The sequence below is a fragment of the Xanthomonas hydrangeae genome, assembly GCF_032697525.1.
Lineage (GTDB): Bacteria > Pseudomonadota > Gammaproteobacteria > Xanthomonadales > Xanthomonadaceae > Xanthomonas > Xanthomonas hydrangeae.
The window spans coordinates 1384112-1441782 of the sequence record NZ_CP103836.1; the positions used below are offsets into that span (position 1 = coordinate 1384112).

44 protein-coding genes and 1 other RNA gene (2 of these 45 running past the window's edge) are annotated in these 57671 nt (G+C 63.2%); 17 read left to right on the forward strand and 28 right to left on the reverse strand.

Annotation, left to right across the window (positions count from 1 at the left end):
- The 4 genes in view from NYR97_RS05600 to NYR97_RS05615 are tightly spaced (each overlapping or abutting the next) and all read left to right on the forward strand, a layout consistent with a single transcriptional unit that may run on beyond the window.
- On the forward strand, nucleotides 1-109 hold the 3' portion of the coding sequence (locus NYR97_RS05600; RefSeq protein ID WP_316697028.1) for a monovalent cation/H+ antiporter subunit D. It extends 1436 nt beyond the left edge of the window; only the last 109 of its 1545 coding nucleotides appear in the window; the start codon falls outside the window, past its left edge; the stop codon is at nucleotides 107-109.
- Nucleotides 106-612 (forward strand): Na+/H+ antiporter subunit E, encoded by a 507-nt coding sequence (locus tag NYR97_RS05605; RefSeq protein ID WP_205393495.1) that lies wholly within the window; start codon nucleotides 106-108, stop codon nucleotides 610-612. The genes NYR97_RS05600 and NYR97_RS05605 overlap by 4 nt, the downstream gene beginning before the upstream one ends.
- Nucleotides 609-893: a K+/H+ antiporter subunit F gene (locus NYR97_RS05610; protein WP_023902357.1), complete on the forward strand. Its 285-nt coding sequence runs from the start codon at nucleotides 609-611 to the stop codon at nucleotides 891-893. The genes NYR97_RS05605 and NYR97_RS05610 overlap by 4 nt, the downstream gene beginning before the upstream one ends.
- The gene (locus tag NYR97_RS05615) at nucleotides 890-1309 is read left to right on the forward strand and encodes a Na+/H+ antiporter subunit G (RefSeq protein ID WP_205393494.1); all 420 of its coding nucleotides are present in this window, start codon (nucleotides 890-892) and stop codon (nucleotides 1307-1309) included. Before NYR97_RS05610 ends, NYR97_RS05615 begins: the two co-directional genes overlap by 4 nt.
- Nucleotides 1310-1384: 75 nt before the next feature.
- Here NYR97_RS05615 and NYR97_RS05620 read toward each other — a convergent pair whose 3' ends face one another.
- Complete coding sequence (locus NYR97_RS05620) at nucleotides 1385-2011, reverse strand: lectin (protein WP_316698052.1); 627 nt, start codon at nucleotides 2009-2011, stop codon at nucleotides 1385-1387.
- A gap of 181 nt (nucleotides 2012-2192) precedes the next feature.
- Between NYR97_RS05620 and NYR97_RS05625 the strand changes: the two genes are divergently transcribed.
- A complete protein-coding gene (locus NYR97_RS05625) occupies nucleotides 2193-2747 on the forward strand; it encodes a hypothetical protein (RefSeq protein WP_316697029.1) in 555 nt (184 codons plus the stop codon).
- Nucleotides 2748-3050: 303 nt separating this feature from the next.
- Here the strand turns inward: NYR97_RS05625 and hmgA are convergent, their stop codons facing one another.
- The 3 genes from hmgA to hppD form a co-directional block, all read right to left on the reverse strand.
- Nucleotides 3051-4355 (reverse strand): homogentisate 1,2-dioxygenase, encoded by a 1305-nt coding sequence (hmgA, locus tag NYR97_RS05630; RefSeq protein WP_316697030.1) that lies wholly within the window; start codon nucleotides 4353-4355, stop codon nucleotides 3051-3053.
- Between the two features lie 36 nt (nucleotides 4356-4391).
- The gene (locus NYR97_RS05635; RefSeq protein WP_316697031.1) at nucleotides 4392-4784 is read right to left on the reverse strand and encodes an endonuclease domain-containing protein; all 393 of its coding nucleotides are present in this window, start codon (nucleotides 4782-4784) and stop codon (nucleotides 4392-4394) included.
- 284 nt (nucleotides 4785-5068) lie between these two features.
- A complete protein-coding gene (hppD, locus tag NYR97_RS05640) occupies nucleotides 5069-6184 on the reverse strand; it encodes a 4-hydroxyphenylpyruvate dioxygenase (RefSeq protein WP_316697032.1) in 1116 nt (371 codons plus the stop codon).
- A gap of 122 nt (nucleotides 6185-6306) precedes the next feature.
- Here hppD and NYR97_RS05645 point away from each other — a divergent pair, with 122 nt between their 5' ends.
- The gene (locus NYR97_RS05645; protein ID WP_168959080.1) at nucleotides 6307-6795 is read left to right on the forward strand and encodes a MarR family winged helix-turn-helix transcriptional regulator; all 489 of its coding nucleotides are present in this window, start codon (nucleotides 6307-6309) and stop codon (nucleotides 6793-6795) included.
- A 231-nt stretch (nucleotides 6796-7026) separates the two neighbouring features.
- Here NYR97_RS05645 and NYR97_RS05650 read toward each other — a convergent pair whose 3' ends face one another.
- The 3 genes from NYR97_RS05650 to NYR97_RS05660 all read right to left on the reverse strand — a co-directional run bounded on the left by NYR97_RS05650 (nucleotide 7027) and on the right by NYR97_RS05660 (nucleotide 10319).
- On the reverse strand, nucleotides 7027-7632 hold the full coding sequence (locus NYR97_RS05650) for a thioredoxin family protein (RefSeq protein WP_205393489.1): 606 nt from the start codon (nucleotides 7630-7632) through the stop codon (nucleotides 7027-7029).
- 11 nt (nucleotides 7633-7643) lie between these two features.
- The gene (locus NYR97_RS05655; RefSeq protein WP_046932012.1) at nucleotides 7644-9164 is read right to left on the reverse strand and encodes a peptide MFS transporter; all 1521 of its coding nucleotides are present in this window, start codon (nucleotides 9162-9164) and stop codon (nucleotides 7644-7646) included.
- Nucleotides 9165-9425: 261 nt separating this feature from the next.
- Nucleotides 9426-10319 carry a tryptophan 2,3-dioxygenase gene (locus NYR97_RS05660; protein WP_316697033.1) on the reverse strand — a complete coding sequence of 298 codons (894 nt, stop codon included), beginning with the start codon at nucleotides 10317-10319 and terminating at the stop codon, nucleotides 9426-9428.
- Nucleotides 10320-10578: 259 nt separating this feature from the next.
- Between NYR97_RS05660 and NYR97_RS05665 the strand changes: the two genes are divergently transcribed.
- From NYR97_RS05665 to NYR97_RS05695, 7 genes are all read left to right on the forward strand, one after another.
- The gene (locus NYR97_RS05665) at nucleotides 10579-14160 is read left to right on the forward strand and encodes a lamin tail domain-containing protein (protein ID WP_316697034.1); all 3582 of its coding nucleotides are present in this window, start codon (nucleotides 10579-10581) and stop codon (nucleotides 14158-14160) included.
- Between the two features lie 176 nt (nucleotides 14161-14336).
- A complete protein-coding gene (pdhA, locus tag NYR97_RS05670; protein WP_316697035.1) occupies nucleotides 14337-15425 on the forward strand; it encodes a pyruvate dehydrogenase (acetyl-transferring) E1 component subunit alpha in 1089 nt (362 codons plus the stop codon).
- Nucleotides 15418-16488 (forward strand): alpha-ketoacid dehydrogenase subunit beta, encoded by a 1071-nt coding sequence (locus NYR97_RS05675; RefSeq protein WP_316697036.1) that lies wholly within the window; start codon nucleotides 15418-15420, stop codon nucleotides 16486-16488. The genes pdhA and NYR97_RS05675 overlap by 8 nt, the downstream gene beginning before the upstream one ends.
- Nucleotide 16489: 1 nt before the next feature.
- Entirely contained in the window at nucleotides 16490-16873 is a 384-nt protein-coding gene (locus NYR97_RS05680) for an SH3 domain-containing protein (protein ID WP_316697037.1), read from the forward strand.
- The gene (locus tag NYR97_RS05685) at nucleotides 16870-18324 is read left to right on the forward strand and encodes a dihydrolipoamide acetyltransferase family protein (RefSeq protein ID WP_316697038.1); all 1455 of its coding nucleotides are present in this window, start codon (nucleotides 16870-16872) and stop codon (nucleotides 18322-18324) included. The genes NYR97_RS05680 and NYR97_RS05685 overlap by 4 nt, the downstream gene beginning before the upstream one ends.
- 370 nt (nucleotides 18325-18694) lie before the next feature.
- Nucleotides 18695-19309, forward strand: a complete 615-nt coding sequence (locus NYR97_RS05690; protein ID WP_316697039.1) for an SMI1/KNR4 family protein — start codon at nucleotides 18695-18697, stop codon at nucleotides 19307-19309.
- Nucleotides 19310-19403: 94 nt separating this feature from the next.
- On the forward strand, nucleotides 19404-20693 hold the full coding sequence (locus NYR97_RS05695; protein ID WP_316697040.1) for a DEAD/DEAH box helicase: 1290 nt from the start codon (nucleotides 19404-19406) through the stop codon (nucleotides 20691-20693).
- A 316-nt stretch (nucleotides 20694-21009) separates the two neighbouring features.
- On the opposite strand, the gene NYR97_RS05700 is transcribed toward NYR97_RS05695, so the two are convergent.
- Entirely contained in the window at nucleotides 21010-21342 is a 333-nt protein-coding gene (locus NYR97_RS05700; RefSeq protein WP_316697041.1) for a DUF6172 family protein, read from the reverse strand.
- Between the two features lie 221 nt (nucleotides 21343-21563).
- Nucleotides 21564-21968, reverse strand: a complete 405-nt coding sequence (locus NYR97_RS05705) for a winged helix-turn-helix transcriptional regulator (protein ID WP_205393480.1) — start codon at nucleotides 21966-21968, stop codon at nucleotides 21564-21566.
- 129 nt (nucleotides 21969-22097) lie between these two features.
- On the opposite strand from NYR97_RS05705, the gene NYR97_RS05710 reads away from it, so the two are divergent.
- The gene (locus NYR97_RS05710) at nucleotides 22098-22853 is read left to right on the forward strand and encodes an SDR family oxidoreductase (RefSeq protein WP_316697042.1); all 756 of its coding nucleotides are present in this window, start codon (nucleotides 22098-22100) and stop codon (nucleotides 22851-22853) included.
- A gap of 298 nt (nucleotides 22854-23151) precedes the next feature.
- Here the strand turns inward: NYR97_RS05710 and NYR97_RS05720 are convergent, their stop codons facing one another.
- The 3 genes from NYR97_RS05720 to NYR97_RS05730 all read right to left on the reverse strand — a co-directional run bounded on the left by NYR97_RS05720 (nucleotide 23152) and on the right by NYR97_RS05730 (nucleotide 28095).
- The gene (locus NYR97_RS05720) at nucleotides 23152-26244 is read right to left on the reverse strand and encodes an efflux RND transporter permease subunit (RefSeq protein ID WP_316697043.1); all 3093 of its coding nucleotides are present in this window, start codon (nucleotides 26242-26244) and stop codon (nucleotides 23152-23154) included.
- Nucleotides 26241-27401 (reverse strand): efflux RND transporter periplasmic adaptor subunit, encoded by a 1161-nt coding sequence (locus NYR97_RS05725; RefSeq protein ID WP_316697044.1) that lies wholly within the window; start codon nucleotides 27399-27401, stop codon nucleotides 26241-26243. Before NYR97_RS05725 ends, NYR97_RS05720 begins: the two co-directional genes overlap by 4 nt.
- 76 nt (nucleotides 27402-27477) lie before the next feature.
- Entirely contained in the window at nucleotides 27478-28095 is a 618-nt protein-coding gene (locus NYR97_RS05730) for a TetR/AcrR family transcriptional regulator (RefSeq protein WP_205393476.1), read from the reverse strand.
- A gap of 90 nt (nucleotides 28096-28185) precedes the next feature.
- On the opposite strand from NYR97_RS05730, the gene NYR97_RS05735 reads away from it, so the two are divergent.
- Complete coding sequence (locus tag NYR97_RS05735) at nucleotides 28186-29652, forward strand: TolC family protein (protein WP_316697046.1); 1467 nt, start codon at nucleotides 28186-28188, stop codon at nucleotides 29650-29652.
- An 85-nt stretch (nucleotides 29653-29737) separates the two neighbouring features.
- Here NYR97_RS05735 and NYR97_RS05740 read toward each other — a convergent pair whose 3' ends face one another.
- The 4 genes from NYR97_RS05740 to NYR97_RS05755 form a co-directional block, all read right to left on the reverse strand.
- Nucleotides 29738-30175, reverse strand: coding sequence for a VirK family protein (locus NYR97_RS05740; RefSeq protein ID WP_205393474.1), 438 nt, complete (start codon nucleotides 30173-30175; stop codon nucleotides 29738-29740).
- A 31-nt stretch (nucleotides 30176-30206) separates the two neighbouring features.
- Complete coding sequence (locus tag NYR97_RS05745) at nucleotides 30207-30638, reverse strand: VirK family protein (protein ID WP_006448758.1); 432 nt, start codon at nucleotides 30636-30638, stop codon at nucleotides 30207-30209.
- A 386-nt stretch (nucleotides 30639-31024) separates the two neighbouring features.
- Nucleotides 31025-32440 carry an FAD/NAD(P)-binding protein gene (locus NYR97_RS05750; protein WP_316697047.1) on the reverse strand — a complete coding sequence of 472 codons (1416 nt, stop codon included), beginning with the start codon at nucleotides 32438-32440 and terminating at the stop codon, nucleotides 31025-31027.
- Between the two features lie 243 nt (nucleotides 32441-32683).
- Nucleotides 32684-32760, reverse strand: a non-coding RNA gene (locus NYR97_RS05755) — sX9 sRNA.
- 170 nt (nucleotides 32761-32930) lie between these two features.
- Here NYR97_RS05755 and NYR97_RS05760 point away from each other — a divergent pair.
- Nucleotides 32931-33707: an SDR family NAD(P)-dependent oxidoreductase gene (locus tag NYR97_RS05760; protein WP_316697048.1), complete on the forward strand. Its 777-nt coding sequence runs from the start codon at nucleotides 32931-32933 to the stop codon at nucleotides 33705-33707.
- 541 nt (nucleotides 33708-34248) lie between these two features.
- Here NYR97_RS05760 and NYR97_RS05765 read toward each other — a convergent pair.
- From NYR97_RS05765 to NYR97_RS05780, 4 genes are all read right to left on the reverse strand, one after another.
- Entirely contained in the window at nucleotides 34249-35901 is a 1653-nt protein-coding gene (locus NYR97_RS05765) for an RHS repeat domain-containing protein (RefSeq protein ID WP_316697049.1), read from the reverse strand.
- Between the two features lie 69 nt (nucleotides 35902-35970).
- Nucleotides 35971-36534: a hypothetical protein gene (locus NYR97_RS05770; RefSeq protein ID WP_316697050.1), complete on the reverse strand. Its 564-nt coding sequence runs from the start codon at nucleotides 36532-36534 to the stop codon at nucleotides 35971-35973.
- Nucleotides 36535-36540: 6 nt separating this feature from the next.
- A complete protein-coding gene (locus tag NYR97_RS05775; protein ID WP_316697051.1) occupies nucleotides 36541-41856 on the reverse strand; it encodes an RHS repeat-associated core domain-containing protein in 5316 nt (1771 codons plus the stop codon).
- A gap of 29 nt (nucleotides 41857-41885) precedes the next feature.
- On the reverse strand, nucleotides 41886-45485 hold the full coding sequence (locus tag NYR97_RS05780) for an IPT/TIG domain-containing protein (protein ID WP_316697052.1): 3600 nt from the start codon (nucleotides 45483-45485) through the stop codon (nucleotides 41886-41888).
- Nucleotides 45486-45687: 202 nt separating this feature from the next.
- Between NYR97_RS05780 and NYR97_RS05785 the strand changes: the two genes are divergently transcribed.
- A complete protein-coding gene (locus NYR97_RS05785; RefSeq protein ID WP_316697053.1) occupies nucleotides 45688-46734 on the forward strand; it encodes a cytochrome-c peroxidase in 1047 nt (348 codons plus the stop codon).
- Here the strand turns inward: NYR97_RS05785 and NYR97_RS05790 are convergent.
- The 8 genes from NYR97_RS05790 to NYR97_RS05825 form a co-directional block, all read right to left on the reverse strand.
- Nucleotides 46731-47222: a hypothetical protein gene (locus NYR97_RS05790; protein ID WP_316697054.1), complete on the reverse strand. Its 492-nt coding sequence runs from the start codon at nucleotides 47220-47222 to the stop codon at nucleotides 46731-46733. The two genes, NYR97_RS05785 and NYR97_RS05790, sit on opposite strands and share 4 nt — an antisense overlap.
- A 179-nt stretch (nucleotides 47223-47401) precedes the next feature.
- A complete protein-coding gene (locus NYR97_RS05795; RefSeq protein ID WP_205393470.1) occupies nucleotides 47402-48034 on the reverse strand; it encodes an NAD(P)H-binding protein in 633 nt (210 codons plus the stop codon).
- A gap of 16 nt (nucleotides 48035-48050) precedes the next feature.
- Nucleotides 48051-50213, reverse strand: a complete 2163-nt coding sequence (gene glgX, locus NYR97_RS05800) for a glycogen debranching protein GlgX (RefSeq protein WP_316697055.1) — start codon at nucleotides 50211-50213, stop codon at nucleotides 48051-48053.
- 121 nt (nucleotides 50214-50334) lie between these two features.
- Entirely contained in the window at nucleotides 50335-50508 is a 174-nt protein-coding gene (locus NYR97_RS05805) for a DUF2934 domain-containing protein (protein ID WP_205393468.1), read from the reverse strand.
- 13 nt (nucleotides 50509-50521) lie between these two features.
- Nucleotides 50522-53125: a malto-oligosyltrehalose synthase gene (treY, locus tag NYR97_RS05810; protein ID WP_316697056.1), complete on the reverse strand. Its 2604-nt coding sequence runs from the start codon at nucleotides 53123-53125 to the stop codon at nucleotides 50522-50524.
- A complete protein-coding gene (locus NYR97_RS05815; RefSeq protein ID WP_316697058.1) occupies nucleotides 53122-55071 on the reverse strand; it encodes a 4-alpha-glucanotransferase in 1950 nt (649 codons plus the stop codon). The genes treY and NYR97_RS05815 overlap by 4 nt, the downstream gene beginning before the upstream one ends.
- Nucleotides 55068-56825: a malto-oligosyltrehalose trehalohydrolase gene (gene treZ, locus NYR97_RS05820; protein ID WP_316697059.1), complete on the reverse strand. Its 1758-nt coding sequence runs from the start codon at nucleotides 56823-56825 to the stop codon at nucleotides 55068-55070. The genes NYR97_RS05815 and treZ overlap by 4 nt, the downstream gene beginning before the upstream one ends.
- A gap of 2 nt (nucleotides 56826-56827) precedes the next feature.
- Nucleotides 56828-57671: the final stretch of a 1,4-alpha-glucan branching enzyme gene (locus NYR97_RS05825; protein ID WP_316697060.1), read on the reverse strand. 1388 nt of this gene lie beyond the right edge of the window; 844 of the gene's 2232 nt are visible here — the last part of the coding sequence; its start codon lies beyond the right edge, outside the window; it ends in the stop codon at nucleotides 56828-56830.

Genomic DNA, 57671 nt, shown 5'->3' on the forward strand with positions numbered 1-57671 from the left:
CGCCGGTCCGTTGATGCGTTACACCGATGCGGCCGGCGCGCAGCTGCGCGACCCCGGTGCGTATGTGGAACAGGTGCGTGCCACCACACCGCAACGGAGGCAGCCATGAGCGCGCGCGCACCGCTGCGGCGGCGTATGTTTCCGTCAGCACCATTGAGCGTGATGGTGTTCGTGTTCTGGTTGCTGCTCAGCGACAGCTTCGGGCCGCAGCAGTGGGTGCTCGGCTTGTTGCTGGGCTGGGTGGTGCCGATCTTCGCGGCTCGACTGGACCGCGAGTTTGCGCAGATCGGTTCGTTGCGTTCGGTGCCACGCATGCTGCTGGTGGCCGCAGGCGACATCGTGCGCTCCAACATCAAGGTGGCCGGCCAGGTGCTTGGCCCGGAGTCGCGCATCCATCCCGGTTTCATCTGGGTGCCGCTGGATATCGCCAACATCCATGGCATCGCCGCGCTGACCAGCATGATCACGCTCACCCCCGGCACGGTGTCGGCGGCGCTCTCGGACGACCGCAAGTATCTGCTGGTGCACGTGCTGCATCTGGACGATCCGGACGCGTTGATCGCCGAGATCAAGACCCGCTACGAGAAGCCCCTGATGGAGATCTTTCCGTGACCGGCCACATGTTCATCGAATCGACCATCGTCATCTGCATGCACGCGGTGGGTCTGGCTATGCTGATGGCGCTATGGCGATTGCTGCGCGGGCCTTCCGTGCCCGATCGCATTCTTGCGTTGGACACGCTCTCCATCACCGCCATCGCCGAGCTGATGCTGCTGGGCATGTACCTGGATTCGCCGATCTACTTCGAAGCCGCGCTGGTGATTGCGATGCTGGGCTTCGGAAGCACCGTGGTGCTCAGTAAATATGTCTTGCGCCGGGACATCGTCGAATGATCGCCCTGACCGAATATCTGCTGAGCGCGTTGCTGCTGGTCGGCACGTTCTTCATCCTGATCGGCGCGCTCGGGCTGGTGAAGCTGTCGGACTTTTTCAAGCGCCTGCATGCGCCGACCAAGGCCAGCACCTTGGGAGTGGGCTGCGTACTGCTGGCATCGGTGGGCTATCACCTGTTTTTAGGCGTGGACCCGCAACCGCGCGAGTTGCTGATCACCGTCTTTTTGTTCATCACCGCACCGATCAGCGCGCACATGATGGCCAAGGCGGCGCTGTCGCTGATGATGGAAAACCGCCCGGAAGTGCCGAACAAGGGCGAGATGCATGAAGAAGGACTACCGCAGGTGCAGGGCGATGTCGGCGAGAACGAAGAAACCGAGAAACAGCATCTGGGGCCAGAGTCGGAGCAGCACTAGGCGTTGAACTTAGGCCTCGAAAGGCGGCGATCGACTGAGCGGCACCAGGCGTTTGAACGCGATCCGGCACGCGCTTCAGCCACAGCCTTCGACATAATCCACCTGCGGCAGCTGTCCTACCCGCCAGTTGGTCACCCTGCCCTGGGCATCGGTTTCGAACACCAGCGCCGACTTTGCCGCCGCATCGGCAAAGCGCAAGCTGAGCGCGCCGGGGACGTACTTGTGCGGCTGCTCGGTCAGGCCATCGGGATACAGCGCGCGCAGCTGCGCCACCGTCATGCCGACCTTGCCGCCACCGGGCGCGAGCTCTTTGGGCTCGCTGGTCTGGTAGCGCACGAAGTAGTCGCCCTCGAACATGAAACCGAAACGGCGCGCGTCGTCGGCCCACTGCGGCCGCAGCAGATAACAGCCGCCATCGGTGGCCGCCTCGCCGCGCAAGTCGCCACCCCAGGCAGCACGTGCCTGCGCCGCATCCATGCCCAGACGCAGATCGCCATAGCCATCCAGACGTGCGAGTGCGACCGGGTCCTGGCGCAGTTGCGGCGGGAACGCGCCAGCGGGTGCGGTGGCGGGCGGCACCTCGCCAGGTGGCTGATCGTTGGTGACTGCGCCGACGGGCACCTGCTCCGCACTGGCTGGCTCAGCCTTCGCAGAAGCGTCGTCGGCGCGATTGCAGCCACTGACCAACAGCAGTGCGCCCATCAAACCAAGCAGTCTGGATGTCATGCGTGCATTCCTTACGGGTCCGCGACAGCCTACACAGCACGCATCGCGGCGATGTGCAGAACGCGATGGCCATTGCCGGTGTGACCATCGCGTCGTACCGATGTCATCGGCGCTTCATTCGCAGCGGTCACGCTGACGGCTTCGCAGGACTGCCGCCATGACCCCACGCAAGACCGAACTCGCTGTCACCGCGCTGCAGTCGCACCGCAGCCCCCTCACGTTGTTGCAGCGGCGCACCCTCATCCTGGCCGATGGCCAGCGTGACCTGGCGACGCTGGCCCAGTTGCTGGGCGGCGATGCCGCCACGCTGGTGCAGACCTTGTGTGCGATGGGATATCTGCAGCTGGGTGAAGCCGATGCAGGTGCGGGTGGCGCGGATAGTGCGTCCGGCACGTCCGCTGCGACAGAGCCGACGTCCGCTGCGCCGGTGCAACCGACGGATGCGCAGCAGATCGAAGAAGACCTGCAGCGTCAGCGGCGTCGCGCGGCCACCAATGCACGGCTGTATCTACTCGACATCCTGCAACTGCAACGCAATCCCGCCGCTGCCGCGTTGCATCGTCAGCTGCAGGCCGCGCGCGCGGAAGAAGCCATCGGTGCCGCCATCGCCGAGGCGCTGCGCGAACTGCCGCAGATCACCTCGGCAACCTATGCCGAACGCGTGCGTGCACGCATCGGCGAATTGCTGCCGGATACGTTGCAGGCGGCGTGATCCAACAGCGGTATCCAGCAGCGGCGCGCCCTGATATCCACCCTGGGCTAGCTGTGGGCCTGAAGCGATCTATATCACCACTGCTGCTCACCGCCAGCCGGCACGGTCATTGCTCGATGCGGCATCGTCCCTTCGTGCGCACCGTTTTGCCCAGCGAGGCGAACGATGCCACGCCACTGGCCGTATTGGAACGCCGTCCAGCGCGTGCTGCGACGGCGCGACCGGGACGACAAGCGTCGTGCGCGCTGCCCGCACCCGCCTGCCGAGCGCTCGCGGCGTCTTATCAGCCCCTCTGACATCGCATCATTCCGAGGTCGGCAGCTGAAACGCCGCACGCAAGCCCGACCAGCACTGCTGATAATCGCCCTGCCGATGCGCTGCCTGCATCGCTTGCCCGGTAGGACGCAACACCGCACGCGTCTCGAACATGAAAGCCATGGTCTCGGTGATCACATCCGGGCGGGTGAGATCGGCGTGCGAGGCCTTGTCGAAAGTCGCCGCATCCGGGCCATGACCGCTCATGCAGTTGTGCAGCGACGCGCCACCCGGCGCGAAGCCGTCGGCCTTGGCGTCGTAGACGCCGTGCACCAGGCCCATGAACTCGCTGGCCACATTGCGATGGAACCACGGCGGGCGGAAGGTGTGTTGCGCCACCAGCCAGCGCGGCGGGAAGATCGCAAAATCCATGTTCGCGGTGCCATGCGTGTCGCTGGGCGAGGTCAGCACGGTAAAGATGCTAGGGTCCGGGTGATCGAAACTGATCGAGCCGATGGTGTTGAAGCGGCGCAGATCGTAGCGATACGGCGCGTAGTTGCCGTGCCAAGCGACGACATCCAGCGGGGAGTGGCCGATGTCGGCACGCCATAGATGGCCTTGGAACTTTGCCACCAGTTCGAAAGCGCCCTCGCGTTGTTCGAAGACCGCATGCGGGGTTTCGAAATCGCGCGCATTGGCCAGCCCGTTCGAGCCGATCGGCCCCAGGTCGGGCAGGCGCAGCAATGCGCCGAAGTTTTCGCAGACATAGCCGCGCGCTTCGCCATCGGGCAGCTCGACACGAAACCGCACACCGCGCGGTATCACCCCGATCTGCTGCGGCTCCAGCTCCAGCACGCCCAGCTCGGTGTGGATACGCAGGCGGCCGAGTTGCGGCACCAGCAGCAATTCGCCATCGGCGTCGTAGAAGAAGCGATCGCGCATGGAGGCGTTGGCCGCATACAGATGCACGGCGACACCGGATATCGCCTCCGGCCCGCCGTTGCCGGCCATGGTGTAGAGACCATCGACAAAATCGGTTGGCGTGGAGGGCAACGGCAATGGACTCCAACGTAGTTGATCCGGCGGCACTGGACCGCGACCGAAGTCATTGTGGAAGGTGGATTGCTCGATCAACGAGAACGCACCATGCACCGCCGCCGGACGGATGCGATACAGCCAGCTGCGCCGGTTCTCGCCGCGCGGCGCGGTGAACGCCGTGCCGGATAGCTGTTCTGCATACAACCCGTGCGCCACACGCTGCGGCGAGTTCTGCCCCACCGGCAAGGTATCGACTACTGCCTCGCTGGCGAATTCATTGCCGAAACCGGTCATGTAACGCTGGTCGTTGTGCATGGGTGCGTCCGGACTGTGCCCCCACAGGGGCTGGAATTAAGCCCCTCTCCCCTCGGGAGAGGGGTTGGGGTGAGGGTACGGTGTAGCGACCATCTTGCAGATCGTCTCAACCACCGCATCCAGCGAAAGCAATACATCGTTGTTCCAGAAGCGCAGCACTGTCCATCCCTTCGATTGCAGCCACCGCGTCCTTGCCTGATCGCTGGATGCTTGGTGCTGCGATCCATCCAGCTCAACAACCAACGCCGCATCGATACAACAAAAATCTGCGATGTACGGCGGAATCGGATGCTGACGTCTGAACTTGAAACCTTGTAGTTGATTGCTGCGTAAACAGCGCCAAAGTGCGCGCTCTGCGTCTGTCATCTCACTGCGTAATGCACGTGCGTGGGTGCGCGTAACAGTGGGTAATGGTGGTTTGATTTTCATCGTTCCACCGTACCCTCACCCCAACCCCTCTCCCGTGGGGAGAGGGGCTTCAGCAACGTACGTTTTCATCACTCTGTGTTGTCAGACACATGCGTTGCTTGGCGCGCGCGCGATTGGCTGCTACATGCGACTTGTCTGTGTAATTCGCCTGATCCATACCAAAGCTCCGCCTGATTTAACAAGCTGCGGCGTTAGGCATCACAACGAATGCCACTGCAAACCCGCACCGACGCAGTTAATAGCACCAACCATAAATCCCGAATTGCGAATCACCAATCCCAGACTTACAGCACCCCACGCTTCATCTGATCGCGCTCGATGCTCTCGAACAACGCCTGGAAATTACCCTCGCCAAAGCCCTCATTGCCCTTGCGCTGGATGATCTCGAAGAAGATCGGGCCGATGCAGTTGGTGGTGAAGATCTGCAGCAACTTGCGCTGCTTGGTGTCCACATCCGCATCGATCAGGATCTTGTTGCGACGCAGGCGTGCGACATCTTCGCCGTGGTCGGGGATGCGCAGGTCCACCACGTCGAAATAGGTGTCCGGCGTGTCGAGAAAGCTCACGCCTGCCTCGCGCATCTTTTCCACGCTGGTGTAGATGTCGTCGGTGAAGCAGGCGATGTGCTGGATGCCTTCGCCCTGATAGGCGTCCAGATACTCGTTGATCTGGCTCTTGGGGTCGGAGGACTCGTTGAGCGGAATGCGCACGATGCCGTCCGGGGCGGTCATCGCCTTGGACACCAGGCCGGTCTTGGCGCCCTTGATGTCGAAGTAGCGGATCTCGCGGAAGTTGAACAGGCGCTCGTAGTAATCCGACCAGCGCTGCATGTTGCCGAAGTACAGGTTGTGGGTCAGGTGGTCGATGAAGGTCAGCCCGAAGCCGGCCGGGTGTTGGTCGGCGCCTTCGATCGGCTCGTAGTCGGCGTCGTAGATGCTGCCCGCGTCGCCATAGCGGTCCACCAGATACAGCATGCAGTCGCCGATGCCCTTGACCACCGGCGCCGGCACTGCGCGCGTTTCGGCCTTGTCCTGCACCGCTTCGCCGCCGTTGCCCAGCACGGTCTGCAGCACCGTCTGCGCCGGGGTGCGGAAGCGGATCGCAAAGCCGCAGGCGCTCGGGCCGTGCGCAGCGGCGAAATCGGCGGCAAATGAATCGGGGTCTTCGTTGAGCAGGAAGTTGACCCCGCCCTGGCGATAGACGGTAATGGCGCGGCTGCGGTGGCGCAGCACCGGGCTGAAGCCCATCTTGCGGAAGTAGTCGTGCAGCTGTTCCGCCTGGCCGGCGGGGGCGGCGAATTCGACGAATTCGAACCCGTCGATCCCCATCGGGTTGTCGAAGGTGGTGACCTGCATGCCCAGGTTCGGGCGGGTTACGGTACTGCTCGGTTGTGCGCTCATCGTCGTTTCTCCACGCTAGGCCGTCCGCAGGGCTATGCGGGGTGGCAGAAGACCCGCGAGAATGCGCAGGCCACCCAAGGTTTGTAGTTGCAAATGAAACCAAAATCAAGACACAGTGCAACATGAGCGATCTCGACGCCCCCACTCCGCCGCACCATCCTGTGCTGCTCAACCTCGAGCAGTTCCTGCCGTATCGCCTCAGCGTGCTGTCCAACCGCATCAGCAGCAACATCGCCAAGGTCTACGGCGATCGTTACGGGATGGCCATTCCCGAGTGGCGGGTGATCACCATCCTGGCGCTGTATCCGGGTTCCTCGGCCAGCGAGGTCTCTGACCGCACCGCGATGGATAAAGTTGCAGTGAGCCGCGCCGTGGCGCGCCTGCTGGAGCGCGGCTTCATCCGCCGCGAAACCCATGGCGACGACCGCCGCCGCTCGATGCTGGCACTGTCGCCGGCCGGGCGCCAGGTGTACGAGACCGTCGCCCCGCTGGTCAACGAGATGGAGCAGCGGCTGATGTCGGTGTTCAGCGCCGAGGAGCAGCAGATCCTGGAAAAGCTGATCGACCGGCTGGCCAAGGATGGGCTGCCGAAGATGGCCGGTAAGGAGTGAGGCTCTCGCACGATTGAGAGGCGATACGGGTGATCGGCGTTTCGGCGCAGACCACTCACAATCCATGCAGCGCGTTCGTGCGGTTCGGTCAACAAAACGGCGCTTTCCTTCGCGGGGAAGCGCCGTTTTCATTGCGCTGGGACACTGCGCCGAGTCGCCAAGACTCGATCAGAGGCCTGAGTGAAAAACGCTACCCGCAGCGCAGGGTTTTGCATGACGCTGCAGCGAGCATCACGCCTGCGGCGGCGCCCACTGCTTGAGGAAGTCGAATAGCTTCTTGCGATCGTACCCCTCGCCCTTGCGCAGCTCCGGGCCGGACTGCAGGGTCAGCGGCTTGCCGTCGTTGTCCAGCACCAGCAGCGACGGGTAGTCGTTGAGTTGGGCGAACTGCGACAGGAACGCGGCGTTCTCGTTGGCCGCATCGCGATTGACCTTGACCACCACAAAGTGCGCGTCGCGGAAGCTGCGTAGCTCGGCATCGCCACCCATCAGCTCGTCCAGCGCCTTGCACGGCTCGCAGGCCGCGTTGCCGACGTTGAGCACGATGCGCTTGCCACCGCGCTTGGCCTCGACCTTGGCGGTCTCCAGATCCGCGGCCGGATCGCGTGAGGGGTCGTATTGCGCGTTGAGCGCAGCGGCGGCGGCGATATCTGCAGCGGTGGGCGTATTGCCCGAAGACACCGGCTGGCTGGGATCGGCGCTGGGCGGCTTCTGCATCGAGGTGTCCAGCGGCCGTGGCGCCTCCTGCTGCTCGCTGGGCTTCCCACAGGCACTCAGCAAGCTTGTGAGCAACATGCCCGCCAGCAGCGGGCCACAGACAGTGGATTTCATCGGCATTGCGGTTCTCCTCACTTCACACCATGCATCAGTTTGTTGATCAACGGCGCGATCAGGAACAACACCGCGCCGGCGCCCAGCAGCGCCCAAAACCCGAAGGTATACCCGCTCAGGGCCGAGGACACGCTCATCCCTTCGCTTCCGCTGACATGCCCGGCAAAAATGCCCGACAGGTTGTTGCCGATGCCGGTAGACAAAAACCAGCCACCCATGCCGAAACCGACCAGGCGCACCGGCGCCAGCTTGGTCACCATCGACAGGCCGATCGGCGACAGGCACAACTCGCCCACCGACTGGATCACATACACCATGAACAAGGTCCAGAACGGCACCTTGCCAGCATCGTTGACCAGGCTCGACAGCGCAAACATCAGCAGCAGGAACGCCAGGCCGTTGAACAGCAGGCCCAGGCCGAACTTGCGCGGAATCGAGGGATTGAAGCGGCCGGACTTGACCCAGATCCAGGCAATGATCGGCGCCAGCGTGATGATGGCAATCGAGTTCACCGACTGGAACCAGGCGGTCGGGAAGGTCCAGTCGCCAAAGCCGCGGTCGACGATGTTGTCGGCCAGGAAGGTGAACGAGCTGCCGGCCTGTTCGAAGAACATCCAGAACAACACGTTGAAGGCGAAGATGATCAGCATCGCGATCACCTTGTCGCGCTGCACCTTGCCTTCGCGAATGCCTTCCACCAACAGCATCACCGACAGGCCGACGAACAACACGGTCAGCACGATCTGCAACACGTCCGCGCCGACCGCGAGCAGGAAGTACACCACCGGAACTGCAAGCACGCAGCCGACCAACACCATCAACACGCGGCCGATGCCCTGCGCGTTCGGCGCCGGTGCGCCGATGCCCTTGAGCTGTGCGCGGCCGATCCAGAACCACACCAGGCTGATCAGCATGCCCACGCCGGAGGCCATGAACACCATCTTGTAGGACGGCATGGCCTGGGTGCCGAACACCTTTTCGGCCAGCAACTGGGTCAGCACCGGCGAGATCATCGCACCGAGGTTGATGCCCATGTAGAAGATGGTGAAACCGCTGTCGCGGCGAGGGTCGGCCACCGAATACAGCTTGCCGACCATGGTGGAGATGTTCGGTTTGAACAGCCCGTTGCCCACCACCACGGTGGCCAGGCCGATCTCGAACATGGTGTGGTCGGGAATGGCGATCAGGAACAGGCCGGTGGCCATCACCGCCGCACCGACCAGGATCGAGCGTTGGTAGCCGAGCACGCGGTCGGCCACGTAGCCGCCGAAGATCGCCGCCGCGTACACCAGCGCGAGATAGGCCCCGTAGGTGCGTCCTGCTGGCGCCTGGCCGGTGGCATCGCCACCGAAGAACTGCGCCACGATGTACAGCACCAGCGCCCAACGAATGCCGTAGAACGCAAAGCGTTCCCAGAATTCGGTCATGAACAGCATCCACAGCGGCCGGGGGTGGCCGAGCAGTGTCGGGAACTCGGGAGGCGCAGGCGGCTGCGGCGGAGTGGTAGCGGAAGTCGGCGCAGTAGCGTCAACGCTCATGAGGTGTCCCTTGCGTATTCAGTGATGGCTGGGTGCACCAGGGCGAGCCCTGGGCGACGCGCGAGGATCACTTAGACGTCATGTTCACGTCAAATTCGCCGGACTCGGGAGCGCGATGCCAGCGGGTTGGAGTGGGGGGGCTTGGTGGTGGAGATGGCACAGGATGACGCTCGTACCCGCACCGCATCCCCTCGCCTTGCGTGCGACCGGACTCTGCTCCAGCGGACCAACTTCCGCTCTGCCAGCTTCCGCTTGTTCTCCTCAACCCTTCGCAGCCTCACCACCACTCGGCGCGCGGTTTTCCACGCCCACCGACGTGCGCACGTCGAACAGCTCCGGGAAAAACGTCAGCGCCAGCGCCTGCTGCAAAAACCCCACACCGCTCGACCCACCGGTGCCGCGCTTGAAGCCGATCACCCGCATCACCGTGCGCATGTGGCGGAAGCGCCAGAGCTGGAACTGGGTTTCCACATCCACCAGGTCCTCGCACAGCGAATACTCGCGCCAGTAGCGGTCGGTGTTTTCGTAGATGCGCTCAAATACTGGACGCAATGCATCGTCGGCCACATGCGCGGCGGTCCAGTCGCGCGCCTGGTACTGCTGCGGAATCGCGTGCCCGAAACGCGCCAGATAGCGCAGGAATTCCTCGTAGAGGCTGGGCGCTTCCAGTACCTCGCGCAGCCGCGCCTGGCCCTGCGGGTCGTAAGCGAACACCTGCAGCATCTGCGGGTTCTTGTTGCCGAGCAGGAACTCGATATAGCGGTACTGCAGCGACTGGAAGCCGGACGAGGGGCCCAGCACATCGCGAAACCCCATGTACTCGCTCGGGGTGAGCGTTTCCAGCACCGACCATTGCTCGGTGAGCTGGCGTAGCACCTGTTTGCTGCGCGCCAGCACCTTGCGGCACTGCCAGACCCGATCGTTTTGCAGATGCACCATCGCTGCGCGCAGCTCGTGCGCCAACAGCTTCAGCCACAGCTCGGAGGTCTGGTGCTGAATGATGAACAGCATCTCGTCGTGGTGCGCCGGCTCGGACAAGGGCTGCTGCGCGGAGAGCAACTGGTCCAGCCGCAGATAACCGCCATAGGTCAGCCGCCCCTCCAGATCGGTGTGGATGCCGGGTTCCAGGTCACGCAGGTTCTTGTCGACGGGCATGGCGTAGCGCTGACGATGAGGTCGGCCAGGGTAGCGCGCTGGCGACGGGTTGGCAGCCGCAGCGGGAATCGGGATTGGGGAATCGAGAGTCGGGATTGGATGGGTCCGCCGGCCGCGCAGTCGCAGCCACTGCGCCGGTGTAACCATATGGTCAACCTAAGCCTGCAAATTCATGCAGAATCGAACGGCGCTGCCGGCCAGGGACGTGGCCGGACCAGGGGAGCGTTTCACGTCTCAAGGACCAGGGGACTCTCATCTCATGCATGTGTTGCAGCGTCGTGCAGCCTTACTTCTCTGTGCGCTGGCGGTTGCCGGCCACGCCAATGCCCAGGTCGTCATCAGCCAGGTCTACGGCGGTGGCGGCAACAGCGGCGCCACCTTCCGCAGCGATTTCATCGAGCTGCACAACACCGGCAGCAGCACGGTCAGCCTGGACGGCTGGTCGGTGCAATACGCCTCGGCCGCCGGCAGCAGCTGGCAGGTCACGCCATTGGCGGGCAACGTGCCGGCCGGTGGCTATTACCTGGTCAAGCAGGCCGATGGCAGCGGCGGCAGCGTTGCGTTGCCCACGCCCGATGCCACCGGCACCACCGCCATGAGCGGCACCGCCGGCAAGGTGGCACTGAGCAGCACGGCTGCCGCGTTGAGCGGCGCCTGCCCCACCGGCAATGCCGACCTGGTCGGCTACGGCAGCAATGCCAGCTGCGCCGAAGGCAATGCGCCCACACCGGCCCCCAGCAATACGCTGGCGGTGCTGCGCGGCAGCGAAGGCTGCACCGATACCGACAACAACGCGGCCGATTTCGCCACCGGCGCGCCGTCTCCGCGCAACGCCGCCAGCCCCGCACGCCTGTGCAGCGGCGGCGGCCAGCCGATCGCCACGCTGGCCGATGTCAGCCAGGCCGAAGGCAATAGCGGCAGCCGCAGTTTCGTGTTCACGCTGAGCCTGAGCCAGCCGGCCGGCACGGGCGGGGTGCGCTTCACCGCTGCCACCACCAATGGGACCGCAGTGGCTGGCAGCGACTATATCGCCCTGCCGGCCACGAGCATTCAAATCGCCGCTGGCGAACGCAGCGCCACCATCGCCGTAGAGGTGCTGGGCGACGCCACGCCAGAACCCGACGAGACCTTTGCGCTGCAGATCAGCGGCCTCACCGGCGCATTGCCGGCCACGCTGAGCGCCACCGGCACCATCCTCAACGACGACTTCAGCCTGCTGCCGATCCACGCCATCCAGGGCAAGGGTGCGCGTTCGCCGCTGGAAGGCCAGGTGGTCGCCACCTCGGGCATCGTGACTGCTCGCCGCAGCGCCGGCTTCTTCCTGCAGGCAGCGGATGCCGAAACCGATGGCGACCCGGCCACGTCCGAAGGCGTCTACGTCTACACCGGCAGCGCCCCACCGGACACGGCAGCCATCGGCAACCGCGTACGCGTGCAAGGCACGGTGATCGAATACGTGCCCACCGCCGACCCGACCCAGCCGCCCTTGACCGAGATCGGTGGCAGCTTGACCGTGTTGCTGGATTCCACCGGCAACCCGTTGCCGATGCCGGTGGCGTTGAGCGCGACCTTCCCCAACCCGAACGGCGCTTACGACCAGCTCGAAGCGCTCGAGGGCATGCGCGTCACCGCCGCCAGCCTCACCGTCAATGCCCCCACCGGCGGCAGCGTCAACGAGACCAACGCCACTGCCACCAGCAATGGCGTCTTCCATGCCGTGGTCACCGGTGTGCCGCGTGCCTTTCGCGAGCCCGGCGTGCAACTGCCCGACCCGCTGCCGGCCGGCTCGCCTGCCGGGGTGCCGCGCTGGAACACCAACCCGGAAGTGATCGCGGTCGGCAGTGCCGGCGTGGGTGCCGAGCGGCTGGATCTGGCGTCCGGCTGCGTCGTGCTGGATGTCACCGGCCCGCTGGACTACAGCTTCCGTCGCTACACGCTGTACCCGGAACGCACCCCGCAGGTGAACTGCAACGGTGCCGACCAACCGCGCCCGGCACCGCTGCCGCGGGCCGACGACGTGGCCGTGGCGACCTACAACATGGAGCGCTTCTTCGACGACCAGAACGACCCGGCGATCGGCGAACCGGTGCTCACCCCGGCCGCGTTCCAGGCCCGCCTCAACAAGGCCTCGCTGGCGATCCGCAATTACCTGCACACGCCCGACATCGTGGGCACGGTGGAAGTGGAAAACCTCAGCGTGCTGCAGACCCTGGCTGCACGCATCAACACCGATGCGGTGGCAGCCGGCCAGCCGGATCCGCAATACGTGGCCTATCTGCAGGAAGGCAATGACGTCGGCGGTATCGATGTCGGCTTCCTGGTCAAGACCGGCGCGGTGTCGGCCGGCGTGCCGCGCGTGGAAGTGGTTTCCATTGCCCAGGAAGGCAAGACCACCACCTGGACCGAGCCGAGTGGCGGTGTGAGCCTGCTCAACGATCGCCCGCCGCTGGTGCTCACCGCCAAGGTGCACCAGACCGATGGCCGCGTGCTGCCGCTGACCGCCATCGTGGTGCATCAACGCTCGCTCAACGGCGCCGAGACCGACGATGCCGCCGGCACCCGCATCCGCGCCAAGCGCCAGGCCCAAGCCGAGTATCTGGCGCGTCTGCTGCAGACGCGTCAGCAGCTCGACCCGGCCGAACAGGTGCTGGTGATGGGCGACTTCAACGCCTTCGAGTTCAACGACGGCTATGTGGATGCGATGGGCACCGTCACCGGCCGACCGGCGCCGGATGCGCAGACCGTGGTGAACGGCGATGGGGTGGATCTGGTCAACCCGGACTACACCGATCTGACCTGGTTCAACACGCCCGACCAGAGCTACTCGTACGCCTTCGACGGCAACGTGCAGTCGCTGGATCACATTATCGCCAACGAAGCGCTGATGCGTGCACCCAACATCGCCTCGCTGTCGGTGGGCCACGCGCGCATCAATGCGGACTTCCCCGGCACCGCGCGCAACGATGCCAACACGCCTACGCGTCTTTCAGATCACGATCCCACCATCGTGCTGTTGCGCATGACGCCAGCGTTGCGCGCCGACCTGAGCGTGATGGTGAACGCCGCACGCGCGCAAGTCACCGAAGGCGAGCGCATCGACTTCAGCGTGGATGTGGAGAACCGTGGGCCCGACAGCGCAGCGTTTGCAGCGGTGGCACTGGCCTTCGATGCCGCGGTAAGCCCACGCGTCACCGCCGCACCGGGTTGGAGCTGCCAACCGCCGGAAACCGGCACCCAGACGGTGGTCACCTGCACCATCGCCTCGCTGGCATCCGGCAATGCACAGCGCTTCGCGGTGCAGGTTGAAGCTGGCGCGGAACTGGCGGGACGCACGCTGACCCTGGCCGCTTCGGTCGCCTCGCAGACGCCCGACCCGCAGCCGGACAACAACACCGACACCGCAACAGTGGCAGTGCAGCCACGCCTGCGCAGCGATCTGGCAGTGCGTCTGGAAGGCCCCGCCACGCTGCCAACCACCGCCTTCAACGCCACTTACCGGGTAGTGCTGGACAACCGCGGCAACGCACCGGCCACCGGCGTCAACGTGCGCATCGAGGGCAATACGGTGTCGGCGTTGTCGCTGCTGGTGCCGCCCAGCGGCTGGCGGTGTGCCAAGCAACTGCAGTCGTTGCGCAGCGCGATCTTCGTCTGCAGCACCGCCGCGGCACTGCAGCCGGGCGCGCAGGCCGCGTTCCAGCTGACCGTGGCGGCCAAGCCGATCCCGGCTGAAGGCGCGGTACGGGTGCAGGCAAGTGCAAGTTCGATCTCGCCCGATGCCAACCCGGCCGACAATGCTGCGCTGATTGTCACGCCGATCGGTGGAGGCGCCGGGCGCCGCTGATCGCAGTGCAACACGTCGCAGTTTGAACTGCGACAAAGGGCGCGGCCTGGTCCGCGCCCTTTTTTTTGTGCAAGCCAGCATCATGGTGTGCTGCGGTGCAGGACAGCTTTTTGCTGCGTGGTCCTTAACATCGCAACTCATATCATTTGAAACTTCTTGGTGAAGGTGTCGCCGCAATGAGCGTAGCCGCGCAGTTCGAGATCGACTATCTGCAATACATGGACGCGGATGGCCACTGGGTCCGCGACGACCTGCCGGCCGATGCCGCCAATCCGCAACAGTTGCTCGCGCTGTTCAAGCGCATGTTGTTCGTGCGTACCTTCGACAGCAAATCGGTCGCCTTGCAGCGCACCGGCAAGCTGGGCACCTACGCCGCCTCGCTGGGGCACGAAGCCACGCATGTGGGCATCGGTGCGTCGATGCGCCGCGGCGATGTGTTCGCGCCCAGCTACCGCGAGTACGGCACCATGTTCGAACGCGGCGTACGCCCGCGCGACGTGCTGCTTTACTGGGGCGGCGACGAGCGCGGCAGCGATTATCCGCGCGATGCCGATGCGGCGATCGACTTCCCGATCTGCGTGCCGATTTCCACCCAGTGCCTGCATGCGGCCGGCTCCGCGTTGTCGTTCAAGCTGCAGGGAAAGCAACAGGTCGCTGTTGCCTGCTGCGGGGATGGCGGCAGTTCCAAAACCGACTTCTACGCAGCGCTCAATTCAGCCGGCGCCTACAAACTGCCGCTGATCCTGTGCGTGATCAACAACGGCTGGGCGATCTCTGTGCCGCGCTCGGCGCAGACCGGTGCCCAGACGCTGGCGCAAAAGGGCCTGGCCGGCGGCCTGCATTGCCTGCAGGTGGATGGCAACGATCTGGTTGCCGTGCTCGAAGCGATGCGTCAGGCACGCGTGCGTGCACTGGCCGGCGACGGCGGCACGGTGATCGAATTCCTGACCTATCGCCTGTCCGATCACACCACCGCCGACGATGCCCGGCGTTATCGCGGCGAAGAAGAGGTCAAGCAGGGCTGGGCACGCGAACCGCTGCTGCGCCTGCGCCGCTATCTCACCGCGCAAGGCCTGTGGGATGAAGCGCAGGAGGCCGCCTGGAAAACCGAGTGCGGCGCGCGCGTGGACGAAGAGGTCAACGCCTATCTCAACACCCCGTTGCAGCCGGTCGAAGCGATGTTCGATTATCTCTACGGCGACCCGCCGGCCGAGTTGCTCGCCCAACGTGCCGAAGTGATGGCGCTGGAGGCCCGTCATGGATGAGCACACCCATTCGCACATCGCCGCCACCCAGCAGGCCAGTGCGCCTTACAACGCCGCAGCCACGCGCGGAGAGACTGCCATGAGTTCGCCCATCACCCTGATCGAAGCCATCACCCAGGCACTGGCCTGGGAGCTGGAACACGACCCTGCGGTGCTGGTGCTGGGCGAGGATGTCGGCGTCAACGGCGGCGTATTCCGCGCCACCGCCGGCCTGCAGCAGCGCTTCGGCAGCGAGCGGGTGCTGGACACGCCGCTGGATGAAACCACCATCGCCGGGCTGAGCGTTGGCCTGGCCGCGCAAGGCATGAAGCCGGTGGCCGAAGCACAGTTCGATGGCTTCGTGTATCCCATGGTCGATCACCTGATCTGCCACGCCGCACGCCTGCGCAACCGCACCCGCGGGCGCCTGCATTGCCCGATGGTGCTGCGCGTGCCGTGGGGTGGCGGCATCCGCGCGCCGGAACACCACAGCGAAGCCAACGAAGCCATCTTCACCAACGTGCCCGGTTTGCGCGTGGTGTTGCCGTCCTCGCCGCAGCGCGCCTACGGCCTGTTGCTGGCCGCGATCCGCGACCCGGATCCGGTGATCTACATGGAGCCCAAGCGCATCTATCGCCAGTACAAGGAAGTGGTCGCCAACGACGGCGAAGCGCTGCCGCTGGACGTGTGCTTCGTGCTGCGCGACGGCACCGACGTCACCCTGGTCACCTGGGGCGCGCAGGTCAAGGAAGCGCTGGAAGCGGCCGACAAACTCGCCGGCGAAGGCATCAGCGCCGAAGTCATCGACGTCGCCACGCTGCGCCCGCTGGACTTCGACACCATTGCCGAATCGGTCGCGAAAACCGGCCGCTGCGTGATCGTGCAAGAGGCACCGCGCACTGCCGGCTTCGGTGCGGAGATCGCTGCGCAGCTGGCCGAAAAATCGATGTACGACCTGCTCGCGCCGGTCGAACGCGTCACCGGTTACGACACGCATATTCCGCTGTTCCGGCTGGAGATGAAGTATCTGCCGAGCGTGGAGCGCATTGTCAGCGCCGCCCGTCGCGCGGTGGCCGCCGGCTGACATGCGCGCCCGTCTGCTCTGCGACCACCACGCCAGAGTCGCCAACCCGATCCGCTTCCACGCCGGCCAGCAGGTGGCGATCGGCGTGCGCGATGAAGAATGGCCGGCCTTTGCCTGGGTCAACACCGGGCAAGGCCATGCCGGCTGGGCGCCGGTGGCCTGGCTGCGCCCCGTGGGCGACGGCCAGGCCGAAGCCCTGCGCGATTACGACGCACGCGAACTCGTTGCCATGCAGGGCGAGGACGTGTTGCTGCATCACGAACATGGCGGTTGGTGGTGGTCCGAGCGTGCCGATGGCACGCAGGGCTGGCTGCCGGCCGCCGACCTCGAACTCCTCGACGACACCACGCCGCCGCTGCCTGCGGCGCAAGAGAATCTGCCATGAGCCAAGCCAAGAATTTCCACCTGCCCGATCTGGGCGAAGGCCTGCCCGACGCCACCATCGTGGAATGGTTCGTCAAGGAAGGCGACAGCGTGCGCCTGGACGACCCGCTGGTCTCGATGGAGACCGCCAAGGCGGTGGTCGAGGTGCCCTCGCCGTTCTCCGGCACCGTGACCAAGCTCGCCGGTGCGGCCGGCGACATCATCGTCACCGGCGCGGTGCTGGCGCAGTTCGCGCTGGATGCCTCGCAGCCGCAGCGCGCCGATGGCCAGGACACCGGTCACTCGCACGGCCCTGCGCCGACGCACACGCCCAGCACCGGCGACAGCGCCGCCGGCAACACGGCGCGCGTGGTCGCTTCCGATAACGGCGGCGAGATCGCCGATGCCGACTCCACCAGCAACGGCGAGAGCGACCGCGATGACGCCGGCACCGTGGTCGGCGCGATGCAAAGTTCCAACGCCGTGCAGAGCGAGCAGGCCATTGCAGTCGGCGGCGTGCGTGCCATGCCGGCCGTGCGTGCACTCGCCCGCAAGCTGCGCGTGGATCTGGCGCAGGTACGCGCCACCGGTCCGGATGGCACGGTGACCATGGCCGATGTGAAGCAGGCCGCCGCTGCCGGCAGTGCGCCGGTGTCTGCGACGCGTGCGAGTGCGTCGGTGACATCGATCAACAGCAACACCGCGAATGCGGTCTCGCACCATGCCGCTGGAAACACGCAGACCGCAAACACTGCAGCAAGCGATGCGCAACAACGTTCAGCGCTGTCTGCCAGCGGCAAACCCATGCGCACGCAATCACCCAGCGTGGTCGCCAAAGGCCAGCCGGAGCAGCTCAAGGGCGTGCGCCGCAACATGGCGCGCGTGATGGCCGATGCGCACAGCAAGGTGGTGCCGACCACGCTCAACGACGATGCCGACATCCACGCCTGGCAACCGGGCAACGACGTCACCGTGCGGCTGGTGCGCGGCATCGTGCGTGCGTGCCAGGCCGTGCCCGCACTCAATGCATGGTTCGACGGCGAGGCACTCAGCCGCACCCTGCACACCCAGGTGGATATCGGCATTGCTGTGGACACCGAAGAAGGCCTGTTCGTGCCGGCGCTGCGCAATGCCGACATGCTGGACGCGCATGGCATCCGCGAGAGCGTCAACCGGCTGCGCCAGCAAGTGGAAAGCCGCAGCATCGCCGCCTCCGAGCTCAGCGGCTACACCATCTCGCTGTCCAACTTCGGCATGTTCGCCGGCCGCTATGCCACCCCGGTGGTGGTGCCGCCGTGCGTAGCCATCGTCGCGGCCGGCCGTGCACGTTACCAGCTCACTCCGGTCATGGGCGGGGTGGAAACCCACAAGGTGATGCCGCTGTCGCTGACCTTCGACCACCGCGCCGCCACCGGCGGCGAAGCCGCACGTTTCCTGCGTGCACTGCTGGACGATCTGGCGTTGGCCAACTGATGGCCCGCACAGTGACGCCTTAAAGCGTCACTGTGCTGTCGCACGACGAGGGGCTATCGCCACAGCGCGTTACAGCGCTATCTCAGCGTACATCCCATGCACATATGCCGCGTGCAAGCGATGGCGTCTGTTGCAGTACGCCGCATCCCGCAGCAGGCATTCGCGGAGTGTGCATCGATTTTTCGCAGTCACGCTATGTCGGAGGTTGCTGGCAAGGCACTACAGCACCGGATGGCAAGCTTCTCTACGCTCAGGCCGTTCGTTGCAGCCCGAGCCTTTCGTTTTCTGGCTGCAATCAAGGCATGTGGGGCGAAAGACTGCGGTAGCATCAGCGCCCCGCCGGCACCGCCCGTGTACACCTGGAGGCTTGATGGACGCATCCCACCCAGACGCCGACTGGCGCCCAGCCGACTGCCCGCCGCTGGCATGGCCGGTCCTTGTCGATGACGATGCACGCCTGCAGTGGTACCGACAGGTCTGCACCGCGTATACCGCACTTCTCGGCGATGACGCTGCGCAAGCCGCCAGCCTGCAGGCCGTGCTCGCGTGTCAGGCGCGCCTTGGCTGCGCGCTGCCACCGCTGCTTGCGCGCTATCACTGCGAGGTCGGCAGCCTGGCTCTGGCCGAGACGTTGTGCGCGCTGGGCGACACTGCACCCAGCATCGAGCCGCTGCAGCAGGCCTATCCGAGCATCGACGAGATCGAGGCGAGCGCTGAAGAGCATGCGTTGATCCCGTCGCTGATCGTGTTCGGCGATTACCTGGGCAATGGCAATCTGTGGTGCTTCCATCGCGACAGCGGTGCGGTGTATTACTTCGACCACGACGATGGCGCGATGCTCACGCGCCTGTTCGATTCGGTCGCCGGCTATCTGGATGCGCTGATGCTGCTGTGCCTGGGCGAAATCCACGACGATGATGCGGCAGCCCAGGCGCTGCTGGAAGCAAGACTGGGAACACAGACGGTGCGCAAATGGCGCTACTGACGACGCCGCGAAAAACCGGCGCAGCCGCCTCTTCGGCACGTCGCACGCATCGGGCCGATCGCACACAATGATGCACGTGCCCGGAGATTCCACGATGTCGTTCGACCACCTCGACCTGTCGCCACAGCTGCTGCCTGCGTTCACTGCAGCACTGACCCGCGCCGGTCACCACACGCCCACGCCGATCCAGCAGCAGGCGATTGCGCCGATGCTGCAGGGACGCGATCTGATCGCGATGGCGCAGACCGGCTCGGGCAAGACGCTGGCCTACGCACTGCCGTTGCTGCAGCAACGCTGTCTCGCCCCGGATAGCGCCCCGCGCGTGCTAGGCGCGCTGGTGCTGGTGCCCACGCGCGAGCTCGCCGCGCAGGTCGACGACACGCTGCGTCAGCTGGCGGCGCATCTGCCGCGCCGGCTCAGGATCGTTGCGGCTACCGGCGGCAGTTCGCTCAATCCACAGCTGCTCGCACTGCGCGGAGGTGCCGACATCGTGGTGGCCACGCCCGGCCGGCTGCTGGATCTGGTCGATCACAACGCGCTGCGCCTGAGCGAGGTCGCCACGCTGGTACTGGACGAAGCCGACCGCCTGCTCGAGCTGGGCTTTGGCGCCGAGCTCGATCGCATCCTGGCGCTATTGCCGGCGCAGCGCCAAAGCGTGCTGTTTTCGGCAACCTTTCCGCCCGGCATCGCCTCGCTGGCCAAGCGTCGCCTGCGCGACCCGCTGCGCATCACCATTGCCGCCACGCCGCAGGCTGCGCCTGCGATCGAGCAACGCGCGATTGCGGTCGATACCGGCCAACGCACGCAGCTGCTGCGCCATCTGCTGCAGGAACATGGCTGGTCGCATGTGCTGGTGTTCGTTGCCAGCCGGCACACAGCTGAAAAAGTCGCCGAAAAATTGACCAAGACCGGCATCAACGCGCAGCCGCTGCACGGCGAGTTGAGCCAGGGCCGTCGCGAGCGCACTTTGCAGGCATTCAAACAGCGCGAGGTGCAGGTACTGGTGGCCACCGATCTGGCCGGGCGTGGCATCGATATCGACGCGCTGCCAGCCGTGGTCAATTACGACCTGCCGCGTTCGACTGTGGACTATACCCATCGCATCGGCCGCACGGCGCGCGCAGGCGCCAGCGGGGTGGCGATCAGCTTCGTCACTGCGGAGAGCCAGCCGCAATGGCGCCTGATCGAAAAACGCCAGGGGCTGCGTGTGCCGACCAGCGTGGTTGCCGGCTTTGAACCGACCCTGGCGACAGATGCGCCTGCGACGGAAACGCCGAACACCGACACGCGCGCACCGGACGATAACGGCGGCATCAAGGGCAAACGGCCAAGCAAAAAGGACAAGCTGCGCGCAGCGGCAGCACACGCAGGCAAACCGGACTGAGAGCGGGGAGTTACGTGTAACGCGCCGTCGTCACGCGGACAAGGCGCGGGAACCGCGCTTAGACACGCAGCACATGCGCAGGCCGGACAGCGTCCAGCACGCGTCAATGCCGGTCTTGCGCACTCCTTGGCGCATTGCGGCTTCGCAATGAGCCGACAGCTGCTGCCGAACACGTGCCTCGTGCAGACCAGGCACGCCATCTGTCTTTAGATCTGCTGAGGCAACACGCGGTGACGCCCAGCATGTTGCTAATGACGCCCAAGCAAAACATTGCCAACGCAGCAGCAATCCACTGCTACGTCTATGCGGCGAAGACTCAATCCTGCTCGAAATCCAGCTCGCCGCCCATCGCGCTATCGCCATCGGCGCGCGGAGTGCGCTTGCCCGGCTTGCGCAGGATTTCCACGAAGAACTGTTCGCCACCTTCGCTGGTGAGCGCATTGATCGAGCGGATCAACTCGGCCGGCGGCAGCGACGCAGCGCTGGCCTCGTCCACCCCGAAGCGCATGTCGAAGTCCCAATAATCCGCACCTTCCGGCAAGTCCTTGCGGCGCTCGCGGCGGATGTACTTGCGGATATCGTGCTTGCTGGACTCCAGCAGACGATCGCGGTTCTTGCCTTCGAGGTTGAGCTGGTAGGTCTTGCGCATGGCGACATCGTTCCGGAACTGGCCGCCTATTGTGAGGCCACGCGACCAATCTGGGTAAATCGCCGGCCATTGGCGTGGGACCGAACAGGCACCTGCGTGAGCCTGCGCTCGATTACGTGGCCGCATTCGTGCCGGGGAGCACACCGATGCCAGGCAGCGCCACGTGCAAGCCTCTGCCACCTCGACCCGGCATGGCGCACACGTGCATCATCCACAGCACCTCACCCCACCGTTGCCGCTGCTGGCGCCACCGCTTGCGTGCCCGCGCCGAACGCCTGCTCGGCCGCAATCACTTCATCGGCGTGGTCCTGGCACCAGTGCAGCAGCGCCATCAACGGCGCTTCCAGCGTGTCGCCCAACGGCGTGCGCCGGTATTGCACGGCCACCGGAGACGAGGAAATCACTTCCCTGCTGATCAATCCGATCCGCTCCAGCCGCCGCAGCGCTTCGGTCAGCGATTTGTGCGTCACCCCGTCCAGTTGCCGCTTGATCTGATTGAAGCGTGTCGGCCCGTTGCACAGCACCGTCATGATCATGATCGACCACTTGTTGGCGATCGGCTCCAGCACGGTGCGGATATCGGAGATGCGATAGAGGTCGCAGGGCGCAGCGGTTTCCTCGGCCATATCTAGTTACCTCAAAGTGCGTAATTGAAACTAAGTATAGAATATATATCATCTCGCCGGTACTGAAGACCGAGTGGGCGTGGCATCGCCGCGTCCACTCCCGCATCGACAACCAACGAGAGAATGTCCATGTCAACGAATGAGCTCCACGGCAAAGTGGCCCTGATTACCGGCGCCTCCAGCGGCATCGGTAGCGCAACGGCAAAGAAACTCGCAGCGGCAGGAATGAAGGTGGGCATTGCCGCACGTCGCATCGACCGGCTGCAGGCATTGAAATCGGACATCGAACAGGCCGGCGGCCAGGCCGTCGTGCTGCAAATGGATGTCGCCAGCAAGGACTCGGTCGCTGCCGGCGTCGCAGACCTGATCGCCGCTTATGGCGCAATCGATGTGCTGGTCAACAACGCCGGCATCATGCCGCTGTCCAGCATCGATGACTTCCATACCGACGAATGGGAACAGATGATCGATGTCAACGTGAAAGGCGTGCTCAACGTGGCCGCCGCAGTGCTGCCGCAGATGATCAAGCAGCATTCCGGCCACGTCTTCAATACTTCATCGATCGCCGGACGCAAGGTCTTCGGCCAGGGATTTGCGGTGTACTCGGCAAGCAAGTTTGCCGTGACCGCGTTCACCGAAGGCCTGCGCATGGAAGTCGGCAAGAAGCACAACATCCGCGTCACCAGCATTCAACCGGGCATCGTCGCAACCGAGCTTCCGGCACAGACCACCAGCGCGGAATATCAGGCAATGATGGCCGGTTATGCCGGCACGGTTCGCATGCTGGATCCGATGGATATTGCCGACACCATCCTGTTCGCAGCGCAGGCACCGGCGAACGTCAACATTGCCGAAGTGTATGTGGTGCCGACCGACCAGGTGTAACGGGCGCTCGACCACTCCCTGCAGCCGGACCCCAGGTGCATGGGGCACACGACGCGTTGGAGCCGCAAACAAAACCACTGTGCGCACCGCCACGCGGGCGCAGTCGGTGCTCGGAATCGGCATGCAGCATGAGCATTGACCAGTCGCCGCACGTGGATGCGGTGGTGGCCACGTCCTGCGGTTCCGGCGCGTTGTCGATGTAGCCGGTGACCGCACGGCTGGCCACCCCACGTTCGCGGTCGTACTCGGCAAACACGACACGCCTCGGCGGCGGCATCACTGCCGCCGCCGAGGCGCCTTACGCGTGCTGTGCCACCGCCGGCGTGCTGCTGCCGGAATCGGGGCGGATCTTGAACCAGATCGAATACATCGCCGGCAGGAACACCAGCGTCAGGATGGTGCCGGCCAGGGTGCCGCCGATCAGCGTGTACGCCAGCGTGCCCCAGAACACCGAGTGCGTGAGCGGGATGAACGCCAGGATCGCCGCCAGCGCGGTCAGGATCACCGGCCGGGCGCGCTGCACGGTGGCTTCCACCAGGGCATGGAACGGGTCCAGGCCTTCGGCCTCGTTGTGGTGGATCTGCCCGATCAGGATCAGTGTGTTACGCATCAGGATGCCCGACAACGCGATCAGGCCCACCAGCGCATTGATGCCGAAGGGTTGCTGGAACAGGATCAAGGTCGGCACCACGCCGATCAGGCCCAGCGGGCTGGTCAGGAACACCATCACCATCGCCGAGATCGAGCGCACCTGCAGGATGATGATGATCAAGGTGACCGCCAGCATGATCGGGAACAACGGCAGCATTGCGGCAGTCGCCTTGCCGGATTCCTCAATGGAACCGGCCTGCTTGATCTGATAGCCGCTGGGCAGTTTGTCGATGATCGGCTGCAACTGCTTGGTGATCGCGGCCGAGACATCCGGCGGCTGCAGCTGGTCGTCGACATCGCCGCCCACCGTGATCGTCGGCACACGATCGCGGCGACGCAGGATCGGCTCTTCCATCCGCACATCCACGCTGCCCACCTGCGACAAAGGCACGCGTTGGCCATTGGCACCGGCCAGGGTGAAATCGGCGATGCGTGCCGGATCGAAGCGCGTGTCGCCGGCCGAACGCGCCACCACCTGCACGCTGCGAATATCTTCGCGCACCAGCGTGATCGGCACACCACTGAGCAGGAACTGCAGTTGCTGGGCCATCGCGGTCGAGGTCAGCCCCACCGCCTGCAGGCGGTCCTGGTCCAGGGTGAAATGCAGCGTGGGGGTGCGCGTGCCCCAGTCGGTGTTGACGGTGCGCAGCATCGGGCTGTCCTGCAGGACCTGCTTGACCTGCGCGGCGATACTGCGCAACACCTGCGGGTCGGCACCACTGACACGGTACGCCACCGGAAATTGCGAGTACGGGCCGAAGGTCAGTTGCGTCACACGCACGCGCGCCTCCGGTGCCAGGCCTTCGGAGACGGCCTTGCGCATGCGCAGCTTCAATGCATCGCGTTCGTGCGGGTTGTCGGTGCGCACCACGATCTTGGCAAATGACGGATCCGGCAACTCCGGGCCCATCGCCAGGAAGAAGCGCGGCGCGCCCTGCCCGATATACGCGGTGACAATCTTCGCTTCGTCCTGCTTGGCAAGCCAGGCTTCCAGCTTGGCGGTGGCGGCACTGGTCTGGGTGATCGAGGTGCCGTATGGCATCTGCACTTCCACCAAGACTTCGGGACGATCGGAGATCGGGAAGAACTGCTTCTTGACGATGCCCATGCCAAGGATGGCCAGGACAAACAACCCGATCACCGAGCCGGCGACCAGCCACTTGCGTGCGATGACACGCTCCAGCGCAGTGCGAAAGCGGTTGTAGCGCGGCGTGTCGTACATCGCGGCGTGGCCGCCTTCGATCTTCTTCAGGTCGGGCAGCAGTTTGACGCCCAGGTAGGGCGTAAACACCACCGCCACCACCCACGAGACGATCAGCGCGATGCCCACGATCCAGAACATGTTGCTGGTGTATTCGCCGGCGGTGGAGGCGGCAAAGCCGTTCGGCATGAAGCCGACCGCCGTCACCAACGTACCGGACAGCATCGGCGCGGCGGTATGGCTCCACGCATAGGCCGATGCGGCGACGCGGCTGTAGCCTTCCTCCATCTTCACCACCATCATCTCGATCGCGATGATGGCGTCGTCCACCAGCAATCCCAGCGCCAGGATCAACGAGCCCAACGTGATGCGGTCGAAGTTCTTGCCGGTGGCCAGCATCACCACGAACACCGCCGCCAGCGTCAACGGCACCGCCGCCACCACCACGATACCCACGCGCCAGCCCATGCTGACGAAGCACACCAGCATCACCACCAGCAATGCGACGAAGAACTTGGTCATGAACTCGCCCACCGACGCGTCGATGTTGACCGCCTGGTCGGTGACCTTGCTCAGCGTCATGCCCAGCGGCAGCTCGGCATTGATCGCGCCCACTTCGCTGTCCAGCGACTTGCCCAACTCCAGCCCGTTCCAGCCGTCGCGCATGATGATGCCCAGCAGCAACGCCGGCTCGCCGCCGCTGCGGATCATGAAGGTGGAGGGATCTTCATAACCACGTTTGATGCTGGCGATATCGGACAGCTTCAAGGTGCGGCCCTGCACCACCAGCGGGGTGTCGCGAATCTTCTGCAGGCTGTCGAGCGCACCATCCAGGCGGATGAACACCTGCGGCCCGCGCGTTTCCACCGAACCAGCCGCATTCAAGGCGTTCTGTGCATTGAGCGCGGCAAACACCTCCTGCGGACTAACGCCCAGCATGGCCAGGCGCTCGTGCGAGAACTCCACGAAGATGCGCTCGGGCTGCTCGCCGATGATGTTGACCTTCTTGACGCCCGGCACGTGCAACATGCGCTGGCGCAGGCTTTCCGCATCGCGCGCGAGCAGGCGTTGCGGCTCGCCCTTGGCCTTGAGGGCGAACAGCGCGAAGGTGACGTCGGCATATTCGTCGTTGACCATCGGCCCGATCACGCCGGCCGGCAGGTTGCCGACTTCGTCGCCCACTTTCTTGCGCGCCTGATAGAACTGCTCCTGCACCTGGCTGGGCGGCGTGCTGTCCAGCAACGTCAACGTCGTAAACGCAAGACCGGGACGCGTATAGGTTTCGCTGCGGTCGTACCAGCGCAGTTCCTGCAGGCGCTTTTCGAGTTTTTCGGCGACCTGGTCCTGCATTTCCTGCGGCGTTGCGCCCGGCCAGGCGGTCACGATGGTCATCACCTTGACGGTAAAAGCCGGGTCCTCCGCGCGGCCAAGCTTGAGGAACGCGACCAGGCCGGCCAGCGAAATCAGAAAGATCAGAAACAGCGTGATGGAGCGCTCGCGCACCGCCAGCGCGGAGAGATTGAAGCGGCCCTCGCTCACGGCTGCGCTCCTGCCGCGGTCGCGGTCTTGGTAGCACTGGTCGCGCCATTGGCAGGCGCACTCGTGTTGGCAATCCGCACCTGCTCACCTTCGCGCAACAGGTGCGCGCCCAGCGCCACGATGCACTCGCCACGCGCCAGCTTGCCGGCAACGTTGGCATGGTCGTCGTCCAGGCCCAGCACCGTCACCGGCCGCCAGCTCACCTTGGCCGGATTGCCGGCAATTACCCACACCCCCGTCCCCTTGCCCGCATCGAACAGCGCGGCCAGCGGTACCTGCAGGCCGGTCTGCGTGCTGGCCGTGGCATCCGAGGCAGCGCTGGCGGGAACCCGGATGCTGACGGTGGTCCCCAGCGGCGCGTCTGCCAGCGCGCCGTCGAGCACATAACGCGCTTCGAAGGTGCGGGTCAGCCGGTCGGCGCTCTCGGACAGCTGGCGCAAGGTAGCCGGCACGCTGACGGCGGCATTGCCGAACAACGTCGCCTGGGCAACGGAACCGACCTGCGGGCGCAGGGTTTCCGGCAACTGGATGATGGCCTCGCGGCGCCCGGCATGGGCCAGCCGTACTACCGGCTGCCCGGCCGCGACCACCTGGCCCGGCTCCACCAGCGTTTCCATCACCACGCCGTCGGCATCGGCCAGCAGGTCGGTATAGCGATTGGCATTGCGCGCGACATCGGCCTGGGCCTGGGCGGCGCTCAGCTGCGCCTTGGCCGCATCGGCGGCCGCCTTGATCTGGTCATAGGCCGAGGCGGAGATGGCGCCGGTGCCGCGCAAATCGCGGTAGCGCGCCTCATCGTCGGCAGTCTGCTGCGCGCGTGCCCGCGCCGCGGCAACTGCATCCTGCTGGGCGCGCGCGGCCAGCTGCAGGTCCACCGGGTCGATCCGCAAAAGCGGCTGCCCACGTTTGACGCTCTGCCCGGCATCGACCAGGCGCTCGGACACCTTCCCCGAGACCCGGAAGCCCAGATCGCTCTGCACCCGGGCCGCCACGGTGCCGGAGAAACTGCGCGCCGCGCTGCTGGCGTCGCCTACCGTGGCCACCCGGACCAGCGGGGCTGCGGTGCGTGGGTCGGGCTGCGCCTTGCCGCCGCAGGCAATCAGTGTCAGCGGCAGGACACACAGGACGGTGTAGGTAACGAGGCGGCGCCGAAGCATGGGAATCCCGAAGCGATCTGATGAAGGCTCGCATCCTGAGACTTGTGACTAAAACAGTCAATAGTCACAACCACCTCTAGGGCGACAAACTCCGCAGCACCAGACTCGACAGCAGCCCCGGAACATCGTCGATGACGTCCAGGCTGTGCTGCATCAGCAGTGGATTGGTGTACGGCCGGATCAACACGTACAAGGCCTGGGTCGACTCGTCCAGCGGCGTCTTGCGCTCGAAATCGCCGCTCTGCCGCCCTTGCAGCAGGATCTCCTGCAGCAGTTTCTGGATGCGCTCTTCATAGGTCAGCACCGACTGCCAGCGCTCCGTGGCCGCCGACGCGGCGATCTCGTAAAGCTTGCGGTCCTGGAAGAACAACCGAAGGCTGGCTTCGATGATCACCTTGAACATCCTGCGCAATTTCTCCGGCGGCGACTCGGTCTCTGCCAGTGCCGCGCGGACTTCGTCCTCGATCACGCGCAGGCAATTGCTGCAGATCATCTCGCCGATCGCCTGCTTGGACGGGAAGAACTTGTAGATGTAGGCCTTGGAGAACCCGATCGCCTTGGCCAGATCGGACACGGCCGTCTTCTCGTAGCCGTAGCGGCTGAAGTGCTCGGTTGCCGCTGCCACGATCTGGTCGCGCACATCGTGATCGGCCGGACCACGGCCTGAAACGGGATAGCTGGATGCTTTGCTCATGCCGACAGCTTAGCGCTCAAACACAATCCGCACAAAAGTGACCATTTCGTATTATAGTCACACCCCGCCATTGCCTTCGTCGGTACCGTCATGTCGTCACTTCGCACCCTTGCCGCGCTCATCGCCGCCAGTCTTGCCGCAGGCTGCGCCGTTGGCCCCGAGTACGCCCGCCCTTCGGCGCCCCTGCCCGATCGCTATCTCGGCCAGGCAGCGGCCGAGCAGCGCCAGGCCGCCACACAGGCCGATCTATCGACCTGGTGGACCGGTTTCGACGACCCGGACCTGAGCCGCTACGTCACCCAGGCGCTGGCGCAGAACCTGGACCTGGCCCAGGCCAGCGCACGTGTCAGTCAAGCCCGCGCCGGGCTGACCGCTGCCACGGCCGCACTGCTGCCTTCAGGCAACATCAGCGGCAACGCGACCCGCGCCTACCAGTCGCTGGAAACGCCGCTCGGCCAGGTGCTCAACAGCACGCCCAACTTCGACCGCTATGCCAGCACCTACGAAGCCAACCTGGGCGCGAGCTGGGAGCTGGATCTGTTCGGCGGCCTGCGCCGCGGGCGCCAGGCCGCACTCGCCGACTACCAGGCCAGCGAAGCCGGTGCAGCGGCCACCCGTCTGGCGGTGGCCGCGCAGACCGCCGACATCTACATCAGCATCCGCGGCCTGCAGGCACGACTGGAGGTGGCGCAGCGCCAGGTCGCCACCCAGCAGGGCCTGCTGTCCATGGTGACGCTGCTGCATGGCAAAGGACTCGCCCCCGAGCTGCAGCTGCACCAGGCACAAGGCGCGCTTGCACAGGCGCAGGCATCGGTGCCCGGTATCGAAAGCGGCGTGGTCGCGGCGATGAATGCACTGGACGTGATGTTGGGCGTTGCGCCAGGGACGCATCGTGCAGAGCTGGCCACAAGCAAACCCATTCCACTTGCACCGCGCATTGCCGAAACGGGCACGCCTGGCGACCTGCTGCGGCGCCGCCCGGATCTGATCGTTGCCGAGCGCCGGCTAGCAGCGTCGAACGCGCGCATCGGCGTGGCGATGGCCGAGTACTACCCGAAATTTTCGCTCAGCGGATTACTCGGCAGCGCCACCGCCATCTCCGGCGCCAACCTGTTCACCGGCGATGCCAGCCAATCTGCCGGCGTGCTGGGTTTGCGCTGGCGGCTGTTCGATTTCGGCCGCATCAATGCGCAGATCGCACAGGCCAAAGGACAGGAAGCCGAGCAGCTGGCCGCGTATCGCCTGGCCGTGTTGCGCGCCACGGAAGACGTGGAGAATGCGTTGACCGCACTGGTCAAACGCGAGCAGCAGGCAGCGGTGTTATCGCAAGGTGTGGATGCACTCGGCAAGGCGCGTGGTGCATCTGCGCTGGCCTATGAAAAAGGCGTGGTCAGCCTGATCGAAGTCTTGAATGCCGACGACAGCTTGCTGCGTGCCTCCGATGCGCAGGTGCAGGCGCGCACCGATGCGGCACGCAGTGCAGTGGCCACCTTCAAGGCGCTGGGCGGTGGCTGGCAATCCGGCGCCACCGATGCGGTTGCGGTTGCGGTGCAGTAGTCGCCATCAGGTTGTATGTTGATGCTGTAGCGTCATCGACACGATGCCACTCGCTCAGGTGGCATCGCGCAACGCATCGGCGCGTTCAGTGCGCGTGGAAGCGAATGCCCTGATTGATCGTGCATTGATACGCCAGCAGTGCCCCGCGTTGCTGCAGGCTCGGCAGGTCGTACATGTAGGTGGTCAGCCGCACACTGTTGTCGGCAAGCACCTGGTAGCGCTGGAACTGCTGGAACGGCCTGCCATCGCTGCTGGCAGCGATGAACTGGGTGTCTGAAAACGCCAAGGTGCCGTCCGCGGTAAGACGGTAGGCGCCGATCCGCACACCGCCGCGGCTGCGACTGGATGCAGTACCCGCTTCGGCCGTGCAGCGCGACAGATCGACCGACACCGCCACATTGCGGCCGGTCTCCAACGCATCGATCAGGCTCGCTTGCGTGTTCAACGATTGCGTGGCGAATGCGGGAACCGCGCTGGCTGACAGCACTGCGATAGCAAGTGAAAAATACAGACGTGAGGACATGTGCTTTCTCGGTAATGAGGGGCAAACGCACTCAATCGGCGTGGAAGCGGATGCCCTGGTTGATCGTGCATTGATAGGCCAGCACCGGCCCACGTTGTTGCAGACCCGGCAGGTCGTACATGTAGGTGGTGAAACGCACGCTGCCATCCGGGCGCAGCTGATAACGCATGAACTGCTGGATCGGCTTGCCGTCGTTGGCCACGGTGAAATGCGAGCCGGAGAATGCGGCGGTGCCGTCCTCGGTGATGCGATAGGCATCGATATGGCGGCCGCCACGGGTCTGGGTGACCGGGGTGCCTTCTTCGGGCGTGCAGCGAGCGAGGTCGGTCGTCAGGCTGACGTCATAGCCGGCCTCCAGAGCCGCGAGCACTTCAGCACGGGTATTGAGCGATTCGCTGGCCCACGCGGGTAGCGCGCAAGCGCACAGCGTGGCGAGCAAGGCAGTGGCAGCAAGACGGGGCATGGCAGACTCCAGGCGGACGAGAGGATGAAGCGACCCGGACTGTAATCAGCCCAGGCCGATCAACATGACCTACTCCTGTCTGCACCGGTGCAGTGCGCTACGCATCACGCTGCATGATTGCGCTGTTTGGCGAAGTCCGCGCGAGATGGCGAGATGAGGCCTATACCTGCGCGCGCAGATCAAGATCCCGCTGGAAGGAGCGACAAGCCCCTCTCCCATCGGGAGAGGGGTTGGGGTGGGGGTACGGAGCGCAGCTACTCGCATCGTCCAACTGTGCGAGGCTGCGCTCGTAGCCTCATCCGCCCCTGCGGCGCACCTTCTCCCGACGAGAGAAGGGTTAAAGCCTTTCTCCTGCGGGAGAGGGGTGGGGGTGAGGGTACGGCCACCTACAAACGCGCATTCGCCTCGCGCGGCACATGTTCCGGCTCCGGCTCCGGCTGTAACGCCGGCATCGCGCCCAACAACAGACGCTCGGCCAATGCGCGTGTAGCGACGCGCAACTCCGGCACGGCGGTGATTTCCCAATAGCGCCCACGCAACAGCGGACCAACGCAGTACAGCCCTGGCACGATTTGCCCGGCGCCATCGCGCACCCGTAATTGATCGTCGGTGTCCACACCCAACCCAAGCGGATCGGCACGCAGCAGACCGGCTTCGCGCATGCCGGCGATCAGCGGATCGCTGGTGCGGTCGATGTCGGTGTCCAGGCCGGTGGCGCGGATCACCGCGTCGTAGTGCCCGGTCTGCGCATCGGCAGCACCACGCGGGCGGATCACCGCCTCCACGCCATCGGGCACCCAACGCGCACGTAGCAGGCGCGCTGCAGTCACCTGCAATTGGCCCGAGGCCTGCAGCTGCGCCAGTTGCTCCGCCGCACCCGGCGCAACGCGATGCCGCGCCACTTCCCAATACGGCCGCAAGTGACGCAGAAAGCGCGCACGCTCAGGTAACTCCAGCCGCTGCCACAGTGGCTGCAGATGCGGGCGCAAGGCATCCACCACGCGCCGCCAATCGTCGACCACCGCACTCAGCTGACGCACGCCGCGCAGCAGGCCACGCAGGTCGGCGTCCTTGAGCGCGCGTTGCAGATGCGGCGGCAATTCCAGCGCCGCGCCAGGCTGGCGCAGATGCGCCTGTGGTGCCAAGCCACGCCGCGAAATCGCCACCAGCCGGCCACGATGCCCGCGCGCATGCAGGGTCAATGCCACATCCACCATGGTCAGCCCGGTGCCAACGATCAGCACGTCATCGTCGGGCGACAACTGCGCCAGGGCATCGCCCTGCCACGGCCACCCGATGTAGCGCGGATGCACGCTCAAGCGCGGGCCGATGCCGGCAAGCGCCTGCGGCTGCAGTGCACCGACCGCCAACACCACGCGGTCGCTATGGAAGGCATCGCCATTGACCAGAAACACGCGAAACCCCTTGCGCACGCGCTCCACTGCCACGGCTTCCTGCGACAGCCGCACAATCGAGGCCTGCGCGCCACTGACTGCGGTATCCAGCTCGCTGCGCAGATAATCGCCATAGGCAAGGCGCGGCAGGAATTCCAATCGCCCGCTGTCGCCAAGATGCAGGGTATCTGCGAATGCACCGGGCGCCTGTGCATCGATCCCCAGGTCTTTGGCACGCACGTTGAGCAAGTGCTCCGGCCGCGCCGCGCCATACGCAATGCCGCTGCCGAAGGTCTCAGCCACGCCGACCAGGGTGATGCGGACCTGGGCATCGGCCGTCTGCGCCAGCGCACGGACCAGCGCGGTACCGCAAAAGCCGGCACCGATGACGGTGATATGGGTTTCCATGTGCAACTCCCACTGAATGACCCGCACGTTGTGCCCGCAGCGCGGCGCGAACGTGTAAACAAATGGTTAGCGGCGAGCAAGCGAAAACGCATGAGCTGATCATGCTTGGTGATGAGGCTTGTGGCGCAGGCGGCGCGCGCGTCGCATTGCATGTAGATGACAGCGCACGCGACCGCAGGTAGATACTGGTGCATGGCTCCCCACGTGGCTCGCAGCGCAGCGCTGCGCACCGCAATTGAGAGTAGCTAGCAAAATGTAGCGAGCAGTTGCCGGGGGCATGCGGACAGCGCGCTCAGAACCGAAGTGTATGAGTGGCACATGCCGATTCCGAGCAACGGCTGCGCGCGTCTGGCGGTGAGCGCAGTAATTTTGTTAGCCGCCCTTGGATTTTGGGTGCACCTGCGATGGTACGTCCAACACTGCAATGGCGCCGAACAGTGCGTCATGACCAAGCTGCTCGATAATGCCGGTTTCCGATCGAGTGCACGCCATGTCCATTCCCGCAGCACCCATGCAAGTCTCGCCGCGCGATCAACGCGTGCTGATCGCCGGCGGTAGCCGTGGCATCGGTCTGGCCATTGCCGACGCGTTCGTGCGCAACGGCGCGCACGTCTCGCTGTGCGCACGCAATGCCGACGGCCTCGCACACGCCGCACATGCGTTGGCGCCGCATGGCGCACCGGTACACACCTTCGCCTGCGACCTGTCGGATGCTGTGCAAATCGAGGCCTATGTGGATGCTGCAGCGCAGGCATTGAATGGCCTGGACGTGGTGATCAACAACGCCTCCGGCTATGGACATGGCAACGACGACGCAAGCTGGCAAGCCGGCCTGGACGTGGATCTGATGGCCGCAGTGCGCTGCAATCGCGCCGCGCTACCGCACTTACGCAACAGCGATGCGGCGGTGATCCTCAATATCAGCTCGATAAACGCGCAACGCCCCACGCCGCGCGCGATCGCCTATTCCACCGCCAAGGCGGCGCTCAATTACTACACCACCACGCTGGCCGCCGAACTGGCGCGCGAGCGCATCCGCGTCAACGCGATCGCGCCCGGCTCGATCGAATTTCCCGACGGGCTATGGGCGCGGCGTCGCGATGAAGAACCGGAACTGTATGCACGCATCCGCGACAGCATCCCATTCGGCGGATTCGGGCAGGTGCAGCACATTGCCGATGCGGCGTTGTTTCTGGCATCGCCGCAAGCGCGCTGGATTACCGGGCAAGTGCTGGCGGTGGATGGTGGGCAGTCGTTGGGGGTGTGAGCTATTGTCCCCCACGTTGGACACACATGAGCTATCGGCCAGTTATGCTTTCGGTACAAAGCCGTCAATCTAGGCAAACAATTGCTTAGGCAACTGAAGATTCTCAGCAGCTCCCATAGGCCTGAACACATATCAATTAAGTCCGCGTGCTGACCTTTGGACATTTCATCGTTGAAAGATAATTATTAACACAGTGACCAATAGGTAGAATAAAATTATTGAAGCTCTTCCGGCCGGCAGGACATTGAATGAGAGGTCCTTGTCACTTACGAAGAAAGGACTGCCCAGCCAGGATGCTAGAGGCAAGTAATATAACTGATGCAATTCCAGCCACACCAAGCCGTAAGGAAGATGATCTGAAGCCCACAAAAGCCCCTAAGGCATTCCAATCCATAAAATAATTCCACTCCAAAATCCAATCGACATACGCATTATCTACCTCCTCTCGCCTTCTGCCGCCCGTACTCATCCCGAAGTGCATCCGCGAATTTTTGGCAGTTCTGCCCTAGCAAGCAGTAGCTCTTATTTTTCCATTCGGCACTTAATTTTTTACTGCATCACGCATAGTGGAGTCATCATAGGTACTGCCGAAGAATGTGTACTGGTTACGATTGCGCCCACCATCGCTTCGCACTTCACCTTTCTCGCCACAGAGTTGAAATCCATTACCGTCGCCGGTGCCAGCGAAAAATCCTACGTTTTCTTCCTTATTGTCATCGAACCATAACTGTTCATGCGCGCGCTCCGCATTGGAACCACCACTGGGTGCTTCGCCAGCACCAAATCTATCCTGACCATCGCCCAGCGGCCTAAACCCGAAACGCGCTAAGCCGAAAGGATCCGAGAAAATTACAGGATTCCCGCCTACATAGGCATGATAGTTTATCCCGCCAGCCAATCCAATTGGATCTTCGCTGATAAACCGCCCCCACTGCGGCCGATAATATCTCGCCCGGTAATAGTACAGGCCGCTCGCGTCCTTTTCCCGTCCAGTGTATTGGTACGGATTGGTGTAAGCCGCACTGCTCTGAGCGGTCGTGCCGTACGGATCATACTCATACCGCTGCACCGCGTTACCCGCCGCATTCGTCAGCAAGCGCGTGCTGCCCAGCTGGTCGGTTAGGAAGTACGTCCTGCCGCCCGTGTCGTTGCGTGCATAGCGCTGGTCGAGGCCAAGCCCGGTGAGGATTGGGTTGACGGTGCTGCCTTGCGTCTCCTGCACCGTGTCCAGGCCGTCGTAAAGGTACTGCATGCTCGTGCCACCCTCGGTCTTGGCCGTACGCCGTCCCAATGCGTCATAGCTGAAGCTGGCAATCGTGGCGCCGCCTTGCTGGATCTGGCTCAGCCGGTCGCGGTCGTCCCAGACGTAGGTGCGGCTGCCGTCCGAGAGCAGGTTGCCGCTCTCGTCGTAGCTCAGCGCAACGTTGTTGGCTGCGGTTTGCCGATTGTTGTCGTCGAAGCTGTTGCTGCTGCTGGCGGCCGGAAGTGACTGTGGCGCGTGCGTGCCGGTTTGGGCGACCAATTGGCCCACGGTGTTATAGCCGTAACCCAGGCTGCCTAACGCTGGCTGCCCGGCCTTGCCCCAGGCCATGCCGGTAACCTGGTCGGCGTTGTTGTAGGTGTAGACCGTTTGCACCTGGTTGGGCAGGGTTTGCGTGGTGAGGCGGTTGGCAGTGTCGTAGGCGAAGCTCACCTTTTCGGCACCGTGGGTGATGCCGGTCAGACGGTCGGCATTGTCGTAACCATAGACGACTTCCGCCTGGGTGGCCGCCTGCATGCGCGTGCGCCGGCCTGCCGCGTCGTAGCCATACGTGATCGTCCCTTGCGGGCTGTTGGCCGCAGCAACCTGGTCGAAGTTGTCATAACTCCAGCCCAACGTGCCGGACAGGCTGTCGGCTAGCGCCACCATCCGGTTACCGGCGTCGTAGCTGGCGGTCAGGGTGCCGCCCATGCTGGGGAAGGTCGTCGTGGTCGACCGACCCAAGGTGTCGTAGACATAGGTAGTGACACGTTTGCGCCGGTCCGTATAGGTTTTTACCCGGTCCATCTTGTCGTAGGTCCAGCGCTCCACCTGGCCCAGTGCGTCGGTACGTGTCACGCAACGATCGCGTTCGTCGCAGGTATACGTCACGCCGTTGCCATGCGGTAACAAAATTGCGGCGACGTTACCGTTGGCGTCGAAGCCCGTCTGCACAGCGCTCCCAAAGGGGTCGGTCGATTTTAAAGCTTATTGTGGTAACAACGATTTTTCCCACATTTCAAGTCAGTCACTCACGCAAACTGCGATTCCAACAACAACCCCATTTTTTAAATAAAATTTGTAAAATGTGTTTGAATCCCGCTCTGTTGGAAAAAATAAAATTTGATCGACTTGAGCACCAAACAACTGGACTTTACTAAAAGAAAAATTACGCTTATTTTTAGCAACAGCTTCCACCAAATTTCGCGGGTCGCCAATTTTTATATTAAATAATGATATTTTAGATATCGACTCCAACCTACCCACACGCTTTGTGCTTGGTCCATATTTTGATATTAAAACTTCTTGCACCACCCTGAACTCACTTGAAATCTCCTTATCTCCAATAAAACTAACCCATAATTGCGACGACTTATCGTAAAAAGATCTTATAAAATCATACTGTAACTCACTAACCTCCCCCTTCCCATAACGCTTTATAATTTGCAAATCATCATATACATGAGGGGAGAAATCGGCAAGCAAGAAAGATTTTTTTACATAGTCTTCTGATCTATCTCCAATTCCAGTCCAAGCCACCAGAAGCAGAACCAAAGCAAGAATAAAAGTTTTTTTAGTTGTCGACATAAAAATTCACCAAATAGGAACTATCGTCGGCCTTACGTAATCATACCTATCGTACGTAATGACCCTAGTTGGATCTTTCGCTTTAACTTCTCGAACTAGATCTACAAGTTGCTGAATGTCCTCATTCTGCATCCTCGTGCAACCCAATGTTGGCTTCCAACCCTGCCTCGGACTTTGGGGGTCCGCAAGACCTGTACCACCGCCATGCAACCACCTACCCCTACCATCATCTGTTTTAAGTATATCATTCGGTCCATACTCAACCGGCTTGCCGTGATGGGGGCCGTCTGACGGATAAACATTATCCGAATGATATGGACCAGCCGCACCAGGCTTGGAATTCCTAGCCACGGCACTACGTGAAGGCCATGAATTGACGTAATTCCCCTGATTATCGTAATAAGCAGTAAATCCAAGATTTTGATAAGTGACCACTCGATCTAAACCAAGTGGATCTATAAAAATAGTTGGTGCGTTGCCGACATACACATATGAGTTACTGCCACCACTTAATCCAATTGGATCTTCGCTGATAAACCGCCCCCACTGCGGCCGATAATATCTCGCCCGGTAATAGTACAGGCCGCTCGCGTCCTTTTCCCGTCCAGTGTATTGGTACGGATTGGTGTAAGCCGTACTGCTCTGAGCGGTCGTGCCGTACGGATCATACTCATACCGCTGCACCGCGTTACCCGCCGCATTCGTCAGCAAGCGCGTGCTGCCCAGCTGGTCGGTTAGGAAGTACGTCCTGCCGCCCGTGTCGTTGCGTGCATAGCGCTGGTCGAGGCCAAGCCCGGTGAGGATTGGGTTGACGGTGCTGCCTTGCGTCTCCTGCACCGTGTCCAGGCCGTCGTAAAGGTACTGCATGCTCGTGCCACCCTCGGTCTTGGCCGTACGCCGTCCCAATGCGTCATAGCTGAAGCTGGCAATCGTAGCGCCGCCTTGCTGGATCTGGCTCAGCCGGTCGCGGTCGTCCCAGACGTAGGTGCGGCTGCCGTCCGAGAGCAGGTTGCCGCTCTCGTCGTAGCTCAGCGCAACGTTGTTGGCTGCGGTTTGCCGATTGTTGTCGTCGAAGCTGTTGCTGCTGCTGGCGGCCGGAAGTGACTGTGGCGCGTGCGTGCCGGTTTGGGCGACCAATTGGCCCACGGTGTTATAGCCGTAACCCAGGCTGCCTAACGCTGGCTGCCCGGCCTTGCCCCAGGCCATGCCGGTAACCTGGTCGGCGTTGTTGTAGGTGTAGACCGTTTGCACCTGGTTGGGCAGGGTTTGCGTGGTGAGGCGGTTGGCAGTGTCGTAGGCGAAGCTCACCTTTTCGGCACCGTGGGTGATGCCGGTCAGACGGTCGGCATTGTCGTAACCATAGACGACTTCCGCCTGGGTGGCCGCCTGCATGCGCGTGCGCCGGCCTGCCGCGTCGTAGCCATACGTGATCGTCCCTTGCGGGCTGTTGGCCGCAGCAACCTGGTCGAAGTTGTCATAACTCCAGCCCAACGTGCCGGACAGGCTGTCGGCTAGCGCCACCATCCGGTTACCGGCGTCGTAGCTGGCGGTCAGGGTGCCGCCCATGCTGGGGAAAGTCGTCGTAGTCGGCCGACCCAAGGTGTCGTAGGCATAGGTAGTGACACGTTTGCGCCGGTCCGTATAGGTTTTTACCCGGTCCATCTTGTCGTAGGTCCAGCGCTCCACCTGGCCCAGTGCGTCGGTACGTGTCACGCGACGATCGCGTTCGTCATAGGTATACGTCACGCCGTTGCCATGCGGCAACAAAATTGCGGCGACGTTACCGTTGGCGTCGAAGCCCGTCTGCACGGTATTCCCTAACGGATCGATGGACTTCACTGCCCGACCCAGTCCGTCGTACTCCATCCGCGAGAGGTTGCCCTGCACGTCCTGGGCGGCAATCATCCGTCCCAACACGTCATAGCGGAAGTGCACATTGCGACCTAGAGGATCACTAATTTGAGTCAGGTCTTCGCCGGTCCAGATGAAGTTCGTGGTGTGATTCAGAGCGTCGGTCAAGGTGAGGCGTTGTCCTGCGGCATTGCAGGTTGCTTTGGTGACTTTGCCCAGTGGGTTGGTGACCGACGTCAGGCAACGGCTGGTGTAGCCGAAGCTGGTCTTGTGGTTGAGCGGGTCGGTGATCGATGCGAGATCGCCATCGGCGTTGTAAACCAAGGTAGTCGTGCGAGCCTCGGTGGTCCCTGCCATCACCTTGATCTGCGTCTTGCGACCGCTGCCATCGTAGGAAAATTCGGTGCGCCGCCCAAGGGGATCGATCTGGGCAGTGATCTGCCCGCCGGCACCGCGTTCGTAGGTGATGGTCTGAGCGAGGTTCGTACCATAGGCAGCAGTGTCGGTCTTCGGATAAAGGGTAGCCGGATCAAACGTCACGCGTCGCTTGCTGCCGTCAGGCTTGGTGATCAATCTACCAAGCGTGTTTCCTTCGACATGGGCGTAGTCGATGGTCAACACGCCACCATCTGCCTGCGTCTGCTTGACCACACGGCCGGTTAATAATCCAAAATCCTCTTCAAACTCATTCCATAACACGCGCTGATTCTTGCCATCAAAGATTCCCTGCAAGCGGACCTGCGCTGGAATCATCAGTGTCTTTTCACGCACTTTATAGGTGAAGCTGCGCGTAGTCCCATCAGGGCGAGTGACCCTGCTTAGGTATCCGTCAGAGTTGTATGCGTAGGACCAAGTGCTGCCCAATGGGTCCTTGACGCTGCTAATCCGATTGCTGCTGTCGTAGGTGATCGCCAGATAACGACCATTCGCCGATACGATACGTGAGACCAGGCCGGCATCGTAGACATAATCGACTCGGTTACCAAACCGATCAGTCGTCCATTCGAGCTGGTTTGGAGAGTACTGGTTGAAGTACATTTTGCTGCCATCGCGCAAGGCAAGCAGATAGCCGTGTCCCGATGGAGTGCCCTGCGTGATGGTGGAACCCGCATAGCCTGAGAAAGAGCCGGACTGCGCCCACTGGCCGGTGAGCCCACTCCCCGATGTTCGGCTGAAAATGATCGGCGCACCGCTCGGTAGCACCAAGTGAAGCTGATTGTAATCACCAGCCGGCGAGTACAAGGTGTAACGGAAACCCGCAGCGGTGCCGATGCCGAAATCACGCTTCAAAAGTTCGCGGGGCCTGTAGAAGCGGGTGATCGCGATAGGCGAAAGTCCGCTCACAACCGCGTCAGTCTCCTCATAGGAAAATTCTCCCGTGTAAAGGTCGATCGGATCACCTGCGGTCGCACCCGCGCCACCAGCATCGCAATTACACCCGTCGCTGACTGGCGGCTTGTCAGGCTCGGGAGGCGGGGTATTGGTATCAACGCTGTAACTTGCCCCCATGGCCTGATACAGACCTACACCAGCCTCTGGTGCGATACGTGTGCCATCGGAGGTCACCCGTCCCTTGCCGTAAACCCGCCACCCTTCAGCTGGCTCGTAGATCCAGAAGTTGGCTTGCGTGCCTGTCGGCAATTTGTCGTAGTTGGGATACAGCACCTTGACGCCCTGTGCGGCTTGCGGCGTCAAGCCCTGAATCAGCGCACCACCTGGCTCAAGCGTGAAGTACATCGGGTAGTTGGCGGGCACCGGGAACGGAGCACGATTGACTGGCGTAGGCACGATCGCCAGCTCATTGACCAGATTACCCTTGCGATCGCGAATCACGGTACCGGCCGGGATATGAATCTGCAGACCGGGGATGTCCGGATGGGTGACCACCACGTCCCGCTTCAATGGCGAGGCAATGTTTGTCTTATCGCGTGCACTGATCTGCGGTACGTACATGGTGTACGGCAACCGGGTGAGCTGACCGGCCTTAATATCCACACCCACGACGAATTGGCCGTACTCACGCCCGGCGATGTTGGCGGACGTGCCATCGACATAGAGCTCTTGCCGACCTGTTGCGATACCCGTGAGCACAAACCGTCCTGTCGGGTCCGTGCGTGTCTTGCTCAACCCGACGCTGATCTCCACGCCTGCAAGAGGCCGACCATCGACCAGCAGCACTTGTCCGCTGACGCTGGTCAGCCCACTGGCCATGGCAGCAACTTCAAGCGCACTGATCGGCAAAGCTTCAGGTTGCGCGCCCTGGACACGCCAGCGCGAATCGGTGCTGTCCTGGCCTGGCTGCCAAGCGCCTTCAGTCAACGAGGACGACTTCTTGCATGGTGAGGGATGGTCAGTTCCGCACCCCATCAAGGCCGGGTTTTTCTGGATGTCTGCAGTATCGTTGCCCGTAGCATTGGTAGTGGCGGCTGCTGCACCGGCAGCACCTTCAATCGCACGGGTCTTGAATTCAACGACAGATAGCGGCACAGCTTTACCATCGAGACCATGCAGTCCCTGCGCCAGCACCGTGTAGCTCGTGTCCGGAAAGAGTGTGGTCTTGGGCTGGATGAAAACGAGCCGGCCGCCTTCCGCTGTAGATACGCGCGTATCCACCAGTCCCCCTGGCCCCATCAGCGATACCGTCGTGTCTTTGACATCCGCGCCTCGCACCGGTCGCGTAAAACGCAGTGCGATACGAGTGCCGGGATCGGCCTGGGCTTCCCTGGTTGCTGGAAGCGATGCAGCCAGCGCCGTATCCGCCGAAGCTGTCCAGTGAGGTTGAGCTGTAACGAACGTTTGAGCTACCGGGTCGAACAACAGATCGGTACGTGCACCGGCACTTGCTGCCGTCCCTCCAGACAGGCGCACCTGGCCATCGGCCTGCAGGGTAGCGATCTGGCCAGTCCTGGCAGGCATCACCAACGTCACCACATGCTGGGTCTGTGGATTCCAGAGTTGAGCTTGACCTGGGTTCCCTAGACCGCCTGCCAGCAGCAACTGACCATCTGTCAACACTGTCGCACTGTGGTGCGCACGTGGACTCACACCTGCCAGTGCAATAGGCTGCAACCTATCTTGCTCGGGATCGAGCAAATATCCGCCTGCACGCAGTGCGCCTTGTGCGCTTGCACCGCCCCAGATCAGCACCTGTCCATCGGCTAGCCGGGTCAGACTGGCGCCTATGCGTTGCTCAGGAAGCGTCCAGGAGCGAACTCGCAGTTGCTTGCCCTGTGTCGTCAAGACTATGGAGGTACCAGACGCTTCCAGACGTAGCGTCTGGTCGCCGCTAAGCGAAAGCCGTTGAGCTACTGATGCATAGCCTGGAGCAACTGCATTCGCGTTTGTCGCGGGAGCACTTGCCAAGCTCGGTGATTGAGCCCAGCTGGCCGAGCCAGTGCTCGATAAAGCAGCAAGCATGCCCAGGCTGGTGCTCCAGAGCCAATGCTTCGGTGTCTTGTTGCCAGCTTCCATTTCGGCATCCTTGGAATCGCGTAGTACAGTCATTTCGATGAGGTGAGCGTCAGCTGCGTGCTGAGCGTCTCGCCGTAGTACGGGTCCACATAAATCGTGTAGGTGCCCGTTGCCGGCAGGTTAGACAGGCTTAGTGTTGCGGCGGATGTCGCGCCGACGGAATTTAGATGGGCGCCGTCGGGCTTGTACACCTCGTAATACGCCATGCGCTCTGCCGGTGCCGTCGTCTGCCCTGCCACTTGCAACGCCACCGTCTGCCCTGCTGTACCCGCAAAGCTCAAGCGTCCGTTCTGACCGCGCCGACCTAAGGTCAACGTCTGCACCTTGTCCGCCACCAATGTCCCGGTCACGTCCGTCGACAATGTGCTCTTAAAGCTCATCGTCTGGTCGCCGTTGTAAGGCGGTGTAATCACCACGCTGTAGGTACCTGCGGCCAAGTTAGCCAGGTTAACTTGGCAACCACCACTACTGACGTAGCAGTTCTGGCTCGCAATACTAGCGCCATCAGCCCTGTACACCGCAAAGTACACTGCATTTGTACTGTTGGGCGTCACTAGATTGCTCAGTGCAAACCCCATGTTCTGGCCGGCCGTGGCGGTAAAGGTCAGATAGACATTCTGACCAGGCACCGTCGTCGCAAAACTGCCACTAGCACCGTTGGTCACCTGCCCGCTGGTCGTGCCCGTTGCCAACGTCAACTGCGTGCTCAGCGTTTCACCCTGGTAGGGATCCACAAATACCGTATAGGTTCCTGTTGCCGGCAGGTTTGGCAGATTCAGTGTTGTTGCTGAGGTTCCATTGGACCCGGCATAGATCGAGTTCAGTACCGCTCCGTCAGGTTTGTACACGGTGTAATACGTTAGACGGTCCGCCGGCGCCGTCGTCTGAGCTGCCACCTGCAATGCCACCGTCTGACCCGCCGTTCCCGCAAAGCTCAAACGTCCGTTCTGACCCCGGCGACCCAGTGTCAGCGTCTGCACCTTGTCCGCCGCCAATGTCCCAGTCACATCTGTCGACAATGTGCTCTTGAAGCTCATCGTCCGGTCGCCGTCGTAAGGCGGCGTAATTACCGCACTGTAAGTGCCTGCCTCCAGATTGACCAAGTTCGTCTGGCAACCATTGTTAGCGGCATAGCACAGCTGGCTTGCCACAGCGCCGCCATCAGATTTATAGACTGTCAGATACGCATAGTTTGTCGTGTTCGGCGTCACGAGATCACTCAGGGCCAAACCCAGGTTCTGGCCAGCCGTCGCAGTAAAGGTCAGATAGACATTCTGCTGAGGAATACTGGTCGCAAAACTGCCACTGGCGCCATTGGTCACCTGTCCACTGGTCGTGCCCGTTGCTAACGTCAACTGCGTGCTCAGCGTTTCACCCTGGTAGGGATCCACAAATACCGTATAGGTTCCCGTTGCCGGCAGGTTTGACAGATTCAGTGTTGTTGCTGAGGTTCCATTGGACCCGGCATAGATCGAGTTCAGTACCGCTCCGTCAGGTTTGTACACGGTGTAATACGTTAGGCGGTCCGCCGGCGCCGTCGCTTGGGCCGCCACCTGCAACGCCATCGTCTGACCCGCCGTTCCCGCAAAGCTCAAGCGCCCGTTCTGACCCCGCCGCCCCAAAGTCAGCGTCTGCACCTTGTCCGCCGCCAATGTCCCAGTCACATCTGTCGACAATGTGCTCTTGAAGCTCATCGTCCGGTCGCCGTCGTAAGGGGGCGTAATTACCGCACTGTAAGTGCCAGCCTCCAGATTGACCAAGTTCGTCTGGCAACCATTGTTAGCGGCATAGCACAGCTGGCTTGCCACAGCACCACCATCAGATTTATAGACTGTCAGATACGCATAGTTTGTCGTGTTCGGCGTCACTAGATCACTCAGGGCCAAACCCATGTTCTGGCCGGCCGTCGCAGTGAAAGTCAGATAGACGCTCTGCTCAGGAATGCTGGTCGCAAAACTGCCACTGGCACCATTGGTCACCTGTCCGCTAGTCGTGCCCGTTGCTAACGTCAACTGCGTGCTGAGCGTTTCGCCTTGATAGGGGTCGATAAATACCGTGTACGTGCCTGTCACTGGCAGGTTTGGCAGATTCAAAATCGTTGCCGAACTTGTGCCAATAGAAGTCGAGGCCAGTGCTGCTCCATCCGGCTTATATACCGTGTAATACGTTGTGCGGCCTGCTGGCACTGTTGCCTGAGCTGCCACCTGCAATGCCATCGTCTGACCCGCCGTTCCTGCAAAGCTCAAACGTCCGTTCTGACCCCGCCGCCCCAAAGTGAGCGTCTGCACCTTGTCCGCCGCCAATGTCCCAGTCACATCTGTCGACAATGTGCTCTTGAAGCTCATCGTCCGGTCGCCGTCGTAAGGGGGCGTAATTACCGCACTGTAAGTGCCAGCCTCCAGATTGACTAAGTTCGTCTGGCAACCATTGTTAGCGGCATAGCACAGCTGGCTCGCCACAGCGCCGCCATCAGATTTATAGACTGTCAGATATGCATAGTTTGTCGTGTTCGGCGTCACGAGATCACTCAGGGCCAAACCCAGATTCTGACCGGCTGTAGCGTTGAAAAGAATCCGTTTACTCTGTACCGCGGCGGAGAGTGTCTGCGACAAGACAGAGCCATTAAGGGCCAGTACTGGCGCCTTTTCCACGGCCAGCTTCCAGCTGGAAGGAGCACTGGACGGGCGTAATAGCAATAAATAGGTTCCGCTTACGGAAACCCTTGGCAGGTGGATAGTTGGACTTGCCGCTGAAACCGAGCCGGAAGCAATGCTGACATTCGTTGGACCATACGCTGTGTACTCGAGGGTCACTGCTCCCAGACCGCTGAACTGCAGGCTTGGAAAATCTCCCACAGCGGCGTCATACAGCACAGCAACTGCCTTCCCAGTAGCGTTGACTGCCAAGGTCTGCGCGGCAGCATTAAGCGCTAGCCGCTTCACAGACTCGATATTTGCGGTTTCAACACCTGTGGGGGCCACCACCACGTCCTGACTGCTGGTGGCCGAACCGTAGGGCGTAATAATCGTGACCTTACCGCTGCCTACCTTCGCCGGAACTGGGAAAACGATCTGGCTATTAGACGAACTCGATGTAGCGACTGCCCGTCCGTTGAGCAACGTCGAGGTCTGTCCTACGACAGGCAACAATTGCCTACCCGCAATCGTGACCTGCTCGCCGACTGCCACCAGGGTAGGAGCAACGGATGTGATCGTCGGAACCGCAGCAGCGGCATCAACGACGAAATTGACAGGACTTGCGGCTACGGCGGTGCCGACCGCAACTGAAATGGGCCCCGTGGTGGCGCCAGCGGGAACAGTGGCGGTTATTTCGTTGACGGTCGCGGCTACAGTCGTTGCCACCACACCGTTGAACTTAACCGCATTTTGGGTGGCGGTCGTACTAAAGCCCTGGCCCTTGATCTTGACGGTCGTGCCTGGAGCGCCACGTCCCGGACTGAAGGTAAAGATTGCCAACTGACCCGCAGCGAATCGATCTACGGTGAGTAGATTGCCTATGCTGTCGTAGATGTATCGAGCACTCGTCCCGACATCGTCACTGACCGCAACTAATTTGCCACTGCTGTCATAAACATAGGTGGTAGCCGAGGACACCACGGACAAGAACATCAGTGACACTAGCAGGAGCACTTTACCTGCGCGCCAGAAGCCAAGTGGCGCCCTCATAAACCTACGCACGTCCGTTGCTCGCTCGCGATGCGAGGTCAATCGCCCATCCATGAGGCTTCCTTTGATCCATCGAGCGGTTAGCTCGGGGCTAGATTTTTGTGGCTGATATTCATACCCTGTTCAACCTTTGAAATCAAGAAAAATGTTGCTAAAGGTCATCATCTCCACCTTCTTGATCATCGTCCTGTCGCTGCTGGGAGCTAGGTGGCTGGTCGGATTGGATCTGGACCAGGGGAAAGGCCATCAAGCCATGGCAGCCCTGGGGGAAACCTTGTTCCGAGACAGCACTCTCAGTGCAAATCGGACCCTGGCCTGCAGCTCATGCCATGACCCCAGCAAAGCGTTTGCCCAAGACGTCGCGGTCCCCACTGTCTATGGTCAGCGGACTGGCACCCGGAACGTGCCGAGCTTGTTGGACCTTCCTCATTTCACTCACTTCTTCTGGGATGGTCGCGAGGAGCGGCTTGACCAAGCAGCGGTGGCGGCCTTCATCAATCAGGCCGAAATGGCTCAACCGGATATGAGTGTGGTGATCAAGGCGGTGTCAAATAGGCTGGACTACCGAACACAGTTTAAAGCGGCGTTTGGCGATGAGCGTGTCGATCAGGAACGCATCTCCAGCGCCATCTTGGCCTACCTGGCTTCTGTGACCACTGGCCGCAGCCGGTATGACGCTTTTGTCGCGGGGAACGCTACTGCCATGACAATGGAAGAGCGGCGCGGCCTTGATGTGTTCCGTGGTAAAGCCGAATGCTCCTCATGTCACGCATTGGAGGGAGCACCGGCCGCTTTCACGGACAATCAGTTTCACCATTCCAACGTCGGGATGGATCGGATGGCTGGACAAGTCGGCACCACCATTGAATCCTTTAAAACCAAGCGCGAGCAGGGTGTCCCAGTAGCTGCGCTAGTGTTGTCAGACCCAGACATTGCCGCATTAGGACGATTTGCAATCAGCGGCCAAGGCAATGACTTGGCGGCCTACCGCACACCAACGCTACGCAACGTCACCCGCACGCCACCGTATATGCACGATGGTAGCGTTCGAAGCCTTGAAGAGGCGATCCAACGCGAGATCTATTACCGCAGCCTTGCGCGCGGCACGCCGATCTCACTGACCGCGGGAGAACAGAAAGATTTGCACGCATTCCTGCATGCACTGGAAGACCTGCCACACAACGCACATTAAGTTTTAGCGTCGACTTCCGCAGCAGCAGGTTGGCTCTGCACTACGTCAAACTCGCGCTGAACTACTTTTCCAGTTTTACCAAGCCGCGCTTCCAACAAATGGCGACCCTCCGACCAAGGCTGAGCAGGCTTGAACTCGAAGTGCACCGAATCACTATTAGCGGCTAGCGGTTGAACCTTCTCACCTAGCACCTGACCATTCTTTAGATCGATCAACCGAAGCGAAATAGATGGCACGTCGGACCCAGAATGGGTGACTGACACTGTGACTGAAATCGGTGAGTCAGGACCCACCGGCTCGGACCGGTTCTGGGTTGTGGCCCCACTTCCCTTGGTCACCACCAGAATTTCCCGAATCTTTGCTGAACTCGCAGCTGCTAAAGGCGCTGTTGACGCTTGCGGCTCTTTTCCACCGCTGCCTGCAGGCGCGGTGCAACTGCACAATGCGCCAACCAACACAACCAAAGTCCCTTTCATCAACAAATGCATAGCCGTTTCCTTTTGGCGAACCTGTCGCGGACAAAGCAAGGTTATCAGGAACCAGGGCTCCGCTGCATCTCAGCAAAGCACCCGATTTTCCGACGGACTCGTTGAGATTTGCTACGACTACGAATCTGGCGAGACCATTGTCCTCTTAGCGTTATCCCGACCTAGGCAGACGCCTAGCGCTAACCCACCAGCTCCGCCGCCTCGACGCTGTGCTCCCCACGCGCCGGTGCCAGCGCTGCGCTCACCATTGCCGCAGCGATCCGTTCGGCCGGGTTGATGCGATAGCGGCGTGGCAGCAACGGGCCGAGCGCGCCCAGCACGAGACTGCCGATATGTTCGCCGGTACGCCGCTCTTCGCGCTCGCCGCCGATCAGCCCCGGGCGTACGAAGGTCAGCGAGGGGAAGCCGACGGCGCGCAGGTCGCGTTCCAGTTCGCCCTTGACGCGGTTGTAGAAAATCCGCGAGTGCGCATTGGCACCGGCGGCCGAATTCAGCACGAACACCGAGGTGCCCTGCGCACAGGCGGCGCGTGCCAGTGCCATCGGGTAACCGTGATCGATGCGATAGAACGCCTCGCGCGAGCCGGCCTGTTTCATGGTGCTGCCCAAGGCGCAGATGGCCGCCTCCATGCGCGGAGCGGTCCAGCTGTCCAGGCGATCGAAGTCGATCACCTGGTTGCGCAGTTTGGGATGGATCTGCGTCAACGGCCGGCGCGTGATCGCAACCACCCCCGTGCAGCGCGTGTCAGTGAGTAACTGCTGCAAGACGTGTTTGCCGACCAGACCGGTCGCCCCTGCCAACAACACGTCCATCAGTGCGCTCCTGCCATCAGCGTGCGCCCTCGGAGACGATGCGCGCACTGCTGGCGATGCGGTCGCGCTCCACCGCCAACAAGGTCAAAGAATGCGCTGGCGCCTTCCATTCACTGCCACCGGCCACCACGCGCCCACCGTGGCGTGCGGTGTCGACCAGCACGCGCCAATGTTCGTCGTGCATCGCCGGCAGCGTGAACGCCACGCTGGTGGAGGCGGCGTTGATCAGCATCAGCAAGCTCACGTTGGCGGCGATCTCGCGCAGGCCGGTGGTCGGCGAACGGCCATCCAGGCGCAGCATCAGCGCGCGGGCTTCCGGGTCGTGCCAACCGGCTTCGTCCATCTCGTTGCCATTGGGTGCCAGCCAGGTGAGATCGCGCAGGCCCAGCGCTTCATCGAACTTGCCATCGAAGAAGCGTGCGCGATGCAGCAGCGGATAACGCTGGCGGATACGGATCAGCCGGCGCACGAACGCGGCCTGATCGGCGGCGGCGGCCTTGCTGGCGGCAGTCCAGTCGATCCAGGTCAGTTCGTTGTCCTGGCAATACGCGTTGTTGTTGCCGTTCTGGCTGTGGCCGAATTCATCGCCGGCCAGCAGCATGGGCGTGCCTTGCGAGAGCAACAAGGTGGCGAGCAGATTGCGCATCTGCTGACGCCGCAGCTGCTTGATCGCCGGGTCGTTGGTGTCGCCTTCGACGCCGTAATTGGCAGAGATATTGTGGTCGCTCCCGTCCCTGCCCTCTTCGCCGTTGGCAACGTTGTGCTTGCCTTCGTAGCTAACCAGATCGCGCAGGGTGAAGCCATCGTGCGCGGTGACGAAATTGACCGATGCGGTGGGGCGGCGACCGCTGTGGTTGAACAGATCGGCCGAGCCGGTGAGGCGTGTGGCCAATTCGGCCAGTTGCCCACCGTCGCCACGCCAGAACGCACGCACGTTGTCGCGGAACTTGTCGTTCCACTCCACCCAACCAGGCGGGAAATTGCCCACCTGGTAACCGCCTGGACCGATATCCCAGGGCTCGGCGATCAGCTTGGTCTGGCTCAGCACCGGATCCTGGCGCACCGCATCGAGAAAGCTGCCGGATGGATCGAAGCCGTAGCGCTCGCGCCCGAGGATGGTGGCCAGGTCGAAGCGGAAACCATCGACATGCATTTCCTGCACCCAGTAACGCAACGAGTCCATCACCATGCGCAGCGCGCCGACATTGGTCAGGTCGAAGGTGTTCCCGGTGCCGGTGTCGTTGATGTAGAAGCGGCGATCGTCGGCCAGGCGGTAGTAGCTGGCGTTGTCGATGCCCTTGAACGACAGCGTCGGCCCCAGCTCGTTGCCTTCGGCGGTATGGTTGTAGACCACGTCCAGCAGCACTTCCAGCCCGGCGTGATGCAGGCGCGCCACCATCTGCTTGAACTCGGCCACGGTGCGCGTGGACATGTAACGCGCCTGCGGTGCAAAGAAACCCAGCGTGTTGTAGCCCCAGTAATTGCGCAGGCCTTTTTCCAGCAGATATTGATCGTCGACGAAGGCATGCACGGGGAGCAGTTCCACCGCGGTGACGCCGAGTGAGCTGATGTGGTCGATCAACTCGTCGGTCTTCAATGCCGAGAACGTGCCACGGTCTTCCGGCGGCACTGCCGGGTGCAGCATGCTCAGCCCGCGCACATGCGCTTCGTAGATCACCGTGCGGTTCCACGGCGTCTGCGGCGGGCGATCCTGGCCCCAGGTGAAGGCCGGGTCGATCACTGCGGATTTGGGCATGAACGCGGCGCTGTCGCGACGGTCGAAACTCAAATCCTTGTCGCGATGGCCGATGGTGTAGCCGAACAGATGCGGCGCCCATTTGAGCTCGCCGACGATCTGCTTGGCATACGGGTCCAGCAGCAATTTGTTGTGGTTGAAGCGATGACCGGCATCTGGCGCGTAAGGCCCGTGCACACGGTAGCCGTACAACTGGCCGGGGCGTGCATCGGGCAGATAGCCGTGCCAGACCTCATCGGTGTATTCGGGCAGTGCCAGGCGCTCCTGCTCGCGGCCACGCTCGTCGAACAGACACAGTTCCACGCGGGTGGCGTTGCGCGAGTACAACGCGAAGTTGACGCCCAACCCGTCCCAGGTGGCGCCGAGCGGATTGGGACGGCCTTCGCGGATGCGCGAGCGTTGCGTGAACTTGCGGGTGGCCATCGGTAACTCCTGAAAGCGGTGAACTCAAAACCAGTGAGCGAATACGAATGCGTGCGTGCGCACGTTCAACCCTGCATGGCGCGGCCAGCAGGGTGCACCATGCAAGATGACAGAGGCACCGTTACTGACGTGCAGTGAGCGGCGGGTTGGCCTGTTCGGCGGCGCGTTCTTCGGCGTCCACCAGGCGCTCGGCCATGGCCCAATGACGGGCCGCATGCCCGTCCGGGCGGCCTTCGGCCTCCCAGATCTCCTGTGCCAACTGGCGAAGTCGCGCCTGCCGTTGCGTGTCGTTCATTGCGTACGTTCTCTTAGGGGGTCGTCAACACTGCCACCGGCGCGCGTGCAAACAGCGTGGATAGCGCCAGGCGGCCTTGCTGCGGCTGCAGCGTGCTGCCATCGAGCACATTACGGTATGTGCCTTGCGGCAATGCCAACGCCGCCTGACCCCAACGTGCCGGCGGCACCAGCAACGGCAGATCGCCCTCGGTCTGGTCACCGGCACCCAATCGCGTGACCGCCACCACCAGCGACTGGCCGCGGTACTGACGACGGAACGCCAGCACCTGCGCATCGCCACTGACCGCCACGTTGAGCGGCTGATAGTCGCCCTGCGCAAACAACGCCGGATGTTCGGTACGCAGCTGCAACAGCAGCGCGGTGAGACGCGCCTTGACCGCGCCATCGCGCCAGCTGCGCAGCAGCGTGTTCCAGTCGCGCGCCTGGGCCAGCCATTGCTGGCGCTGCGCGTAGTCGACCGGGCGGCGGTTGTCCGGATCCACCAGCGACAGATCCCAGCCTTCGGTGCCTTGATACAGATCGGGCACGCCCGGCACGGTCAGGCGCAACGTGGTTTGCACCAGCGCATTGCGCGCGCCGGCGGCGGCGATGTGGTTGCTGGCGCGCAGCAGCGCACGCCGCAGCGGCAGGCCGGCGCGGCTGCACAGCACCTGCTCCACGGTGGCCTGCACGGCCTGTTCGTAGGCCGGCGAGCCGTCGGTCCAGCTGGTGTGCAGCTTGGCTTCGCGCACGGCCTTGAGCAGCCATTGCGCGATGCGCTCGGCATAGTCGGCCAGCGGCTCGGTCTGGTCGGCGCCCAGGCCGATCGGCCAGGCGGCCACCAGGGTCTGCCACAGCATCTGCTGGTCGCCGCCGGCCAATGCCGGCGATTCCAGTGTCTCGGTCAAGGCATCGAACTGCGTGCTCTGCTCGATCCACCAGCGCGGTTGCTCGGACAGCACTGCCAGCCGCATGCGCAGGTCTTCGCCGCGCTTGTGGTCGTGCGTGGCGGTGGCCAGCAACGCGCGCGGGAAATGCTTGGCGCGCTCGAGATTCTGCGCATGGAACTCGGCCGCTTCATTGGCGAAGTGGGTCGGATGGCTGCCGACCTCGTTGCGCGACAGCAGCACGCCGTGCCGATAGAACGCGGTATCTTCCACCGACTTGGCATTGAGCGGTGCGGACAACTGCTCCACGCGACGACGCAGGATGCGCCGCAAGGCGATCTGCGCGCGATCGGCGCCGGCATCGTCGAGCAGCCAGCGCTCGATCGCATCGACGGCCGCAACGATCGATTCCGGCATGCCCTCGCGCGCACGCGCCGCGGTGGCACGTAAACGCTCGGCTTCGCTGCCGGTCACGCCCTTGGCACCGGCGTAGGTGCGGTACACCGGAAACCAGCGCAGCAACACGCACAGGCCGCGCGCCAGCATCTGCGGGCTGAACTCGCGCGTGGGCGGATCCAGCCGTGCCAATGCCGACAGTGCACCCACGGCGCGATTGAATTCGGTCTGCAGCGGGCCACGCAGGATCTCGTCGCGTGCGGCGCGTTCTTCCTGGGCGAAATCGCCACTACGTCCGCTCACCTTCTGCCAGGCACGCGCCAGCGGCTTGAAGCCGGCCGCATCATGCAGCACGCCGCCGACCTGGTCCATGAAGTCGTAACCGGTGGTGCCATCGCAGGGCCAGTCGGCCGGCAAGGCTTCGCCGGGTGCCAGGATCTTTTCCAGATACAGCGCCAGCGTGCCGGGCTTGAGCCCCCGCTGACGACCGGCTGCATCCAGCCGGCTACGCAGCTTGCGCACATAACCGGTGGGGTCGGTAAGGCCGTCCACGTGATCGATTCGCAAGCCATCCAGATGGCCCTCGGCCACCAGCCGCAGCGGCAGCGCATGCACCGCGTCGAACACTGCCGGCAGTTCCACCCGCAATGCCACCAACGAGGTGATATCGAAGAAGCGGCGGTAGTTGAGCATGTCGTTGCCAACGCGCCACCAGTTCAAACGATATGGCTGGCGTTCGATCAGCTTGTGCAGGCGGCCATCGCCGCGTTTGGCGCCGTCGTTGTAGTCGCGCAACCACTGCGCACGCGCGGCCTTTTCCGGCACCTCCAGCGTCTGCGGACGGATCGGGTAACGCTGGTCGTAATGCGCCAGTGCCGCGCTGCCGTCGTCCTCGACCACCAGCGTGATCAGCCCTTCGGCCAGTGCGGTGGCATACGGGCGATCCAGTACCGCCAGCCACAACTTACCGTCGCGGCCAGGGGCGCGCCAATCGATGTCGAACCAGTCGGCATGTTTGGCGCTGCGGCCGTTACGCAGCACATCCCACCACCACGCGTTATCCGCGTGTGTGGCCATGTGGTTGGGCACGATATCGGCGATCAAGCCCATGCCGTGTTCGCGCGCGGCTTGCGACAAGGCGATCAATGCGACTTCGCCGCCGAGTTCGGGATTGACCACGGTCGGGTCGATATTGTCGTAACCGTGCGTGGAGCCGGGTACCGCAGTGCCGATCGGCGACAGGTACAGATGGCTGATGCCGAGGCCGGCGTAATACGGCACCTGCGCGAGCGCATCGTGCAGGGTGAAGCCGGCATGCAGCTGCAGGCGGGCGGTGGCGCGAAGATCGATCATGGATGCGGTTCCGAAACGGCCGCGACGCGACGCGCCTCGGCAAAGCCCTGCAGCGCCGTACTCAGGCGCGCATGCGGCAAGGGATCGGGCAGGCGTCGACGCCAGTTGGGATGGACCTCGACGGTGCCCGGCAGATTGGGTTGTTCTTGCAGCGCCAGTGCGTCTTCCACCGGCAACAGGGCCAGTGGCGACACACTGGTGGCGGTGAAGCGCAGCGCGCCCAGCAGCGGGTCGTCCGCGGCGCTCAGGCCAGCGTGTTCGACCGCCGCATCCAGACGTGCAAGATCCTTGCTGCGCGCGGTGGCATCGTCGCTCGCCTGCGCGGGCGTGATCAGTTCCAGCTTGCGTCGCCAATCGATATCGCGGCCTTCGCGCCAGCCAGTCAAGGTGGGCAGATCGTGCGTGGTGGTGGTGGCCACCGCATCCGGCCGCCACAGCGCCGGCGACACAAAGGCGCCGTTGTCGTCGCGGGTGAACATCAACACATCGATGCCCATCACTCCGCGCCGCGACAGTTCTTCGCGGATGCCCGGCGGCACCACGCCGAGGTCTTCGCCGATCACGATGGCGCGATGCCGCCATGATTCCAGCGCGAGCAGATTGAGCAGATCGTGCAGCGGATAGGCCAGATACGCGCCTTCGTTGGAGCTGGCGCCTTCGGGCACCACCCACAGCCGCAACAGCCCCAGGATATGGTCGATACGGATGCCGCCGCGGTCGCGCAGCACCGCACGCAGCAATGCGATATACGGCGCGTAGCCGCTGCGCCGCAACGCAGTGGGCGAATACGCGCCGATGCCCCAATGCTGACCATCGGCATTGAAGGCATCCGGCGGTGCGCCCAGCACCAGGCCACGCAACACGGTGTCTGCGGCAGCTGCAGCTTCGGCGCCATTGGGGTCGAAGCCCACGGCCAGATCGGCGATCAAGCCGATCTTCATGCCACGCTCGTGCGCTTCGCGCTGCGCATCCGACCAACTGCGCGCCGCCAGCCATTGCGTGAACACATGCAGCTGCGGATCGCCATCGCCGAAATCCTGCGCGGCAAAGCGTGCAAAGCCCTCCAGCGCATCGCCGCCCTCGCTACGGAACGCGACCAGGTCGGCGTGATCTGCTGCGACGCGCGTGTACAGATGGCGCAGCAATTGCCACTTGGCCTGCGCAGACGCCGGCCAGTCGATCAATGCAGTGTTGTGCAAGGTATCGAAGCGTTCGCGCAGGCCGGGCACTTCGCCGATCGCATTCAATGCGAGTTCGCCAAGCACACGCACAGGTGCGGCATGCAAGGGATCCAGAAAACGCCGGTCGCTGGGCGAATACGGGCTGTAGCCAGTGGTGACCGGGCGCGAGGCATGCACCGGACTCAGGGCCAATGCATCGGCGCCGGCCAGTGCGGCATGCCGTACCCATTCCACCGTGCCCGACGCGTCGCCGATGCCGGCATCGTCGATGCTGCGCGCCGAATACACCTGCAACGCCATGCCCCAGGCACGCGGTGCCGGCAGGCCGCAGGCATCGGCCACGCTGAAGCAGCGTTGCGGCGCCACTGCGACCTGCTGCGTCAATGTGCCGATCTGCAGCGTCCAGTAACCGAAACGTTGCGGTGCGCGCACCTGTCCCTGTGCATCCGCACGCGCCTCTTCGCTGGCGCCGCTGTCGTCCACCCAACGGCCGCGCGCATTGGCGGCAACCGACACCGGCAACAGCTCGGCCACCTGCACGGTCAGCAGCGGCGCCGGCTCGGTGGCCTGCGCCTTGCAGCGGCACAGGCTGTCTTCGCGTTGCGTGGCGGTGGCCGCAGGCAGTTCCAGCGCGGTCAGCACCGCATGCAGCGATTGCTCGGACACCTGCCGTGGCTGGTCGCTGGCATCCACCCAGTCCACCATCACACCGGCCGCACCGGCCAGCGTGTGCAGATCCGCCCGGCTCAGATCGCGCGTACTCATGCGCGCGCCTCGTGCCAGGCGATTAAGCCATCGACCGGCAATTGCTGCGCATCGGCGGCGACATTCTCGACATGCGCCACGCGTCCGCGCCGCAACGGCATCGGCACCGCCGCGGCGCCGACGTTGAAGGCGATATGCCACAGCCCGTCGGGCAATTCCCAGCTGGCGGTCACTGCACCGTCGGCCAGCACCTCGGCGCCCACGGCGCGCGCCTGTGCAAGCCCCGGTACCAACCACTGGCGGCGCACGCCCAGCAGCGCGGTGAACCAGGTTGCCCACTGCACGCCTTCGCCCTGCGCGGCATCTTCGATCGGCGAGCGCGAAGCGGCAAAGGTGGCGTGGCTGTTCGGATCGGGAATGGTGGCGCGCTGCGCTTCGTCGGCGAACGCGGCGAAGTGCGCGAACTCGCGACGACGGCCTTCGCGCACCGCATCGTCCAGCGGCGGGCCGAAATCGGTGAAGAACAGGAACGGCTGCGTGGCGCCCCACGGTTCGCCCATGAAAAACAGCGGAATCATCGGCGTCAGCGCGGTCAACGCCAGTGCGGCGCGCAGGCGTTGTTGCGACACCAGTACGGTCAACCGCTCGCCCCGCGCACGATTACCGATCTGATCGTGGTTCTGCGCAAAGATCACGAACTTGTGCGGCGGCAGGCCGCCGCTGGGCTCGCCGCGCACATGTCCACGCGGATCCGGCTGGCCCTGATAGGCGAAGCCTTCGCCCAGCACGCGCGCCAGATGCTGGGTCGGTTGATCGGCGAATGCAGCGTAATAGCCTTCCTGCTCACCGGTCAGCAACACATGCAAGGCGTTGTGGAAGTCGTCGTCCCACTGCGCGGTGTAGCCGCGTTGCAGCTGCGAGGCCTGGTTGAATTCGTTCTCCAGCACCAGATGCACGTGGCGACCGGCCGGCAGACTGGCCTGCACGGTCTGCCGCAAGGTATCCAGGAAGGCGTTCGGGGTGATCGCGTGCACCGCATCCAGACGCAGGCCGTCGAAGCCGTATTCGTGCAGCCACATCAGCGCGTTGTCGAGAAAGTAACGCTGCACCTGCGGCTTGCGGAAATCGATCGCCGCGCCCCACGGGGTGGGCTTGTCTTCATTGAAGAACGGGGCGGCGTAGCTGTGCAGATAATTGCCGTCCGGGCCGAAGTGGTTGTAGACCACATCCAGCAACACCATCAGGCCATGCCCGTGCGCGGCATCGATTAGCGCCTTCAATTCGTCAGGCGTGCCATAGGCTTCCACCGGTGCGTACGGCAGCACGCCGTCGTAGCCCCAATTGTGCGCACCCGGAAACGCGCTCAACGGCATCAGCTCGATCGCGGTGATGCCCATTGCCGCCAGCTGCGGCAATTGCGCCTGCACACCGGCATAGCCGCCGCATGTGCCGACGTGCAGTTCGTAGATCACCGCTTCGTCCCACGGCCGTCCCTGCCACTGGATGTTCTGCCAGGCGTAGCCATCGCTGCGCTGCACGGCGCTGGGGCCGTGTACGCCCTCGGGCTGCCAGCGCGAGGCCGGGTCCGGCACCGGCTCGCCGCCATCGATGCTGTAGCGATACCGCGCATCGGCGGCGCAGTCGATCAGCGCAGTGAAAAACCCATCCTGCCCGGCTTGCAGCGCGCGACGCATGCCGTCGTCGAAGACCACATCCACGCCCTTGGCATCCGGTGCCCAGAGCGCAAAGCGCACCTGTCCCTCACCCGCTGGCCATGCGCCCCATGCCGGCAGGGTGTCGTTGCGCTCGTTCATCGTTATTTCTCCGCTTGCAGATAGATCGTGGCCAGCGGCGGTAGGGTCAGGCGCAGGCGTTGTGCATGCCCGTGCATGCCCACCGGCTCGGTCGCCAGGCGACCGCTGTTGCCGAGATTGCTGCCGCCGTAATGGGCACTGTCGGTGTTGAGGATTTCGCGCCAGCCGCCGGCACGCGGCACGCCGACGCGATAGTCGTGAAGCGGTTGCGGGGTGAGGTTGCTCACCGCCAGCAGCGGTGGGCCGCCATCGGGATCGTGGCGGATGAAGGCCAGCACGCTGTTGCGCGCATCGTCGGCCACGCTCCAGTCGAAGCCGTCGGCGCGATGGGTGCCGCGATACAACGCCGGCACGCGACGCAAGGCCGCGTTGAGATCGCCCACCAATTGCTGCACGCCGCGATGCGGGGCGCCATCGAGCAGATGCCAGTCCAGCGATTGGTCGTGATTCCAGTCGCGCCACTGGCCGAATTCGGCACCCATGAACAGCAGTTTGTCGCCCGGATGCGCCCACATCAGCGCCAGATAGGCGCGCAGATTGGCGAAGCGCCGCCAGTCGTCGCCCGGCATTTGCCCGAGCAGACCACCGGTGCCATGCACCACTTCGTCATGCGAGAGCGGCAGCACGAAGCGTTCGGAGAACGCGTAGACCAGGCCGAAGGTCAGCTGGCTGTGGTGCTGCGCGCGCTCGGCCGGATCGCGCTGCATATAGCTCAGCGTGTCGTGCATCCAGCCCATGTTCCATTTGTGCGTAAAGCCCAGGCCGCCCTCACCGATCGGCGCAGTCACGCCCGGCCATGCGGTGGACTCTTCGGCGATCGTCAGCACCCCGGGAAAGCGCGCGGCG

Coding starts and splice junctions, on each gene's coding strand:
- NYR97_RS05605 (WP_205393495.1), top strand. CDS start 106: ATGAGCGCGCGCGCACCGCTGCGGCGGCGTATGTTTCCGTCAGCACCA.
- NYR97_RS05615 (WP_205393494.1), top strand. CDS start 890: ATGATCGCCCTGACCGAATATCTGCTGAGCGCGTTGCTGCTGGTCGGC.
- NYR97_RS05620 (WP_316698052.1), bottom strand. CDS start 2,011: ATGGGCGCACTGCTGTTGGTCAGTGGCTGCAATCGCGCCGACGACGCT.
- NYR97_RS05625 (WP_316697029.1), top strand. CDS start 2,193: ATGACCCCACGCAAGACCGAACTCGCTGTCACCGCGCTGCAGTCGCAC.
- hmgA (WP_316697030.1), bottom strand. CDS start 4,355: ATGCACAACGACCAGCGTTACATGACCGGTTTCGGCAATGAATTCGCC.
- NYR97_RS05635 (WP_316697031.1), bottom strand. CDS start 4,784: ATGAAAATCAAACCACCATTACCCACTGTTACGCGCACCCACGCACGT.
- hppD (WP_316697032.1), bottom strand. CDS start 6,184: ATGAGCGCACAACCGAGCAGTACCGTAACCCGCCCGAACCTGGGCATG.
- NYR97_RS05645 (WP_168959080.1), top strand. CDS start 6,307: ATGAGCGATCTCGACGCCCCCACTCCGCCGCACCATCCTGTGCTGCTC.
- NYR97_RS05650 (WP_205393489.1), bottom strand. CDS start 7,632: ATGCCGATGAAATCCACTGTCTGTGGCCCGCTGCTGGCGGGCATGTTG.
- NYR97_RS05655 (WP_046932012.1), bottom strand. CDS start 9,164: ATGAGCGTTGACGCTACTGCGCCGACTTCCGCTACCACTCCGCCGCAG.
- NYR97_RS05660 (WP_316697033.1), bottom strand. CDS start 10,319: ATGCCCGTCGACAAGAACCTGCGTGACCTGGAACCCGGCATCCACACC.
- NYR97_RS05665 (WP_316697034.1), top strand. CDS start 10,579: ATGCATGTGTTGCAGCGTCGTGCAGCCTTACTTCTCTGTGCGCTGGCG.
- pdhA (WP_316697035.1), top strand. CDS start 14,337: ATGAGCGTAGCCGCGCAGTTCGAGATCGACTATCTGCAATACATGGAC.
- NYR97_RS05675 (WP_316697036.1), top strand. CDS start 15,418: ATGGATGAGCACACCCATTCGCACATCGCCGCCACCCAGCAGGCCAGT.
- NYR97_RS05680 (WP_316697037.1), top strand. CDS start 16,490: ATGCGCGCCCGTCTGCTCTGCGACCACCACGCCAGAGTCGCCAACCCG.
- NYR97_RS05685 (WP_316697038.1), top strand. CDS start 16,870: ATGAGCCAAGCCAAGAATTTCCACCTGCCCGATCTGGGCGAAGGCCTG.
- NYR97_RS05690 (WP_316697039.1), top strand. CDS start 18,695: ATGGACGCATCCCACCCAGACGCCGACTGGCGCCCAGCCGACTGCCCG.
- NYR97_RS05695 (WP_316697040.1), top strand. CDS start 19,404: ATGTCGTTCGACCACCTCGACCTGTCGCCACAGCTGCTGCCTGCGTTC.
- NYR97_RS05700 (WP_316697041.1), bottom strand. CDS start 21,342: ATGCGCAAGACCTACCAGCTCAACCTCGAAGGCAAGAACCGCGATCGT.
- NYR97_RS05705 (WP_205393480.1), bottom strand. CDS start 21,968: ATGGCCGAGGAAACCGCTGCGCCCTGCGACCTCTATCGCATCTCCGAT.
- NYR97_RS05710 (WP_316697042.1), top strand. CDS start 22,098: ATGTCAACGAATGAGCTCCACGGCAAAGTGGCCCTGATTACCGGCGCC.
- NYR97_RS05725 (WP_316697044.1), bottom strand. CDS start 27,401: ATGCTTCGGCGCCGCCTCGTTACCTACACCGTCCTGTGTGTCCTGCCG.
- NYR97_RS05730 (WP_205393476.1), bottom strand. CDS start 28,095: ATGAGCAAAGCATCCAGCTATCCCGTTTCAGGCCGTGGTCCGGCCGAT.
- NYR97_RS05735 (WP_316697046.1), top strand. CDS start 28,186: ATGTCGTCACTTCGCACCCTTGCCGCGCTCATCGCCGCCAGTCTTGCC.
- NYR97_RS05740 (WP_205393474.1), bottom strand. CDS start 30,175: ATGTCCTCACGTCTGTATTTTTCACTTGCTATCGCAGTGCTGTCAGCC.
- NYR97_RS05745 (WP_006448758.1), bottom strand. CDS start 30,638: ATGCCCCGTCTTGCTGCCACTGCCTTGCTCGCCACGCTGTGCGCTTGC.
- NYR97_RS05750 (WP_316697047.1), bottom strand. CDS start 32,440: ATGGAAACCCATATCACCGTCATCGGTGCCGGCTTTTGCGGTACCGCG.
- NYR97_RS05760 (WP_316697048.1), top strand. CDS start 32,931: ATGTCCATTCCCGCAGCACCCATGCAAGTCTCGCCGCGCGATCAACGC.
- NYR97_RS05770 (WP_316697050.1), bottom strand. CDS start 36,534: ATGTCGACAACTAAAAAAACTTTTATTCTTGCTTTGGTTCTGCTTCTG.
- NYR97_RS05775 (WP_316697051.1), bottom strand. CDS start 41,856: ATGGAAGCTGGCAACAAGACACCGAAGCATTGGCTCTGGAGCACCAGC.
- NYR97_RS05780 (WP_316697052.1), bottom strand. CDS start 45,485: ATGTTCTTGTCCGTGGTGTCCTCGGCTACCACCTATGTTTATGACAGC.
- NYR97_RS05785 (WP_316697053.1), top strand. CDS start 45,688: ATGTTGCTAAAGGTCATCATCTCCACCTTCTTGATCATCGTCCTGTCG.
- NYR97_RS05790 (WP_316697054.1), bottom strand. CDS start 47,222: ATGCATTTGTTGATGAAAGGGACTTTGGTTGTGTTGGTTGGCGCATTG.
- NYR97_RS05795 (WP_205393470.1), bottom strand. CDS start 48,034: ATGGACGTGTTGTTGGCAGGGGCGACCGGTCTGGTCGGCAAACACGTC.
- glgX (WP_316697055.1), bottom strand. CDS start 50,213: ATGGCCACCCGCAAGTTCACGCAACGCTCGCGCATCCGCGAAGGCCGT.
- NYR97_RS05805 (WP_205393468.1), bottom strand. CDS start 50,508: ATGAACGACACGCAACGGCAGGCGCGACTTCGCCAGTTGGCACAGGAG.
- treY (WP_316697056.1), bottom strand. CDS start 53,125: ATGATCGATCTTCGCGCCACCGCCCGCCTGCAGCTGCATGCCGGCTTC.
- NYR97_RS05815 (WP_316697058.1), bottom strand. CDS start 55,071: ATGAGTACGCGCGATCTGAGCCGGGCGGATCTGCACACGCTGGCCGGT.
- treZ (WP_316697059.1), bottom strand. CDS start 56,825: ATGAACGAGCGCAACGACACCCTGCCGGCATGGGGCGCATGGCCAGCG.